This is a genomic window from Paenibacillus sp. OSY-SE (assembly GCF_000283315.1).
Taxonomy (GTDB): Bacteria; Bacillota; Bacilli; order Paenibacillales; family Paenibacillaceae; genus Paenibacillus_B; species Paenibacillus_B profundus.
Genome location: NZ_ALKF01000203.1, coordinates 1 through 57,671, shown reverse-complemented (window position 1 = coordinate 57,671; position 57,671 = coordinate 1). Strand labels below are relative to the sequence as shown.

At 45.0% G+C, this 57,671-nt stretch carries 56 protein-coding genes, 2 pseudogenes and 1 riboswitch (1 of these 59 running past the window's edge); of the genes and pseudogenes, 18 read left to right on the top strand and 40 right to left on the bottom strand.

Annotated features, from left to right (window positions below; all coding sequences use genetic code 11):
- From fur to A372_RS0129050, 14 genes and pseudogenes are all read right to left on the bottom strand, one after another.
- A protein-coding gene (gene fur, locus A372_RS0129115; protein WP_019424466.1) for a ferric iron uptake transcriptional regulator crosses the window boundary here: on the bottom strand, positions 1 to 214 show its start. Its footprint begins 275 nt before the window's first position; only the first 214 of its 489 coding nucleotides appear in the window; the start codon lies at positions 212 to 214; its stop codon lies beyond the left edge, outside the window.
- 217 nt (positions 215 to 431) lie between these two features.
- Positions 432 to 1,466: an ABC transporter substrate-binding protein gene (locus A372_RS0129110; protein WP_019424465.1), complete on the bottom strand. Its 1,035-nt coding sequence runs from the start codon at positions 1,464 to 1,466 to the stop codon at positions 432 to 434.
- A 211-nt stretch (positions 1,467 to 1,677) separates the two neighbouring features.
- A complete protein-coding gene (locus A372_RS34965; protein WP_019424464.1) occupies positions 1,678 to 1,905 on the bottom strand; it encodes an alpha/beta fold hydrolase in 228 nt (75 codons plus the stop codon).
- Positions 1,906 to 1,931: 26 nt separating this feature from the next.
- Positions 1,932 to 2,099 (bottom strand): hypothetical protein, encoded by a 168-nt coding sequence (locus tag A372_RS37755; protein WP_019424463.1) that lies wholly within the window; start codon positions 2,097 to 2,099, stop codon positions 1,932 to 1,934.
- Positions 2,100 to 2,188: 89 nt separating this feature from the next.
- A complete protein-coding gene (locus tag A372_RS0129095) occupies positions 2,189 to 2,725 on the bottom strand; it encodes a histidine phosphatase family protein (RefSeq protein ID WP_019424462.1) in 537 nt (178 codons plus the stop codon).
- Between the two features lie 89 nt (positions 2,726 to 2,814).
- Entirely contained in the window at positions 2,815 to 2,997 is a 183-nt protein-coding gene (locus A372_RS34960; protein WP_019424461.1) for a DUF4083 family protein, read from the bottom strand.
- A 56-nt stretch (positions 2,998 to 3,053) separates the two neighbouring features.
- Positions 3,054 to 3,263 (bottom strand): annotated as a pseudogene (locus A372_RS0129085) (serine/threonine protein phosphatase); the annotation flags it as partial.
- 298 nt (positions 3,264 to 3,561) lie between these two features.
- A complete protein-coding gene (locus A372_RS0129080) occupies positions 3,562 to 4,500 on the bottom strand; it encodes an alpha/beta hydrolase (RefSeq protein ID WP_019424459.1) in 939 nt (312 codons plus the stop codon).
- 72 nt (positions 4,501 to 4,572) lie between these two features.
- Positions 4,573 to 5,442, bottom strand: coding sequence for an ABC transporter substrate-binding protein (locus A372_RS0129075; RefSeq protein ID WP_019424458.1), 870 nt, complete (start codon positions 5,440 to 5,442; stop codon positions 4,573 to 4,575).
- Between the two features lie 236 nt (positions 5,443 to 5,678).
- On the bottom strand, positions 5,679 to 6,998 hold the full coding sequence (locus A372_RS0129070; protein ID WP_019424457.1) for a voltage-gated chloride channel family protein: 1,320 nt from the start codon (positions 6,996 to 6,998) through the stop codon (positions 5,679 to 5,681).
- A gap of 60 nt (positions 6,999 to 7,058) precedes the next feature.
- A riboswitch (Fluoride riboswitch) is annotated at positions 7,059 to 7,119 on the bottom strand.
- A 39-nt stretch (positions 7,120 to 7,158) separates the two neighbouring features.
- Positions 7,159 to 8,346: a GntR family transcriptional regulator gene (locus A372_RS0129065; RefSeq protein ID WP_237728648.1), complete on the bottom strand. Its 1,188-nt coding sequence runs from the start codon at positions 8,344 to 8,346 to the stop codon at positions 7,159 to 7,161.
- Positions 8,347 to 8,750: 404 nt separating this feature from the next.
- Positions 8,751 to 10,373, bottom strand: coding sequence for an extracellular solute-binding protein (locus tag A372_RS0129060; protein ID WP_026011350.1), 1,623 nt, complete (start codon positions 10,371 to 10,373; stop codon positions 8,751 to 8,753).
- An 89-nt stretch (positions 10,374 to 10,462) separates the two neighbouring features.
- Entirely contained in the window at positions 10,463 to 11,359 is an 897-nt protein-coding gene (locus A372_RS0129055; RefSeq protein ID WP_019424454.1) for a carbohydrate ABC transporter permease, read from the bottom strand.
- 30 nt (positions 11,360 to 11,389) lie between these two features.
- Positions 11,390 to 12,343, bottom strand: coding sequence for an ABC transporter permease (locus A372_RS0129050; RefSeq protein ID WP_019424453.1), 954 nt, complete (start codon positions 12,341 to 12,343; stop codon positions 11,390 to 11,392).
- 581 nt (positions 12,344 to 12,924) lie between these two features.
- On the opposite strand from A372_RS0129050, the gene A372_RS0129045 reads away from it, so the two are divergent.
- The 4 genes from A372_RS0129045 (at position 12,925) to A372_RS34955 (ending at position 16,971) form a co-directional block, all read left to right on the top strand.
- Entirely contained in the window at positions 12,925 to 14,790 is a 1,866-nt protein-coding gene (locus A372_RS0129045) for an SLC13 family permease (protein ID WP_019424452.1), read from the top strand.
- Between the two features lie 257 nt (positions 14,791 to 15,047).
- On the top strand, positions 15,048 to 16,337 hold the full coding sequence (locus tag A372_RS0129040; protein WP_019424451.1) for a helix-turn-helix domain-containing protein: 1,290 nt from the start codon (positions 15,048 to 15,050) through the stop codon (positions 16,335 to 16,337).
- Between the two features lie 12 nt (positions 16,338 to 16,349).
- Positions 16,350 to 16,493, top strand: coding sequence for a hypothetical protein (locus A372_RS37750; RefSeq protein ID WP_019424450.1), 144 nt, complete (start codon positions 16,350 to 16,352; stop codon positions 16,491 to 16,493).
- A gap of 253 nt (positions 16,494 to 16,746) precedes the next feature.
- Positions 16,747 to 16,971: an aspartyl-phosphate phosphatase Spo0E family protein gene (locus A372_RS34955; RefSeq protein WP_019424449.1), complete on the top strand. Its 225-nt coding sequence runs from the start codon at positions 16,747 to 16,749 to the stop codon at positions 16,969 to 16,971.
- A gap of 17 nt (positions 16,972 to 16,988) precedes the next feature.
- On the opposite strand, the gene A372_RS39180 is transcribed toward A372_RS34955, so the two are convergent.
- Both A372_RS39180 and A372_RS34950 read right to left on the bottom strand, forming a co-directional pair.
- Entirely contained in the window at positions 16,989 to 17,111 is a 123-nt protein-coding gene (locus A372_RS39180; RefSeq protein ID WP_019424448.1) for a hypothetical protein, read from the bottom strand.
- 117 nt (positions 17,112 to 17,228) lie between these two features.
- On the bottom strand, positions 17,229 to 17,468 hold the full coding sequence (locus tag A372_RS34950) for a response regulator (protein ID WP_083858962.1): 240 nt from the start codon (positions 17,466 to 17,468) through the stop codon (positions 17,229 to 17,231).
- Positions 17,469 to 18,167: 699 nt separating this feature from the next.
- On the opposite strand from A372_RS34950, the gene A372_RS36795 reads away from it, so the two are divergent.
- Positions 18,168 to 18,323, top strand: coding sequence for a DUF1540 domain-containing protein (locus A372_RS36795; protein WP_019424446.1), 156 nt, complete (start codon positions 18,168 to 18,170; stop codon positions 18,321 to 18,323).
- A gap of 107 nt (positions 18,324 to 18,430) precedes the next feature.
- On the opposite strand, the pseudogene A372_RS38895 reads toward A372_RS36795, so the two are convergent.
- From A372_RS38895 to A372_RS0128995, 5 genes and pseudogenes are all read right to left on the bottom strand, one after another.
- Positions 18,431 to 18,562 (bottom strand): annotated as a pseudogene (locus A372_RS38895) (glycoside hydrolase family 88 protein); the annotation flags it as partial.
- 105 nt (positions 18,563 to 18,667) lie between these two features.
- Positions 18,668 to 19,414, bottom strand: a complete 747-nt coding sequence (locus tag A372_RS0129010) for an amino acid ABC transporter ATP-binding protein (RefSeq protein WP_019424445.1) — start codon at positions 19,412 to 19,414, stop codon at positions 18,668 to 18,670.
- A 10-nt stretch (positions 19,415 to 19,424) separates the two neighbouring features.
- Positions 19,425 to 20,090 carry an amino acid ABC transporter permease gene (locus A372_RS0129005; RefSeq protein ID WP_019424444.1) on the bottom strand — a complete coding sequence of 222 codons (666 nt, stop codon included), beginning with the start codon at positions 20,088 to 20,090 and terminating at the stop codon, positions 19,425 to 19,427.
- Positions 20,091 to 20,104: 14 nt separating this feature from the next.
- Positions 20,105 to 20,926: an amino acid ABC transporter substrate-binding protein gene (locus A372_RS0129000; RefSeq protein ID WP_019424443.1), complete on the bottom strand. Its 822-nt coding sequence runs from the start codon at positions 20,924 to 20,926 to the stop codon at positions 20,105 to 20,107.
- 279 nt (positions 20,927 to 21,205) lie between these two features.
- Positions 21,206 to 21,676: a DUF523 domain-containing protein gene (locus A372_RS0128995; RefSeq protein ID WP_019424442.1), complete on the bottom strand. Its 471-nt coding sequence runs from the start codon at positions 21,674 to 21,676 to the stop codon at positions 21,206 to 21,208.
- Positions 21,677 to 22,423: 747 nt separating this feature from the next.
- Between A372_RS0128995 and A372_RS38075 the strand changes: the two genes are divergently transcribed.
- The 3 genes from A372_RS38075 to A372_RS0128980 all read left to right on the top strand — a co-directional run bounded on the left by A372_RS38075 (position 22,424) and on the right by A372_RS0128980 (position 24,125).
- A complete protein-coding gene (locus A372_RS38075; protein WP_019424441.1) occupies positions 22,424 to 22,591 on the top strand; it encodes a hypothetical protein in 168 nt (55 codons plus the stop codon).
- Positions 22,592 to 22,762: 171 nt separating this feature from the next.
- The gene (locus tag A372_RS0128985) at positions 22,763 to 23,311 is read left to right on the top strand and encodes a stage II sporulation protein M (protein ID WP_019424440.1); all 549 of its coding nucleotides are present in this window, start codon (positions 22,763 to 22,765) and stop codon (positions 23,309 to 23,311) included.
- A 190-nt stretch (positions 23,312 to 23,501) separates the two neighbouring features.
- On the top strand, positions 23,502 to 24,125 hold the full coding sequence (locus A372_RS0128980; protein ID WP_019424439.1) for an HXXEE domain-containing protein: 624 nt from the start codon (positions 23,502 to 23,504) through the stop codon (positions 24,123 to 24,125).
- A 203-nt stretch (positions 24,126 to 24,328) separates the two neighbouring features.
- Here the strand turns inward: A372_RS0128980 and A372_RS0128975 are convergent, their stop codons facing one another.
- The gene (locus tag A372_RS0128975) at positions 24,329 to 26,065 is read right to left on the bottom strand and encodes an ABC transporter ATP-binding protein (protein ID WP_019424438.1); all 1,737 of its coding nucleotides are present in this window, start codon (positions 26,063 to 26,065) and stop codon (positions 24,329 to 24,331) included.
- 127 nt (positions 26,066 to 26,192) lie between these two features.
- On the opposite strand from A372_RS0128975, the gene A372_RS0128970 reads away from it, so the two are divergent.
- From A372_RS0128970 to A372_RS0128960, 3 genes are all read left to right on the top strand, one after another.
- Positions 26,193 to 27,635 (top strand): ABC transporter permease, encoded by a 1,443-nt coding sequence (locus A372_RS0128970; protein ID WP_019424437.1) that lies wholly within the window; start codon positions 26,193 to 26,195, stop codon positions 27,633 to 27,635.
- A 54-nt stretch (positions 27,636 to 27,689) separates the two neighbouring features.
- Entirely contained in the window at positions 27,690 to 29,198 is a 1,509-nt protein-coding gene (locus A372_RS0128965) for an ABC transporter permease (RefSeq protein ID WP_019424436.1), read from the top strand.
- Between the two features lie 83 nt (positions 29,199 to 29,281).
- Positions 29,282 to 31,114 carry an ABC transporter substrate-binding protein gene (locus A372_RS0128960; RefSeq protein WP_019424435.1) on the top strand — a complete coding sequence of 611 codons (1,833 nt, stop codon included), beginning with the start codon at positions 29,282 to 29,284 and terminating at the stop codon, positions 31,112 to 31,114.
- A gap of 593 nt (positions 31,115 to 31,707) precedes the next feature.
- Here A372_RS0128960 and A372_RS0128950 read toward each other — a convergent pair.
- From A372_RS0128950 to A372_RS39175, 6 genes are all read right to left on the bottom strand, one after another.
- Positions 31,708 to 32,097, bottom strand: a complete 390-nt coding sequence (locus tag A372_RS0128950) for a GtrA family protein (RefSeq protein ID WP_026011348.1) — start codon at positions 32,095 to 32,097, stop codon at positions 31,708 to 31,710.
- On the bottom strand, positions 32,082 to 33,089 hold the full coding sequence (locus A372_RS34945) for a glycosyltransferase family 2 protein (protein WP_019424432.1): 1,008 nt from the start codon (positions 33,087 to 33,089) through the stop codon (positions 32,082 to 32,084). The genes A372_RS0128950 and A372_RS34945 overlap by 16 nt, the downstream gene beginning before the upstream one ends.
- Complete coding sequence (locus A372_RS0128940; RefSeq protein WP_019424431.1) at positions 33,079 to 34,737, bottom strand: hypothetical protein; 1,659 nt, start codon at positions 34,735 to 34,737, stop codon at positions 33,079 to 33,081. The genes A372_RS34945 and A372_RS0128940 overlap by 11 nt, the downstream gene beginning before the upstream one ends.
- A gap of 2 nt (positions 34,738 to 34,739) precedes the next feature.
- Positions 34,740 to 36,851, bottom strand: a complete 2,112-nt coding sequence (locus A372_RS0128935) for a glycosyltransferase family 2 protein (protein ID WP_019424430.1) — start codon at positions 36,849 to 36,851, stop codon at positions 34,740 to 34,742.
- A gap of 25 nt (positions 36,852 to 36,876) precedes the next feature.
- Positions 36,877 to 38,208, bottom strand: coding sequence for a sugar phosphate nucleotidyltransferase (locus tag A372_RS0128930; protein WP_019424429.1), 1,332 nt, complete (start codon positions 38,206 to 38,208; stop codon positions 36,877 to 36,879).
- Between the two features lie 756 nt (positions 38,209 to 38,964).
- Complete coding sequence (locus A372_RS39175; protein ID WP_272943485.1) at positions 38,965 to 39,090, bottom strand: hypothetical protein; 126 nt, start codon at positions 39,088 to 39,090, stop codon at positions 38,965 to 38,967.
- 191 nt (positions 39,091 to 39,281) lie between these two features.
- Between A372_RS39175 and A372_RS39700 the strand changes: the two genes are divergently transcribed.
- Both A372_RS39700 and A372_RS38890 read left to right on the top strand, forming a co-directional pair.
- Complete coding sequence (locus A372_RS39700) at positions 39,282 to 39,596, top strand: AraC family ligand binding domain-containing protein (protein WP_085981988.1); 315 nt, start codon at positions 39,282 to 39,284, stop codon at positions 39,594 to 39,596.
- Positions 39,597 to 39,873: 277 nt separating this feature from the next.
- The gene (locus tag A372_RS38890) at positions 39,874 to 40,068 is read left to right on the top strand and encodes a hypothetical protein (RefSeq protein WP_237728647.1); all 195 of its coding nucleotides are present in this window, start codon (positions 39,874 to 39,876) and stop codon (positions 40,066 to 40,068) included.
- A gap of 90 nt (positions 40,069 to 40,158) precedes the next feature.
- Here A372_RS38890 and A372_RS0128910 read toward each other — a convergent pair whose 3' ends face one another.
- Positions 40,159 to 40,632 carry a hypothetical protein gene (locus tag A372_RS0128910; RefSeq protein WP_019424425.1) on the bottom strand — a complete coding sequence of 158 codons (474 nt, stop codon included), beginning with the start codon at positions 40,630 to 40,632 and terminating at the stop codon, positions 40,159 to 40,161.
- A gap of 287 nt (positions 40,633 to 40,919) precedes the next feature.
- Between A372_RS0128910 and A372_RS0128905 the strand changes: the two genes are divergently transcribed.
- Entirely contained in the window at positions 40,920 to 41,831 is a 912-nt protein-coding gene (locus A372_RS0128905; RefSeq protein ID WP_019424424.1) for a transposase, read from the top strand.
- A 564-nt stretch (positions 41,832 to 42,395) separates the two neighbouring features.
- Here the strand turns inward: A372_RS0128905 and A372_RS38885 are convergent.
- From A372_RS38885 to A372_RS0128855, 10 genes are all read right to left on the bottom strand, one after another.
- Positions 42,396 to 42,533, bottom strand: a complete 138-nt coding sequence (locus tag A372_RS38885; protein WP_019424423.1) for a hypothetical protein — start codon at positions 42,531 to 42,533, stop codon at positions 42,396 to 42,398.
- An 87-nt stretch (positions 42,534 to 42,620) separates the two neighbouring features.
- On the bottom strand, positions 42,621 to 42,890 hold the full coding sequence (locus A372_RS38880) for a hypothetical protein (RefSeq protein WP_026011347.1): 270 nt from the start codon (positions 42,888 to 42,890) through the stop codon (positions 42,621 to 42,623).
- A 310-nt stretch (positions 42,891 to 43,200) separates the two neighbouring features.
- Positions 43,201 to 44,490 carry an alpha-L-fucosidase gene (locus A372_RS0128890; RefSeq protein WP_019424421.1) on the bottom strand — a complete coding sequence of 430 codons (1,290 nt, stop codon included), beginning with the start codon at positions 44,488 to 44,490 and terminating at the stop codon, positions 43,201 to 43,203.
- A 119-nt stretch (positions 44,491 to 44,609) separates the two neighbouring features.
- A complete protein-coding gene (locus tag A372_RS0128885) occupies positions 44,610 to 45,164 on the bottom strand; it encodes a GNAT family N-acetyltransferase (protein WP_019424420.1) in 555 nt (184 codons plus the stop codon).
- Between the two features lie 297 nt (positions 45,165 to 45,461).
- A complete protein-coding gene (locus A372_RS0128880) occupies positions 45,462 to 45,959 on the bottom strand; it encodes a flavodoxin (protein ID WP_019424419.1) in 498 nt (165 codons plus the stop codon).
- Between the two features lie 129 nt (positions 45,960 to 46,088).
- Entirely contained in the window at positions 46,089 to 46,769 is a 681-nt protein-coding gene (locus tag A372_RS0128875) for a hypothetical protein (protein ID WP_019424418.1), read from the bottom strand.
- Positions 46,770 to 46,950: 181 nt separating this feature from the next.
- Entirely contained in the window at positions 46,951 to 47,478 is a 528-nt protein-coding gene (locus tag A372_RS0128870; protein ID WP_192813644.1) for a GNAT family N-acetyltransferase, read from the bottom strand.
- 31 nt (positions 47,479 to 47,509) lie between these two features.
- Positions 47,510 to 50,620, bottom strand: coding sequence for a hybrid sensor histidine kinase/response regulator (locus A372_RS0128865; RefSeq protein WP_019424416.1), 3,111 nt, complete (start codon positions 50,618 to 50,620; stop codon positions 47,510 to 47,512).
- Positions 50,621 to 50,898: 278 nt separating this feature from the next.
- A complete protein-coding gene (apgM, locus tag A372_RS0128860) occupies positions 50,899 to 52,140 on the bottom strand; it encodes a 2,3-bisphosphoglycerate-independent phosphoglycerate mutase (RefSeq protein ID WP_019424415.1) in 1,242 nt (413 codons plus the stop codon).
- Between the two features lie 40 nt (positions 52,141 to 52,180).
- Positions 52,181 to 53,683 (bottom strand): SLC13 family permease, encoded by a 1,503-nt coding sequence (locus tag A372_RS0128855; RefSeq protein WP_019424414.1) that lies wholly within the window; start codon positions 53,681 to 53,683, stop codon positions 52,181 to 52,183.
- A 137-nt stretch (positions 53,684 to 53,820) separates the two neighbouring features.
- Between A372_RS0128855 and A372_RS0128850 the strand changes: the two genes are divergently transcribed.
- Together A372_RS0128850 and A372_RS0128845 are read left to right on the top strand one after the other, a co-directional pair.
- Positions 53,821 to 54,744 (top strand): LysR family transcriptional regulator, encoded by a 924-nt coding sequence (locus A372_RS0128850; RefSeq protein WP_019424413.1) that lies wholly within the window; start codon positions 53,821 to 53,823, stop codon positions 54,742 to 54,744.
- A gap of 64 nt (positions 54,745 to 54,808) precedes the next feature.
- On the top strand, positions 54,809 to 55,825 hold the full coding sequence (locus tag A372_RS0128845; RefSeq protein ID WP_019424412.1) for a LacI family DNA-binding transcriptional regulator: 1,017 nt from the start codon (positions 54,809 to 54,811) through the stop codon (positions 55,823 to 55,825).
- Between the two features lie 346 nt (positions 55,826 to 56,171).
- Here the strand turns inward: A372_RS0128845 and A372_RS0128840 are convergent, their stop codons facing one another.
- Entirely contained in the window at positions 56,172 to 56,507 is a 336-nt protein-coding gene (locus tag A372_RS0128840; protein ID WP_019424411.1) for a winged helix-turn-helix transcriptional regulator, read from the bottom strand.
- Positions 56,508 to 56,656: 149 nt separating this feature from the next.
- Between A372_RS0128840 and A372_RS0128835 the strand changes: the two genes are divergently transcribed.
- Positions 56,657 to 57,280 carry a flavin reductase family protein gene (locus A372_RS0128835; protein WP_019424410.1) on the top strand — a complete coding sequence of 208 codons (624 nt, stop codon included), beginning with the start codon at positions 56,657 to 56,659 and terminating at the stop codon, positions 57,278 to 57,280.
- A 132-nt stretch (positions 57,281 to 57,412) separates the two neighbouring features.
- Positions 57,413 to 57,637 carry an IS3 family transposase gene (locus A372_RS39695; protein ID WP_083858961.1) on the top strand — a complete coding sequence of 75 codons (225 nt, stop codon included), beginning with the start codon at positions 57,413 to 57,415 and terminating at the stop codon, positions 57,635 to 57,637.
- Positions 57,638 to 57,671 lie beyond the last annotated feature (34 nt).

Here is a 57,671-nt window from a genome sequence, read left to right as displayed (position 1 = left end):
GAAGCTCAGATAATAGATCCAACGTTCGATACACGGTGGCAAGTCCAATTTCGGGATACTTGTCCTTCACCAGCATGAACACTTCCTCGGCGCTCAAATGATCGCTTTCGTTCTCCAGTAACACTCGAACTATCGCTTCACGCTGAGAGGTCAGCTTGTAGTGCTTGCTGATCAATTGCTGATTGATTTTATCAAGCCGCTCTGTCATCATCATGTTCGTCAACACCTCCCAAGTTGTTGTTTATCGCCAAACTCTTAATTAGAATTATTTTAATTTAGTTATGATACTAGTTTAATCAAATAAATAAAAATAATCAATAGCCATTCAAAGTCCCGACAAAAAAACATAAACCAAAAAGAAAGCTCTTCAACATTGGCTGAAAAGCTTTACCGATTGGTTTCCTAGTTACTGCTGACTTCGTTGCTGCTTCTCACTTCACCAGCATCTTAACTACATCATCAATTTGCATCATTTTTGCTGTGACCGCTGTCGTTTGCCAATGGGAGCGTTCTACCTTGTATACATGTCCATTTTTCACAGCAGGCAAGTTCTTCCACAATGTTGCACTCTCTAATTCCGCGATTGCTTCTTTATTGTAATCCGTATTCCAGTCTCCATTGGATGGAAAAATAAAAATATGATCGGCATCGAGCTCAGGAATTTTTTCTAATGATAACTGTGCATGATAGTCTTTGATATCTGTGACCAGCTTGTGTGGTGTCAAGCCAAGATCTGTGTACATCGTAGGACCGATAAAGCCTTTATGCGCGCTAAACAATGCTAATGATTTATCTTTGCCGCTTTGTCGAATCACCGCCACGGTTTCTTTTCCAATCGCTTTTTCCAGCTTTCCTTTTGCTTCCGCCGCTTTTTGCTCATACTGTGCAAGAACATCCTTTGCTTTATCAGTCGCACCTAGCAAATCACCCATCGTTTCAAGTGTTTTTGGCATATTTTGATTGACATCAGCCGGCAGCCAGTAGGTTGGCGCAATCTTGGAATATTGCTCGTACTTAGCCGCATCAGGATCTCCAGGAAGGATAATTAAATCTGGATTTACGTCTAACAGTGCCTCAATGCTGCCGTCCATATCGAACAACGGCACGTCCAGATTCAGATATTCTTGTGTGCCCCACGTATGCGTGTACCATTGCACCACCGGCTGTTGACCCAATGCCACGATATAGTCCTCCAAGTAAAGAGCAGCCACCCGCTGCGGCTTTACCGGAATCTCGACTTCACCGAACGCATCTGTAACTACCCGAGTGCTGCCTGTTTGCTGTTCGCTTTCCTTTTGTTTTTGTTCAGTGGACGATTTGTCCGTATTTGGCTCTGCATTCTCTTTGTTTTCCTGCTGCTCCGCCTGTCCCGCCGACTGCCCTTGCGCTCCGCAACCAGTCAGACTCATAATCATAACAAGCAATACAGCCATCCATATATCCATTATCCGACGCGAACTAACCATAAACCGTTCCACTCCCATGCAAGTTGTAAATGTAACGAACAGAGAATACTCATATGTAATGATTCTCATTCTCATTTATTCGTTCACGACAATTGTAGCTCATGACATTTACGTCTTACAATGCAAATTCTCGGTTCATTTCTTATACAAACTCGTGCTCTATTATACAAAATGACTGCAATTTCCTTGGCTCGCAAAGGGATCTACGTTCTCATTCCAGAAAATTCATAATCTCCTTGTTTATCATCTCGGCTTGTTCACGATTAATAGCATGACCAGCATCTCTTATTATTTTGTACAGCAGCTTATTCACGTCTAACTTGGCTATTGCTTTCGCGTAATTGGATAACCTATCGTATTCACCTATTAAAAACAGTGCTTTATTTTGCAGAGCAGCAAGCTGGCTGTTCTCAAAGATGACGATTTTGTGCTGCATCATAGAATAAATCGGCCCCGTTAATTTACTCAACAGCTTTTTACATTTTTCCCTGACGGAAACAAAGCTTCTGGCAAGAAGGCTGTCATCATTTTGGACATCACTTCAAACGGCCCTGAAGGCACTCTGCCAGCCATGCACACCACTTTTTTCACTTTTAGCGAAGTCGGAATGCCTTCAATATATCCAAACATCATTAATGTGAAGACCTGCCGTGAAGAGGTATACGCGGCTTTTTCACTGTATAAAATCCAATGAACAGCCAGATACGGCCCCCTACATATTTTTATTTTTCAAACATATACAATACTCCGTTTTCTGGTTTTAATAACTCTTTCCCCATATAGCCTCTTCGGATCAACTCTTTACTTATAAATCTCATAAGTGCTCCGTGGCTTACTACTAATATATTTGTTTCTTCGCTTGTCTCGATTCGATCAACGATTTGCCTTACCCTTGTCATGGATTCGCTCCTGCTTTCTTCCTGCGACTGATGTGAGAAATACCATGCTACTCGTCCGATAACTAACCATAGCTTAAAATGTAATTTAAATCGCAACTGAATTGCAGATCTGACGTCTATCTCTCTCAGCAGATTGGTTTTGACAATATGGCCTTGATATAATCGTTCTGCTGTTTGGACTGCTCTTGATAAATCACTTGAAAAACATACGTCCCACTTTGTACTGCGATCAAACTGATCATTGGGCTGAATAGACGACTTATTATATTCATCAACCCAATAGTTAAATTGGGTTGCGTTCATCCATTTATTTTCGGGTGCATACGTCACTTTATAATGTCTGACCAATCCAATCTTCATAACGAATCACGCACGTCCTCTATTGTTATACTAGTTCAAAAATTCCTCACCATATTGTTTGGCAGCGATAAATTTGGTTTTTAAAGCAATTACAACCTCTCGTTATGATTCAATAAACGGTCCACTTTTTCCTCTAAACGCTGCAAGGTAGCTTTCGTATTGCGCGTATGTTGTACCATTCGATTTACAAACCGATATAACCCAATGAAAAACAAGGCAATTAATCCGAGAAATACGATCTGGTAAATTGCAATCCCCCAATTAAAAGTCATTGTTGCACCCCTTTTTCCTTATTCATAACATTTCCATCAAAATGGTTTAGGTCCACTCATTCTACATAATAAGTTTGTTTGAACGGTAACTCCAAGCAGTTCAAGCGGCCGCCGTATATACACCCGCCATCGATTCCGATTATCCGATTCGCAGCAAAGTAAACGTCATCCGTTCCATGCAGTGACTTGGTGTTAGTATGACTGAAAATGACCGTCTTCGTCCCGCAATACCCATCATAGAATTCCCTTCGAATCCAGACTAGCCTGTTCGGATCGTACTGAACCGTCTCCAATAGCCGCTCGAACTTTTCCAATTCCCGTGAATGTCGCTGATTGCCAATATTCGTTCCAGTGTAATGTTCACTTCCTTTGCCTACCATCGTAACATGAGCGTTCGCTTCTTTTCCACAATATTCAATTATTAGGGGCTATATACAAAGAAACAGTTCATGTCGTGTCTTGACAATGGAGAGCAGATGTGGGTCAACTTGAAAACGCGTTGGACTCAAATAAACCTCCAATTTCACATAACGTGAATTCGGAGGTTTTGACCTATACCTTCATTTATTTAGTAAACGCATCTTTCAATGCAAGTGCTGCTTCCATGATTGCCGCTTTTGCTGCATCTACTTCATGTCCGATATTAAAAAATTGATGAATCATTCCTTTATAGCATGTGTAATGAACCGGCACACCTGCTTGCTGTAATCGTTCGGCATAAGCCTTGCCCTCGTCACGCAGTGGATCGAACTCTGCTGTGATGACCATGGCCGGTGGCAGGCTGGTTACATTTTTATATAGCAAAGGTGACGAATAAGGGTTCATAGCATCTTCTTCATTGCGTAAGTATTGGCTGTAGAACAATCGTATAGATTCCACTGTCAACAAATAACCGTTCGCATTCTCTGTCATGGAGGGGAAATCGAATCGAATGTCTGTAGAGACAGCGGGGTAAATAAGCAGTTGATAGGTGAGCGGCGGACTTCCTTGCTCCTTGGCCTTAATTGCCATTACAGCAGAGAGATTTCCTCCGGCGCTGTCTCCCCCGACGGCTATCTGTGACGGATTCACGTTAAGCTCATCAGCATGATCTGCGACCCAATTCAAGGAAGCAAATGCATCCTCGACTGCCGCAGGAAATTTGTGCTCGGGAGCAAGCCTGTAATCGACAGACACAACCACGCATGAGGCCGCATTCGCGAACACACGGCAAATGGAATCGTGAGAGTCCAGTCCGCCTAGTATGAAGCCTCCTCCATGGTAGTAAACCAACGCAGGGTGTGGGCCGTCTCCTTCTGGAGTGTAGACGCGAATAGGCACATCATGTTCTTGTCCAGGAATCATCCTATTTTGCACTTGTTTGACTGGTTCGACGTGTTCAGTCAACCACGTTAAATTGAAATAATGGCGAAGCTGCTCAAGTGAAATCTGTTCTAATGACATTGTGTCTGCTACAGCATAATACCGTTCAAGAAAGTCATGAATCTGAGGATGCAGCGGCATTGTTTTCATCCCTCTTTTCTTGTACGATGGATTTAGTTGGCAATACTTGTTGGCAAGTCGCAACATGTTTTCTCATTTGTTTTTTGCCTTCGAGACAAGCATATCAGCCACTTCCTCCGCCTGGGCTAACACAGCAATCGGATCATAGGGCCAATATCGTTTTGCATCAAGGTAGAAGACCCGGTCATTTTTAACCGCAGTGATAGAACTCCATATTGGATCTTTTTTGTTCAACGCACCGCCGTTCGATTCATCCAAAAAGATATAATCGCCGGCATAATCAGCCAGCACTTCAAAAGAAACTTGCTTATATGTTTCCCCCTGATCCATCATCTCCTTCTGAATAAGAGCTGGGGGAGTTAACTGAAGATGTCTGTAGATCGCTTGTCCGCCACGATAAATGCCGTCCCCATAAATGTAAAAATCCTTGCCGAAAGCGCCAATAATAGACACCGTTTCATTTTCTCCAACGGCTGCTTTGACTTTCTTCCTCGCTTGCTCTATTTTTACGTCAAAATCAGACAACCATGCCTCCGCTCCTTTTTCAGCAGCAGACGCGCTAATAATTAAATCAGGGGCCAAATCCAACATTTTTTCCTCGGAATTGTCCCCAATACTATCAATTCCGGAGATGAGATTCTGTATATGCACGTTTATAAGATCGGAATCGGTTGTGCCAACAGGCTTTACCCCCAATAGAAGCAGCGTAGGTAAATATCCGTCTACGATAACCCGTTGTGGATTCGCCGGTATTTCAATATCCCCATGAATCGTGTTTACGACTTTCGTTTTTGATTCTTTTTTTGTGCTGGAGCCCATAAATTCATCAAGGGATGTCTGACTTTCGGAGGATTGGGTGCTCGTACCGCTACATGCGGTAATAAGTATAGAAAATAAAACGAATAACATATAAACGATATAATTACGTTTACAATTAATCATTGTATCCCTCCACTAATAGCGATTCGGGTTTCCAATCATCCCTCCTCAAGAAACACCATCAATTGATACTGATTATCATTATCATAATATGAACTATTTCATTCTGTCCATGCCAATTATGCGTAAAATGAAGTTTTTATCCCTCCCCCCCCTGCGCATTCCTTATCATTCACGACTACATTAACCATTTCGCAGCAGTACGTTTCATGTGCCTTACAGTTGATAAGGAGCACTGTTCAGTTCTCCTCTTTGTTTTGTTTGCTATGAACGGAATCCAGGGTTGAAGCCTTCGGATATGGAAAGAGCCGGCTCTTGCTTACACCTATCATTTGAGATGTATAGATGCCGGTATGCCCAGAGAATAAATAGCTGACCACGCACACCATAAAGAGATATACGCTCGCTTCGGAACCAAACAATTCAATCCCCATCACAAAACAAGCTAGCGGAGTATTGGTTGCGCCACTGAAGACAGCGACCATGCCTAGAGCAGCCATAAATGGTGCCGACACCTGCAGCAAAGCGGCCAAAGCGTTGCCTAGAGTAGCCCCAATGACAAAGAGCGGGGTCACTTCCCCTCCCTGAAACCCGGATCCAAGGGTCACCGATGTAAATATAGTCTTCAGGAAAAAGGAGCCTGGAGCGACTTCACCATCGAAAGCCTGCGTCAATAATGGAAGCCCCAGTCCAATATAATCACGAGTTCCGACCAGATAGACCAAGCCGATGACAATCGCACCGCCAACAAAGCTTTTTAACATCGGATTTTTGAAAAGGAAGGAGAAGCCCTTTTTCAAACGATGGGTCAGCTCACTGAACAAAATGCTTGTCAAACCAAACAAAATGGCTGCAATACACACTTTTAGAATCAAGGGAAGTGTCATCTCTGGAATGGCCCCAATGGTATAATGGCTATGGTGAACCCCCCACGCAGCAGTTACTCTGTCCCCCACCAAGCTGGCAACAAAGCTTGGGAAAATAGCACTGTGCCTGAACATGCCAATTGCCAGCACTTCAATGGCAAAAAAAGTGCCTGCCAACGGTGTGCCAAAGACCGAGCCAAACCCGCTGCTTATTCCACATATAAGTATGATTTTTCGGTCCAATGCATCTAGTTTAAAGCATTTGCCAATCCATTCCGACAGACTTCCTCCCATTTGCACCGCTGTTCCTTCCCGACCTGCAGATCCGCCAAACAAATGGGTAATAATTGTGCCAAACAATACTAATGGAGCCATTCGAAAAGGCACATGCTCTTGTGCTTCGGTATTGATTTGTTCCAGGATTAAATTGTTCCCTTTTGAGGCGTTGTTACCGTAACGTTTATATAAATAACTTACGGCCGCTCCTCCAATGGGCAGTAAGAACAACAGCCACGAGTACTGCAAGCGCATGTCAGTAGCCCACTCTAAGCTGGTGAGGAAAAATGCGGAGGCTGATCCGGTAATAATCCCCACCACACCGCCAAGCAATATCCATTTAAGAACATAAAATAGAATCGCGGCATGGAGCTGTTTTTTTGCCAACCTTCTCGCTTGCAGCTTCAGTTTTTCCATCGATTTGTTCCTCCAGGTTCAATTGAGCCAAAAAAACAGACTCCTACCAGTAAAAGTTGCTTACCGGTAGGAGTCATTAGCTCGAAGGCAGTTAAAGGCGAACTCCATCGCCTATGATTTGTTATCATTATATTCGATATTTAATGGAGAATGCAATAGCTTATCCATGAGTGAAATCCCTTGCAGGACCGACTGACAGCCTCTCCACAAGCTTAACGGGGATTTGTATGTTTTGCGACGCAATTCTGCCAGTCTCGATTCCCTCGACAACTAGTTCTGCGCTTTTTCTGCCGATTTCAAAAAAATTCTGTTCAAACGTTGTTAACGGAATATCCAGATGGTGAACGATTTCATTATTGTCAAAACCAATCAAAGACATGTCTCCGGGAATCGACATTCCCGCTTCCGACAAATATTTATATAAATCGGTCGCAATCGTATCATTTTCACATTGGATCGCTGTCACCTGAAGTTCTCTACATTTTTGCATTAAACGGGACAAAAACTCCTGTTTCCCCAGCTTTCGGGTATGAACAATGGCATTCAGAACGACCATTTCATCATTAATGTATAGTCCATTTTCTTTTAAAGCCTGACAGTATCCAAAATAGCGATTTCTTACCGAAGAAGTGGATTCAATGCTAACGCTAGAAACAAACCCTATTCTCCGGTGTCCCTGCGCAATTAATTGGCTGGCCGCTTGATAGCCGCCATTGAAATTATCAGAAGTCACACTAGTGACTGGGACACTCTCGAAATATTTGTCAATGGTGACAATCGGATACGAATTGAAATACAATGTATTTATAATTTCCCAATTTGTACTATCCGATACGGGATAATAGATGATGCCCGGAATGCCGTTTTTCGGGAGCGTCTTGAGAAATTCATTTTCATTCTCTGAATTCGCATCCGTCTGATGAATGCTTAAGTAATATCCCTTTGCATTCAAATAATCCGAAGCTCCTCGAATATAACCGATCAACCCGCTGGCATTATCGAAAGGCAATATCATCGACACCACTTTATTCATTCCATCCAGCCTTGGCCCTGAGTGGTCAGCATAACGAGATAGCGCCTTCACATAACTTCCGCTTCCTCTGATTCGATAAATGTAGCCTTCACGCTCCAACTCGGCCAATGCCCTTTTTGAAGTAATGCGACTGACTGAGAACTGCTTCGCTAATTCGACTTCAGTCGGAAGTCTTTGATCCGCCTTATACTCGTTTTGTAATATTCTCTCTTTTAGATCATTCAAAATAACAAGATATAATGGTTCATTTGCCTTTGACATTCGGTTTCCACATCCTAAACACGATAAACATCCCCACAGAAAAACATTCACCATTCCACGATGTCTGCACATACAGTATATCGATTTCTAATTACGTTTACCAGAGATTCAAGCTTTGAGCAGTCTTACGGTGACCTATCAATAACGCTTGCTGTTCCGCTCGTCCAGCGGCACGCTCAGACTAACAAGGACGCTTCCCCCGTCCCTTTGCTTCATTCTCCCCTTCCATCAGAAGGGAGCATGCTCACTCTAGATTACTGCCATTATAATTAGTCGCTTCATGGAATGGCCTATATACGAAACGGAACGGAATGTGTCTTGTCCCCCGTCGTTATCTTTCCTGACTGTATGGGAGAGTGGAGCTAAGGGCCATTTGTAAGGAAGCTCGACAACATAAAAGCCCAATAACGGAAGGCAACCCGTTACTAGGCTATTCATTATAGAAATACTTTGTTTTTTTACTTCACATTGTTATATCGCTCATACTGGGCACGTTTAATCTCCACATATTTTTCAGCCCCCATTTTATTGAGCGTCGCTACATAATTATCCCACTCAGCATCCAAATCTAATTTGCCCGTTATAAATTTAACACGCATTTCAGCAATATATTTGTTAATATCCGTCATGATTGCGCTAGTTTGTTTGCTTTCTTCCGGTGTCGGCATAAAATCAGGCCATCTTTCTTCTGGAGCATACTTTTCAAGCTCTGCCGTATCGGCGAGAATGTCTTGGGCCACTGTCGTTCCCTTGATTGCCGTTCTCAATTCATCCAATGGCTCCACATACGGGTAATCTCCTCCATATACGTTATCTACATACTGGAACGCTCCCAATTGCAAGCCGCCTTTATAGTTTGCAATCTGATCAATATATACAGGCTTGCCATCTACCATATTGTAAGTTTCACCTTCGATCCCTAACGTTCCGAATTTCGAGCCTTCTTCGCCGTAAAAATAATCCACCCATTTCAACGTTTGCTCCGGATGTTTATTTTTATTGGTAATAATGAAAGAGGAAATGCCTCGAGTCGGCGGATCCATCCAGTTCACGACCTTGTCTCCATTCGGACCTTCAAGCACATTGATTCCAATAAAGTTCTTCTTCACATCGCTGCCAAGATAGTCTGCGCCAACCCACGAGAAGGCACCGACCAAATCTTTGGCACCGTCAGCCACCCATTGCGCATATTCGTAGCCGGAGAAATTTTGCTGAGGCAGCGACTTGTCATTGTACAACTCGATTAAGTATTTCCAGACTTCTTTATACTTGGGATCGTTAAATATCGTTTTCAACTGTCCGTCTTTGTCTTTATAAATCCAGTTGCTGTTCGCCTTCAATCCACCATTGCCCATTCCAAAGCTTCCGAATAATTGTCTCTCAAGCGTCCAATTCAGAGTGCCTGTCGGTGCCACCCAACTCATTTCATTTCCTGCTGTCCCATCACCGTTAGCGTCTTTTTCATGAAAAGCCTTTAATGTGCTTCTGAATTCTTCTGTTGTCTTCGGCACGGGCAATCCTAAGTTGTCCAACCATTTTTTATTTATGTAAATACGAAGCGATGCATAAGCTTTTGAGAAATCGATATATGGAAGTGAATATATATGTCCGTCCGGCATGGTTAACGCCCGTTTAATGTCAGGATGATCCGTAAATAACTTTTGCAAATTTGGCGCTTCTTTTTCAATCATGTCTTCCAGTGGAATAAATAGTCCTTGACTCCCGTATTTAATCAACTCATCTTGACTGAACCCGATCTGATAGAATGCATCCGGAAGATCATTCGAGCCGATAATGACATTTTTTCTTTCCGCTAAACTTCCGCCAGGAATCTCTTCCCATTCAACTTGCATCCCGGATTTCTCTTCATACTTTTTCCACATCCACAGATCCTTAGCTGGCGGACGCAGATCGCTATAACCAGTGCGCGCGATTTTTAAGGTGATTTTGCCGCTTGGCGTTTCTGTTTTTTTCTCATCGCTTACTCCTGAGGCGTCTTCCTTATCACCATTGCCACACCCAGCCAATAAGATAGTGAACAGCAGCGCTAATACAGTCAAAATCGTTAATCCTTTCTTCAATGCAACCAACCTTCTTTCCCCTCAGATTATGTTCAATGGAAAAGGCGCAATGCCTTTTATATGAAACCGATGGAATAGTTACATAAAGCTCACCCTTTAATGGCACCGACTAAAATACCCTTTTCAAAAAACTTAGACAACAGCGGATATAAGATCAAGAGCGGTAATGAAGATACAACAACAACCGCATATTTCAATCCTTCTCGGACGATCATCCGATCGGCGTACTGACTGTCCACTGCGATTCCAAGCATGTCTTTGAATTCGTTCTTAATTAAGATTTCCCGCAAAATCAGCTGGAGCGGATACTGTCCTCGGTCGGACATATATATCATCGCTTCAAAATACGAATTCCAATGCCCGACACCGTAGAACAACACCATAACCGCGATAATCGGCGTCGATAAGGGGAGCACGATTTTGTAGAGCAGCCGGTAATCGTTGCAGCCATCGACATAAGCACTCTCTTCTAGCTCCAGCGGGATTTGCGTCTGAAAATACGTTCGCATAATAATGAGGTTGAAAGCGCTGATAGCCCCTGGCAGAACGAGCACCCACATCGTATTGACAATGCCGAGCTGCTGATTGACCAGATAGCTTGGAATCAATCCTCCGCCGAAGAACATCGTGAACGTGAACAGGAAGGTAAATAATCCTTTTCCGTAAAAGCGCTTACGCGACAACGGATAAGCGCCGAACACAGTCATCATAATGTTGATGAAGGTCCCGACTGTAGTATACAGAACGGTATTTCCGTATCCCATCCAAATATCTTTATTTTCAAAAACGGTCACATAGCTATCTAAATTAAAACCTTTCGGCCAGAACAGCAGCGGGCTGTCAAACATTTTGCGCGGGTCGGACATCGAGGCGAATAACACAAACACAAGCGGATACAGAATGATGAATGTGATAACCAATACGATAATCAGATTGAGCCAATCGAACGCTTTCTCACCCGGGGTCCTCTTAACGTCAGTAAGCATCATATTCCTCCTTTTAACGAAGCAGGCTGTTTACCACAGGCTTGTTTCATTAACTCGCTTAGCAACTGAATTGACAATGAGCAGCAGAATGAAATTGACAATATTATTGAACAATCCTACGGCAGCCGAAAAGCTGTACTGCGCATTTAATAGACCGCTTTTATACATATAAGTTGAAATGACTTCCGAGGTTTCGAGGTTCATGTCGTTTTGCATCAGCAATATTTTTTCGAATCCGACACTCATCACCCCGCCTGCAGCGAGAATGGAAAGAATGACAATGGTGGGAAGTATGCCTGGGAGTGTAACGTGCCATATTCTTTGGAACTTATTTGCACCGTCAATATAAGCGGCTTCATACTGGTCTGGAGAAATTCCAGCCATCGAGGCGGTGTAGATCAAGGATGACCATCCAATCCCCTGCCAGATGCCAGACCAAACATACAAATGCCAAAAATTATTCGGGTCGGCGATAAAATCTTTGCGTTCTCCCCCGAACCATTCGATAACGGTATTGAAGACTCCGTTCGTCGGGTTGATGAAGAAGAACAAAATACCGACCGCGACGACAACAGATATGAAATGGGGCGCATACGAAACCGTTTGTACAAATGTTCGTAATCGTTTGCTTCTCAACTCGTTAAACATGAGGGCTAGAATGATTGGCGCCGGTATGCTGATCAGAAGTCCGTAGAGGCTAATCGCGAGTGTGTTCTTTAGGATCGTCCAAAAATAATACGCATTAAAAAATCGTTCGAAATGCTCCAACCCGACCCATGGGCTATTCCAAACACCCAAACCTGCGGAAAATTCCTTGAAGGCAATTTGTACACCGTACATCGGCCAGTAATGCCAAATCAAAAAATAGAGCACGGCCGGCGAAATAATGACATATAAGCTAATGTTCCTTTTGACCTGTTTTTTGATGTTGAGAAGTGGACTCTGCTTCTTGCTCGTCTGCCTCATCAAAACATCTGTCTTCATCGCATACACCCCTTCAATTCACGAATTGTAAGCGTCATCAAATATTAGCAAGGATATAACTCCATACTCACTTGATATAGCAGATATATCCTTCTCACTATTGAATATATCCACTTCCACTTCAATAGCTTAAACAGACAGGAATTGATATGTGCGATTTCTTCTAGATGAAGTATATTGACTCAATACTCTGGTTACATAATAATCCCATTGTTTATAAATGTAAATACTAATTATACTCAATATATCATTATATATTAATTAGTTATATTTATTGTGTAGTTTGAAACATATAAAAAAACATCTGCCTCATCTGCTTGGCGGTTAAAGGGTTGATCATATTGTTACCTTCGGCTTGGCATTCGCTGTCGCCACTATGACCTCCCCTCCTTTTCAAATCAAAGCATGCTCGAACTCACCTATCTTCAATTAAGAATCATCATCGTTTGCTTGCAACTATGCTCGAAAACATGTCATAAAAGTGCATCCCATTCGGCTTGAATACAAAGTATCATATGTATATATGAACCCTATGTATTCCTTATAAGTCATACAGAAATAGTCAGGAAAGGGGCTTTACAGTGACTGCAGACATGATTATCACTCTCGTGGTTTTAGCAGCAGCAGCTATTCTGTTCATGAGCGGCAAGGTCCGGTCCGATCTAGTAGCAATCTGCTCATTAGTCCTGCTTGTTTTGCTCGATATTTTAAGTCCGAATGAGGCGCTTTCTGGCTTCTCCAATTCCATCGTCATTATGATGATCGGCCTGTTCATCGTTGGGGGCGGCATTTTTCAGACGGGTCTTGCCAAGATGGCTAGCGGGAAAATGCTCAAGCTGGCGGGAGATAGCGAGTTCCGTTTATTAATAACCGTGATGCTGGCCACTTCCTTTATCGGCGCCTTCGTCAGCAACACGGGTACGGTAGCCGTCATGCTGCCCATTGTGGTCAGTCTGGCCACGAGTGCTAATATCAGTCCGGGGCGTTTGCTTATGCCGTTGGCTTTTGCCAGCAGCTTGGGCGGCACGCTTACCTTGATCGGTACTCCTCCCAATCTAGTCATCAGCGAAACGCTAAGCAAGGCGGGATTCGAGGAGCTATCCTTCTTCTCGTTCACCCCGATCGGATTGGTCTGCTTGGTTATCGGTACCGGCCTTATCCTGCTTCTTAGCAAGCTGCTGCCTAAAGAACATGGTGAGGGGAAAGGAAAAAGACGCGGCCGCTCCTTGAACGAGCTTGCCCGTCAGTACCGGCTCTCGCAAAATCTATATCGCGTCCAAGTGAGTGACGACTCTCTCATCACAACAAAGACGCTGCTTGAACTGGATATACCAAATCAATATCAAGTACATATTATCGAAATTCGTCGTAAAACATCCCACAAGAACCCGTTTTTCAAAACGATTAATCAGGAAATTGCCGGACCTTTAACCGTCATTAACAAGCAGGATATCCTGTATGTATATGGAGTGTTCGAAGCTGTTCAAGCCTTCGCCGAGTTCTACCAATTAGCACTGCTTGATCACCAAGTCGTGGAGCAGTCGATTATTCAGAATACGGAACGATTCGCTTCCGATCAGATTGGAATTGCGGAAGTGCTGCTTCCTCCCAATTCAAGTCTCATTAATCAACAGGTCAAGCAGTCGGGATTCCGTGAGAAGTATAGCGTCAACATTTTAGGCATTCAGCGCAAGGGAGAGTATTTACTGCACCAGCTGAAAGATGAGAAAATCCGGTTCGGGGATGCGTTGCTTATTCAAGGAACATGGAAGAGCATCGCGCTTCTCTCCAAGGAAGAGTCAGATATCGTCGTGGTCGGTCAGCCACTGGAGGCCGCGGCCGCCATCCCTTTGAACCATAAAGCGCCGATTGCCGCCGGGATAATGCTGTTCATGGTCGTGCTGATGATCCTGGAAGTATTCCCTGCTGTCATTTCTGTCATGATCGCGGCGATATTAATGGTGGCGACGGGTTGTCTTCGCGGTATGGAAGCTGCCTACAAGACCATCAATTGGGAGAGCATCGTCCTTATCGGCGGCATGATTCCGATGTCCATCGCCATCGAGAAGACGGGCGCGGCCGCACTCCTCTCAGAGAAGCTCGTCTCAAGTCTCGGCAATATAGGCCCGTTCGCCCTGCTCGCAGGTGTCTATTTCACTACTTCTATCCTGACGCTATTTATTAGCAATACCGCTTGTGCCGTGTTATTTGCGCCAATCGCGTTGACCGCAGCTGTGCAGCTCGGTGTCAGTCCGGTTCCTTATTTATTTGCCGTAGCGATTGCAGCTGGAATGTGCTTTGCCGTGCCTTTTTCCACGCCGCCTAATGCGCTCGTCATGTCTGCTGGCAAATATACCTTCATGGACTATGTCAAAGTCGGACTGCCTTTGCAGCTGTTGCTGGGCGTTGCCATGGTTGCTTTGTTGCCGTTGTTCTTTCCTTTTTGAATGATCTATCTTCCCATGGAGCCGTTGCGACCACTTACGTTCTATCAAGTTTTCGACTTGGGCGACGGTTCCAACTGACAGGGTTCAACAGACAGGGTTCAACAGACAGGGTTCAACAGACAGGGTTCAACAGACAGGGTTCAACAGAAAATCTCCAAATTAGAAAATTATGTCTGTAGATAGTATTTACATTATCGACATCAAATGGTAATATAAAGGAAAAGAATACACTTTTAATAGTATCGGAAGGTGATGGTATGCAATCGAATCTGAATGTGCTGCTGCACACAACCATCGGCGACCTTATCCGACAGCATAGAGAAGAAGCGAATTTATCGCTGAGCCAATTGGCACATCAATCAGGAGTCGATAAGGCGGGGATATCCAGGATCGAACGTGGTGAAACCAAGCGTCCGGAATTGAGAACCGTTCAATTACTGGCTGACGTGCTTGGTATACCATACGAAGTATATGTGAGTCATTATATTGATGTGGAGCAACGTCCTGACGTATTGCATGATATGTTGATGGAAGCTATTCGATTAGCTCACGTACCGCTTATCTCAAAGGTTGTCCTGCGGTTCCTCGAATCTCCTCAGAAGGACAGCTATGACCTGATTGAGCAGTTGTTTCATACGACAATTAACATCACCAATCGTGAAATGAAGTTGGAGCTGCTTAAGCATATCATTGATTTCTCCCGAAATCACGGCATTCAAACGTATTTCTCCAAAGGAATTTTACATAAGTATTTAATCGAGCGCGATGACTTTAGCAAGCTCGATTCCACCTACCACGCGGGAAAAAACATCATTCAATACGAGAATTTCTTATCATACGAGGAAAAGATACTGCTGTACTATAAGCTTGGCGTACATGCCTATGTTTTAAGGCTGTATAAAGATTGCATTGAATTATGCGAACAAGTGATTCGTAATGATACAACAGATAGTTTCTTTAAAGCTGAAGCTTTTTTTGCCTTATGCAATTCACACTATTATTTATGTGACTATACACGTGCCAAACATTATTTGGAGGAATACAGTAAGTTCTCATTCCCCAATGTAGCCGAAAACGTCAGGTTCATGACGGGATCCATAAACGGTAAGATTGGAAATACGGAATTGGCAGTCACCCAGCTCGAAAGCTTTCTAGAGCGTTCTTCCGAATACAACTTTATGAATGTCGTAGTCGCCCTAATGGAATTATATTTGGAAAAGAAAGACCTTATTGCAATCGAAAAGCTTCTAAGCTACGAGATGAGGATTACGCAGACTGAGATTCGAACACCGTATAAAAGGTTTGCATTAGCATATTTTCACAGGTTAAAAGGAGATTATTTAATTTATTCTAAAGTAACAATTACTGCTTTTGAAAGTTACATTAAAAGTGCCTGCGAGTATATAAAAGTTAGTATGTATTCACAGGCATTTGAATGCTTGGGCTTCGTTACTAACAAAGCCATAGAGAATGGAAACATCGAATTATATAAAGATGTTCTCCAAAAAATGAACAGCATGTATTCTATGCTAAGCAAACCTAACTAGGAGGTAGATGGCATGAAAAAAATTCGTATTCGTGTATCCATTTTGGCCATTGCTGTATTGCTTTTTGTGGCTCCAGTCACCATTTCTGCAGAAGGTAACATTGGGAAGTTCTTCAATGCTTCATTTGGCGGAGAACCTTCGTGGCAAGTCCGTTAACGTGGACAAGGTATTTTCATCATCATTCGATAATATTATATAAATTCCCATGGAACGCTACGAAAAATAGCGTTCTTTTTTTTGTTAAATTTGTTGTTTTATTCCTTTTTCCACCAAAAGTCGTCAACATGATTTATATTAGATTTAGAGATGAGATAACCAATTTCATCCAACCCCATTTTGGGAGGTGATTGTTTTTATTTTACATAGGCATGACCCCAAAGAAGACAATCGGATACGACAAGAAGATGAATTGCTGCAAAAGATCGAGGACAAGCGCAATCAGCTATTGAGTGCAGCATTATATGAAAAGTGTCTTACCGATGATGATATCGTCCGGTTAAGTCAGGAATTGGACATTTACATTGTGAAGTTTCAAAAGCAATTGGATCTGCAAAGAAAAAAACGTTCACTCTCTTACAAAGGAGTCGCGCAAACCGAGCGAATGAGCCATGTATTGGCAGGAGTGAATATCTAAAATGAATATTTGTGTGATTATTTTACCTGACCCCGACCAACTGAATCATTTACAATCTTGCCAATATTGGTCGCAAGATAGGCATTTATGCTTGATATCATTTCTGCCAAGGAATCCGGCAAGCATTCCAGTCGCTCCAAACCGCGCGCCCCCTAACAAACCTCTGCGAATGCTACATCCTTTTTTCCAATTCAAGATTTGTCGAATCGCACTTTGGACAAAAGCGGCTCGTCGATTCATGGGATGCGCTCTTATTTCTATGGGTCAGCAGCGTCCTTGAGCAAATACCCGATCGCTCCCACACGAATGTCGTCATACACATACTCCGTAGTCAGAATGACAATCTTGCAGTCCGGCAAGTCCGCCAAAATTTCATGATTTGCATCAATTCCGCTATATTCTGGCATTTGGACATCCATCAACAGAGCATGAGGACACGCCCGATCGGCCAAAAGAACGGCTTCTCGCCCATCGGAAGCCTCCCCCACCACTTCCATGTCCTCCTTGTCCGTTTATAATGTATTGAAACCATGCCTGACCAGCTGTTGATCATCAACAATGCCGACCCGGATCGGCTTGCCCTCTCCCCTTACAGCATCCTACATTGGATTTTGTCCAATGAAACAGTAGTCGTACCTCCTATCGCGCAGGTTCCATTGGATTTTATGCAGTGCTTTGACGCTCATTTAGCAACGATCGCTCCTAAACAACCGAATCCACTGTACAAAATACAGTCCACATGTCGTTGACCACCCGCTCCTCACATTTGACTGTACATTTTCCAATAGGACTTACTTTAAGAGCGACAAGTAAAACACTTTAAAGGAAATAGTGGGGCTTTTCGCGAAAGCATTAACGAATTGGTTAACAAATGGACGGTAACCGAGTATGCTTTGACCTTTTCAGATTGCAAGAAGTGTCTACGGAACGCGGCACTTCTACAGTGTGGTTTCAATGGGATTGTAAAGCGGCCAATGAGGCATGTTGGAGCATGAGCGGAGATCGAAATCCTATTAATTTATTAAAGATTGCTAAAATTTTGTACACTTGCTATAATCAACTTAGAAAACACTACCTGCAACGCAAAAAACCTCTTTCTTATCAAAGAGGTTGATTTTCTTACTGTTGTTTAAGATCCACCTTAAACAACTAGGATCATCTTTGTGTTGCCACAAAAAAAGGAGATGTTCTATATTATGGCCAAAGATGTACTGTGTGAAGTCAATTCTTGTCGTTTCTGGGCTGACCAGAACAAATGCACAGCAGCTTCGATTCTCATTTCTATCAATGAGAACAAGAACAAAGCAACTAACTCTGTTGAAACTGACTGCCAAACGTTTGAAGTGAAATAAGTCTTTTTTTAAAAGGAACTCTAGCCGGTTCCTTCTTTTTTTACATTATATCAGTAATGATTATTATTATCAAGCCATTCATTGATTTTAGTTACTCAATGAGCTGTTCAACTATTTTTCCACCCCGACAGCTTTGCTAGTGCTTCAATGAAAAAATAATCTCCATAGATAAGCGAGACACTCACGTTCTCATTTCCGGGCTTGTTTCCGGTTCCCTCGTGTAAAATCCCTTGATATTCCGTTATGGAAACGATTATGTCCCCCAAATGAAAATCCCAGCATCTTGGATGAGAAGCTGGGATTGCTGGAATGTGTGCATGAGTGGCAAGTTAACTGGCATTATTCTACAACCAATTCAATCGATTTAAAAACTGCTTCGTCCGCTCCTGCTCCGGGTGATCGAATATTTGCTCCGGCTTGCCTTCTTCGACCACGACGCCTTGATCCATGAAGACAACCCGGTCGGAGATGCTGCGCGCAAACTGCATTTCGTGCGTGACGACGACCATCGTCATCCCTTCTTGTTTCAACTCCGCCATAACTTTGAGCACTTCGCCAACGATTTCCGGATCGAGCGCGGAGGTCGGCTCATCGAACAACAGCACGTCCGGTCCCATCGCCAGCGCCCGCGCGATGCCGACGCGCTGCTGTTGACCGCCGGACAGCTGGTACGGATACGAATCCGCCTTATCGGATAAACCGACCTTGTGCAATAACTTGAGCGCTGTCGTACGCGCTTCCGCTTTCGTTCGCCGTTGTACCGTCACGAGTCCTTCCATAACGTTCTGCTGCGCGGTCATATGCGGGAACAAATGATGCGATTGAAACACCATCCCTGTATGCAAGCGCAACTCCATCAAGAATTGTCGTTTTATCGATTGTCCCTCATGGAAATGAAGCTTGGCATCACCAATGCGAATCGAGCCGTTTGTCGGCTGCTCAAGCAGGTTCAAGCAGCGAAGAAGCGTTGTTTTCCCTGAGCCCGAAGGACCGATAATGACGACCGCCTCACCTTTTTTTACTTGCAGGCTAATATCTTTCAGGACCGATAAGCTTCCGAAACTTTTCTGCACATTTCTGATTTCGATCATTCGGCTTCTCCTATCGAACAACGTAACGTTCAAAATATTTTTCTACGCGAACTTGCGCCGCCGACAAAATCGTACTGAAAAACAAATATACTATCGCTACTTCGCAATAGATGAGCATATGCTCGTACGTGGACGCCGCAATCTGCTGCGCACGTTGAAACATTTCAGTCACCGTAATCGTCGCGGCAAGCGAAGTATCCTTCACCAAGCTGATGAACGAATTCGACAACGGCGGTACGGACACTCTTGCCGCTTGAGGCAGGATGATACGGCGCAGAATCTGGGCGCGCGTCATGCCAAGCGAGTCAGCAGCTTCCCACTGCCCCTGCGGTATCGATTGAATGGCGGCACGGATAACTTCCGAATTGTATGCCCCGACGCTCAACGAAAACCCGATAATTGCAGCCGGGAACGCTCCAATCGTAATGCCAAGACTCGGCAAGCCATAGAAAATAATAAACAACTGTACGAGCAGCGGCGTTCCCCGAATAACCCACACATAAAATCTAGCCATCCAAACAAGCGGCTTAATATTCGACAGCCGGACTAAGGCCGTCAACAAGGCAAGCGCAAGACCAAGCGCGAATGAAATGAGCGTAAGCGGGACCGCGAACAACAGCCCGGCTTTAAATAGCGGCCATAGCGAGTCTATAAATAGATTTATATATTTATCCACGAGTCATCACCCGCTTATTTCGAAATATCGGCATTAAAATATTTTTGCGATATTATCAAGTATGTGCCATCGGCCTGCATATCTGCCAACGCCTTATTGATCGCATCGACAAATTCTTGATTGCCTTTACGAATCAAAATACCGCTTTTGGAAGCGTCCGGATGCTCATCGACTACTTTCACCTTCGCCTCTGGGCGGTGCTTTTTGAAGTCCAGGTACGATAGGCCGTCGTTAACCGTCACATCGATGCGCTTCGATACAAGCAATTCAATCGCTTGGTTAAAGCCATCCGTCTGCACGATTTCCGCGCCGTTCTCTTTTGCCAGTTCGGTCAAGTTGGATGTCAACGATTGTCCGGCTTTTTTCCCTTTCATGTCGGCAAATTTCTTCACATCATGATTGTCTTCATGAACCATCAATACCGCTTTAGACACGCTGTATGGATCAGAGAAAGCGTATTTCTCTTTGCGATCGTCACGAATCGCCACTTGATTCACAACGATATCGAAGCGCTTCGCGTCCAGACCCGCAAACATGCCGTCCCACTTCGCTTCTTCAAACTCTGGTGTCACGCCTAACCGCTTCGCGATCTCTGCGGCAATTTCAACATCGAAGCCCGTCAGCTTGCCGCTTTCGTCATGATAAGTAAACGGAGGGTAGGTGCCTTCTGTACCGATTCGAATTATGCCGTTCGCTTTAATTTCTTCTAATACATTTTTAGCTTCTGCCGGATCAGAGCCCGAATTTGCTGTCTTCTCGTTCCCGGTCTTGTCACCACAGGCAGCTAATGCAAATACAAGCGTTACTAACAGTAAGGTTAAAGTTGTCTTTTTCATACGATACATCCCCCTAGAAGCTTGTTATATAACTGCCTTCAATCCGTTGTTCGAGTGGCTTACGGCCGGTGTGAGCGATTATTGTTTCAGATGATATCACGGTTTCCAGCACTATACAATACTTTTTTAAATTATTCCGATATGATAACTCGTCTTTATATTACAGCACCATTCTATCAACTTAGCTGTATATAACAAAAAAAAGACAAATATCCTGAGTGAGGACTTGTCTTTAAGATCGTCATCTTCCGATATTTATCCGTTACTACGAAAAAGCAGCTAAAGGTCCTTGTTTTGCAACATTTCTTCGAACTCTGTCTCAGACAACACCGTAAAGCCATGCCTGCGCAGCAACGCAGCCGTAACGCCTTCACCGGGGATACGCTGATTAGAGAAGCTCCCGTCATGTACCATGCGGCTGCCACAAGAAGGGCTATATTCCTTCAGCACAATCATGTCGGCCTTCAAATCGGTTGCCATCTCAAGCGTCTTATAGGCGCCCTTCAAGTATAATTCCGTTACATCGCTGCCCGATAGCTCGATAATTTTGCTCTTTCCGTTGAGAACATCTTCTCCCGTGCCGTCGACGATTTCGGCAGGCTCACGTGGTGTCGCGAATCCCCCAAGCAGCTCTGGGCACACGATGACGGCTTTGTTCCGCTCGACCAGCTGTTGTATTTCCTTGCGCAAGCTGTGCGTGCCGTTGTACCGGCATTCGATCCCAGCCAAGCATGAACTGACGATAATCATAAATAGTTACTCCCCTAACTTCTGCAAAAAATCTAATTCCATTATACATGAAATTGGAAGCTATATAAGTTGAGCTATAGAAAGACCACAGTTCCAGCCAGTAACGATACACTGCCAAGTACCTCTCTCCATTCTCCCTCTCGTTCAGAAGAGGCATCCCTCCGAAAGGTGAGGTGAACTTTGGTGTACATGTCTCTAGTAACCTTGCTTCTCAGATGACGCAGCAGCATCACCGTTAGATGACACCGCCAAGCGCCTGAGACATGCGGGAATCGTTGTACTGATCGAAGGGGAGAGTGATTGGAAGCGCCGAATGGATAAGGAGGTGTTGTATCCATTTCCATGTTGAACACGTTTTCCAGTAGAGATCGCCGCCTGATATAAAAAGGATTGATTTTACATTTGCAACGTGATACCATTCGATTAAACATCGTTTTAATCATTGTTTAAAACAATGTTTAAATTAACAGCATCAAGAGGAGCCAACATGCTATCTAACGCAATAATCGCCCAGTCCGATCTACATTTCATCCAGCCCTCAAGCTCACGTCAACATAGCTTTTCGTACCGGCAATGATAGCGCTGAGCGTGCGGCGAGTCGCGCGTGGCGCATCGTCGACATCAGCGATTTTTTGTGATACTCGAATCTATGAAACTATGGATCTTCGTTTGATTTTCAGATTTTCATGCACCAAAGGGACAAGTCCGAAATATAGTAATCTCAGAAAGGCAAAGGGAGGTGAAATCATGGCTGTATTTAAAATCGCTTCTATTTTGGGAATCAACCTCGCAGAGGCTCAGGTGGTTCTGGAAGGTATCCTTAACGGCGTCGTACCTCCAGCCCTTGAACCTTTCAAAGATTTGATTCTGTCCCTTGTCAACGCTGGCTTGAACAACCTTGCCGTTCTGCTGTAACGCTGAAATTGTACGAGCACGAGGTGCATCCGTTATCGGGTGCGCCTCTCCCTGCCGCATCGGCACACGCTAGTTCGGACAGACTTCTCTGTGTCCGAATCTAGCACGCAGGCACGCTTTCCTTCATATGATGTACTAGATTCGAACTGGACAGCGGAGGGAGGGATTGATTTGCTGACATTCTGGAAAGCGATCTGGAAAGAAGAGAAGAAGCTCTTCTTGGCAGCTGCCATGTGGTTATTCGGAGGTGTTGCGCTCAGTCTTCTGATTAGGAACCAGATACATTTAGTCAATGCGATTCACGTAACCGGGTTCGATTATGAATGGTACCAGATTGCGTTGAACAATATCGGAGCAGGGCTTCTCATCGCAGGAAGCGGGATACTATTATCCGTTCCGGCCATGCTGTTAACACTGTTCAACGGCTTCATGCTGGGCTACCTCGTCATGTTGTCCGCCTCTCAATATTCTATGGCGGAGATTATCGCGGCGTTGGCACCCCACGGCATCTTCGAGCTTCCGGCCATCATGCTGGCCTGTTCCGTCGGCTTGAAGCCTATTAGCTGGCTCATTCGTTACGTGCGCACGAAGCAGTCTGTTTCATGGAAAAAGGAAGTACGCAGCATTGCAGCGCTTCTTGGCTTGATGATCGCATTGTTCACCGTTGCGAGCTTGATAGAGACGTACGTATCGCCTATCACCATGAGCTGGTTCAAATAGAACCGGGCTCTGTCACCGTTGATTGAACGGTGGACCGCAGACTGGCGTAGATGAAGAGCCGTAAGGATCAAGCATCCCCCGGCTCTTAGATTGTTCACATTACCTACATACAGTATGGCAAATCGTTCAGCAAGAGCAATTCTGGCATATACGATTTCCCCATAAAAATTTCGCTGATGAGGTGAGAATAATGAACATGTTAAGAAAGTATTGGATGGATTTGGGTGTTATTGTAGCTGTGGCCGTATGCATTCATCTAGTTATGAACTGGAGCTTTATTCCGGACATTCAGGGGATATTGTGGCTCAGTTTTATAGCCATTCTATTTCATCAATTTGAAGAGTATCGCTGTCCGGGATACTTTGGAGGTCTGTTCAACGTGGTGATATTCAAAAGTGAGCATCCAGAAAGATACCCTTTAAATACGCAATCCGCCATGGTCATCAACCTAATCATTGCTTACCTGTTTTATCTGCTGCCCGTTCTGTTTCCAGATGTGATCTGGCTGGGTCTCGCCCCGATTCTAATGGGCTTCTTCCAGTTCATCTGGCATGGGGTATTCGCCAATATAAAGGCAAAAACCATTTATAATCCCGGATTATTTGCGGTTCTTTTTCTCCATATTCCTATCGGAGCCTGGTACATCTATCATATTGGTGCGCAAGATATCGCAACCGCCACCGACTGGACTCTCGGAACGATCTATTTTGCCGTCGCTGTCTATATCCTGATCATTAAAGGCAACATGTGGATGAAGAACAAAGAGTCACAGCACTGCTTTTCCAAAAAACAATTAGGGCCATATGCTCCATAAAGGCTGTCGTTCGTGAGTAACCCTTATTCATAAACAAGGGGCTGCCCATCAGATCATCCTGACCTTGTGGGACAGCCCCTTCCTTCGTTTTAGTTCATTCCGAATGATATAAAGATAAATCTGGAGCAACTTCCCTCTCATACGCCGCCCCATAGGAAAATGTATAGTCAAATGTCCGGTTTGAGCAGCGTAACTCCTTATTATCACGAAGGTATCGCTACCCAATGTCCGCTAGACACTTCTACAAGCTTGGAATGCTCCAAATGATACTGATCGGCTTCGGATTGCTCTTCCATCAGCACTCTTTTCTTTTTCGACTCGATTTGTGGATCCGGAACCGGAATGGCCGCCAACAATGACTTCGTATAATCATGTTGTGGATTGGAATAGAGCTCTTCACTCTCTGCAAGCTCGACAATCTTCCCCATATACATAACCGCTACGCGGTCGCTAATATGCTTAACCATAGACAGATCATGGGCAATGAACAGATACGTAAGACCAAGACGATGCTGAAGCTCCTCCAGCAGCTTGACGATCTGTGCCTGAATCGACACGTCGAGCGCAGATAGAGGCTCATCGCACACAATAAATTTCGGTTCAACGGCAAGCGCGCGCGCAATTCCAATTCTCTGCCGCTGTCCTCCGGAGAACTCATGCGGATACCGCTGTGCAAAAGCGGGATCAAGCCCTACCATATCAAGCAGCTCCTCGACTCGCTTCTTCCGTTCTTGCTTGCTCCCTGTTAGCTGGTGAATATCAAGCGCTTCACCGATAATATCCAACACTTTGAACCGCGGATTAAGCGATGCATAAGGGTCCTGGAAGATCATCTGCATATAGCGCCGCATCGTCTTCATCTCATGTGCAGACAAGCGGTTAACCGCCATGCCTTGGTATAGTACATCTCCTCCCGTTGGCTCGTGCAGACGCAGAATAGCCCGCCCTGTCGTTGATTTCCCGCAGCCCGATTCCCCGACGACGCCGAGTGTCTCTCCTGCATTAATATGGAAGCTTATGTTATTTACAGCCTTGAGCACATTTCCTTTTCCCATATCGAAATACTGTCTTAGCGATCTGACTTCCAGCAGCGGCGGTTCGTGATCCGATCTCGTGGCAAACAATGGCGCCAGCTTCTCTTTCTTCTTCTCTTCCAGACGCGGAAGCGCATGTAACAGTTTTAATGTATACGGATGCTTCGGATTCGCGAAAATTTCTTCCGTCGTTCCCGTCTCTACCACCGCCCCGTCTTTCATAACGACAACGCGGTCACACATGCCGGCCACAACGCCCAGATCATGTGTAATTAAAATAATTGAAGTGCCAAAACGCTGCTGCATATTTTTCATGACATTTAAAATTTGAGCCTGAATCGTCACATCAAGCGCCGTGGTAGGTTCATCTGCGATTAGCAATGCAGGACGGCAAGCCAAAGCGATCGCAATCATGACGCGTTGACGCATTCCACCGGAAAATTCATGGGGATATTGATTATAACGGATTTCACTATTTCGGATTCCTACCAGCTTGAGCATTTCAATGGCTTGTTCCTTTGCCGCTTTAGGTGACAATTTCTGATGCTTAATCAAGCTTTCGGAGATTTGCTTGCCGATTTTAATCGTTGGGTTCAAGGAAGTCATTGGATCTTGAAAAATCATGCCCATATCGCGGCCGCGAATGCTCTCCATTTCCTTATCCGTGTAGTGAGCTACATTCTTTCCCAGGAATATGACTTCCCCTTCTTTCATATAGGATAGGGAAGAAGGAAGCAGACGCATAATCGATCGAGCCGTTACACTCTTGCCGCTTCCCGATTCACCGACAATTCCCAACGTCTCTCCCTTTTTCACATCAAAGCTTACGCCTCGAACCGCCTGAACTTCTTTATCACGCGATTGAAAAGTTACCGATAAATTTTGTACTTGAAGAATAGGGTCCATTCCCGTTCACCTGCCTATTTATCCGGATTTCTTGCCTCTTATCTTTTCTTGACAAAACCTTAAAATAAAATATACTATATCCATCGGAATAATACAATTTAAAAACAAGGAGGCAGCAAGAAGCGTTATGGAGAGGACAGAAGCTTCAACAAAACACGGTTTAATAAACACTATCAGCGTCGCCTACAATAAAATGCTATTGAATCCTGCGTACAAATATGCGGTTCTTTTACTGGGCTTGCCTGTCAATCTCGTTGTGTTATTCTTCTATTTCGTTCAGCGAACGAAAGATACATATTCGTCTGTGCGCGATGAAATAAAATTCGAGCTCATAGACACTGGATACAGGGATGATTTGAGAGCAGAGATCGAGGAGCAGTCGCTGCGTAAGCACGTTTTTTTCGGTCAAGAGGTTAAGCAGGAAGAACTGAAACGGCAGGTAGACAAAATAACAGAAGCCCAATTTCACAAGACGCTGCTTGAGCGAACTAACGAGAAACTAAAGCATAGCAATCAGAAGAGAATGACTTTTGCCGGCACATTTACATCGCTCATTAAACATCCTTTATTTTTAATCGGAACGTTTATTCCAGGTTTGCCAATGTACATCCTGATATTGCTGTATGGCAACTCGTATTTAAAATACATTTTTGAAAGACTCGTGATGAGTATGTTTGTCATTTTAGGGGTCGCCGTGCTTGTCTTCACTATCTTGCATCTCTCCCCCTTTCATCCGGCAGCCAACATATTGGGTGAAACAGCCACTCAGGAACAGATCGCCGCATTTAACAAAATGCATGGACTTGATCAGCCCTATTTCGTCCAATTGTGGAACACCCTGAAGGGAATAGCGACCTTCGATCTTGGAAAATCGTTCTCAGGCAGCGAGGTAGTAACGACGACTATAGCCAGTAAGTTTCCGATCACCCTGACGTTGACGATTATCTCGCTCGTTATCGCCATCATCATCGCGTTGCCGATCGGAATTATTTCAGCCACAAAGCCAAACTCTTTCTTTGATTACACGTTTATATTTATCGCGCTAATTGGTTTATCGATACCTAGCTTTTGGCAGGGACTCATTTTCATTTTGAATTTCTCCATCAAGCTTCAGTGGTTACCGGCAACCTTTAATCCGCAAAATTGGTTATCGATCATTATGCCGGTCGTTGTGCTTGGTACGGGATTAACTGCTGCCGTAGCCAGGATGACCCGTTCCTCCACTTTAGAGGTCATTAATGAAGATTACATTATGACCGCCAAAGCAAAAGGGCTAAGTCAGCGCCAGGTTCTGCTCAAGCATGCTGTCGGCAATGCCATCATACCGATTATTACGGTTATCGGCTTGCAATTCGGCGGGATGCTGGGGGGAGCCGCCGTGACAGAAAAAGTGTTTAATATTAGCGGAATCGGCAGCTATATCGTGGATAAACAGTTCATTCCTGATATTCCTAGCATTATGGGCGGTGTCGTCTATACGGCGATAACGATTTCGCTTGTCAATGTGATGATTGACATTTTATACGCTTTTTTTGACCCGCGCATTCGCTCCAAGATGAAACAATACTAAAGGTACGTGTTCAAAAGGGAGGCTTTTTGAACAACCTCTAAAGCAGGTGTGATCATGACCAAGTTGTCTGTCTCAAAGCACGAAACGCAGCACAAACTGAAATCATTTCAGGAATACAGTCAAGCCAGCTTCGCCTGGATTATCTCTTCTGTCTTGTCCGTTATCCTTTTCATAAACAGTTACGATTTTACTAGTAAGACGATGAAACCATATGTATTGGCGGCATCCGTCATTTATGCTGCTTTCACATTATTGCAGCTCATCATAACCGCTAAGATTCGAAGAGATATTCTCGTTCACTGCCATATTAAAAACTCGACGCGAGCTCTGGGCTATATTCAAATACTCAGCATTCTAACAGGAAATGTATTTATCGTCACTTCTGCTTGCAGCCTCATTAAGAAGGATAAACCTCCTGAATATACGATTGCCGTGTATATGCTCCTGACTCAGCTATTTGTTATCGCCGTTTCTGAAATGAATTTATTTAAACCGTATGTAGCCGATACGTTCCCGCTAGCTATGCTTATTTTGCTGGCGATCGCTCTCTTTCAATTCGTCACTCTTCTCCTCGTATCGAAGTATGTGAAGAGGCACAACGCCCGTCCATGGCTGTCTATCGCAGCCTTTCCGCTCATCTTCACTTCTTTGACCGGGAATGTGTTTGCGTTATTGCTCGGATTGACGCTGCTCACGAAAATCCGCAACAACGGCAATCCGGCTGCGGCGAAATGGGAGGAAGTCTGGGAGCGGCTCACCAAGAATACGACGGCCATGTCAGGCTTATTCTTTATTATTTTTCTGTTTTCCATATCCATTTGCAGTTTCTTTACGTTCGACTATAGCGTTGCTATTGAGAACAATTACGGTGCGATACTCCAATCTCCAAGTCTGGCCTATCCATTCGGAACAGATAATTTCGGCAGATGCTTATTTTCAAGAATTATTTTTGGAGCACGAATTTCGTTAATTGTCGGTTTCATTTCGACGGCCATTCCTGTCGTCATCGGTGGCACTCTTGGCGCCATTTCCGGATTTTACGGCCGGCGTACGGATAACATCATTATGCGAATGCTGGATATTTTGTACGCAATTCCGGGTATTTTATTGGCTATCGCCATTATCGCCGCTTTCGGAGCGAACACCGTCAATCTCATTCTGGCACTGAGCATCGGCTCTATTCCTACTTATGCCAGAACGATGAGGGCTAACGTGCTGTTGGTGTCTACATTCGAATTTGTCGATGCCGCGCGAGCGTTCGGCGCTCGGAATTCATCCATCATTTTCAAGCATATCGTGCCTAACTCGCTGGCTCCCATGATCATTAAATCTACATTAACGATCGGCGGTGCGGTCATTTCCACAAGCAGCTTGAGTTATTTGGGTCTAGGAGTGGAGCCTCATATACCTGAATGGGGAAATATTTTGAAGCTGGGAAGCGCCTATCTCGAATCCCACTCCTATCTCGCCATTTACCCTGGGTTGGCGATTATGGCCTTGGTCTTATCCTTCAATTTTCTCGGGGACGGCCTGCGGGACGCACTTGATCCGAAAATGGATTAGAGCAGGGAATTGCTCCGGCCAACACAATTTGGTAGTTAGGTTTTATTTGCAAATATATTAAATACGCTCAGGAGGAACTCATCATGAAAAAAAGATCTGTATTGATTCTATTATTTGCCTTGGTACTCGTGCTTGGCGGGTGCAATGTGAATACAAAATCGGACGCTGTAGGAAAAGACGCAAAGCAGACTCCCGATAACGACAAACCTGTTGCCGAGACTCCAGTCGACATCGAATTGCTAGGAATGAGCTCGGGTGAAGACGACATCAACATTGTACGAGACCAGCTCAACAAGAACGGATTCAAGGTGAAGCTCAACATTCAACCGGACTACGGTAGCTTCAAGGCTCAGGAAGAGGCAGGGAACTATGATATTGCGCTATCGGGCTGGACGACGGTAACCGGCAATCCGGATTATGCGGTCAGATCTTTGTTCAAGACAGGCGGTGACTACAGCATCCTCGCCGATTCTGAAATTGACAAGCTCATAGACCAAGCTGCAACTCAAACCCCAGAGCAATATGTAGAGACATACAAGCAACTGGAGCAAAGCCTTGTGTTCGACAAAGCCTACATCGCTCCTTTGTACATTTCAATCAAGAGTCAGGCATTCAATAAAGACATTCTGAATGAAGCATCTGTAAGATTGTCCAAGTCTCGTTCATTCGCATGGGAAGATGTTGATTTCAAGGATACATCCAAACGCGACACCTCCCCTCTGCTTCTTACTCAAGCCTCTTCTACATTGACGTCGCTCGATCCGATTAAGGGAAACGACGGTTCCATCAATATGATCAATACCAACATGTACGTGCGCTTGATCAACCTTACCGATGATGACAAGATTATTGCCGACGGCTCGTTATCACATGGGTTCAGCATTGCAGAGGGCAATTCGGAATACTATTTCATTCTCAGAGACGATATTAATTTTGCTAAAATTACGAACAAGCTTGCCGAAGATACGGGGGAACGTGTCGGCGCCGATGATGTGGTGTTCTCTTTGAACCGGGCGAAAAACAAAGATTCAGTACCCGACCACCGCACCTATAGTCTGCATGAACATATTAAAAACGTTGACATCGTAACCGACATAAGCGCTCTGGATCAAGTCAAGCAATCAGGCAGCAATGAAACGGTGAAGGAAGCGTTAGAAAAAGGATTGGATGCAAAAATCACAGCATTGGTCGCGGACAAAAACGAGGCGAATAACAAGGCAGGCAAATATCAAGTAATCAAATTGACAACGACAGAACCGTTCCCTCAGGTTTTGAATTATTTGGCGCACCAATCGGCAGGCATCGTGTCCAAGAAACAGGTTGAAAGCATTAATACGTATGATGTTGCTTCATTTGACGTCAACAAAGATATTCCATACGGTGATCAGAGCACGATAACCGAAGGAAGCAAATACAAAAACACCCTTTATGCAAGCGGCCCATATATTTTGGCGTACAAAAACGATTATGAAGCCATCTTTCACAAAAACCCTGGTTACTTGAAGGGAACGAAGCATGAACCGAAAATATCGAATGTTACACTTCGTTTCATCAAGGATGCAGACAGTGCGCTCTCCGCGCTGCGCAGCGGTGAAGTTTACGTCAACTACGGTGTTCCAGAAACAAAGTTCGATATCGTGAAGAGCGACAGCAAGCTGAGCCTGCAGAACATCCAAAGCAATGCCGTCTCCTATCTGTTGTTCAATACGAAAAGTCGAGCAGTTGCGAAAAGTGAGGATTTGCGAAAAGCTGTGCTCTATTCTATCAATCAAGATGAAATTTTGCAGTTTTACAATAACAATAAATTCAAAGCCGTATCTACGGTCAGCCCGATGGTCACGACAGGCAACGAACTAACGGCCGACCCGGCAAAGGTAAAAGAATTTCTGAACAAGTATAGAGCTGGCGCCAAATAAACACGTTCACGCCGCTACGCCACAATCTCATAGTTACGAGCTCTCAGCCTTAGTTCAGTGGGGTATCTGTACCGAACTAAGGCTGATTGGATCAAGCACGTTACTACTTTCTATTTCTCTGAAAGCCCATATTTAAATAGTGCTCTTCAAATTCTTGGTAGAATATGAAAGCATTTTCATTAAAGCTCTCTACGTCAGACTCCATATATTGCTCTTGCGATAGAAAAAAGTTAATGTGAATAAGATCGCCGTCTATCACAAATAGAAACTCGTCAAGCAAAGGCCGATATAAATTTTTATATTTACTCTCGATATTTTCATTGTTAATAGAAGATATCGAGTTCATGGATATGAAGCCCTCGGTATCAAAAAGAGGGGAATAAATAATATTGACTTTTACGATCAGATTGGAATGTTTATGTTTGTAATATAGCTACCAAAATAAACAATCAAGTTAGCAACCATAACGGATTTGTGCTCCACAAAAGAACATGGTGTCAAATGGGAGGGGCGTTCAGCCTCCCCCAACCTCTGGCACCGATCCGCTGCAGTGTCTTGGCCATTCGATTGCGTTACACCAGCGTTTTTTACAGTCACGTACGTGCCACCGCTTGTTCATCAAACGTCCAATAATAATTCAACACAAAATTAAGTGGCGGGACGATAGCCACGACGCAAAGTTGCCCAATCAAATATGACCACTGCAGCAAATCAACCGTAACGAACACGATCGCCGTATTCATGATCAGTCCGTTTGCGGAGACGATCGCATACTTTATAAACGCCGATCGGCCCATCCCTCGCGTACCAAATGTCCACCGTTGGTTCATGAAGAATGAGATGATCAGTACAATGATGAATCCGATGGCGGAACTGATAATCGGATTGCAGCCCCACCATTCGACAAGTAGGATTAGTACCGAAAAGTGTAACAACGTGCCCAATACGCCAACTACCCCATACTTCACTATTTTTGTACGCATATGAGTTCATTCACAATCTCTTCGGTCTCTTCGGTCTCTTCGGTCTCTTCGGTCTCTTCGGTTATTGTAGCCGTGATGCGTTCTCTGACAACGTACCGTGGTCGATGTTTCGTTTCATTATAGATGGCGGATATATACTCGCCGACAATACCCAAGCTAACCATAATCACACTGCCGATCATCAATTGCAGCAAAATAACAGTTGTAAAGCCTGTTACCGCTTCGCCAACGAGCTTACGGTACAAGGTTTGTGCGCCTAGCGCAATAGCCCCGCATAGAAATAATACGCCGGCAAAGTTGACGAATCGCAGAGGCAATGAAGAGAATGAAGTCACCGCTTGTACGGCCAGCTTAACCAAGCTCACCAAGCCCCAACGACTCGTGCTGCCAATCCGTTCCGGAACCTCGAACTCAATCTGTGCTCTGCTGAAGCCTAGCCAAGCGGTCATCCCACGGAAGAAGGTGCTCCTCTCGGGCATGTCTCTCCATGCTTGGACGACCTTCCTATCCAGCAGCTTAAAGTCGGAAGCGCCGTGCAGGTCAAAACCAGACATGCGATTTAACATCAAGTAAAACAAGGCTGATCCCCACTTTTTTTGCAATGGTTCCTTGCCGCGGCTTCGTTTCACACATTCCACAATTTCATAGCCCTCAACCCGCCACTTATGCACCATTTCTGAAAATAAAGCAGGCGGATGCTGCAAATCCGCGTCCATGACAATGACGGCATTGCCGTTTGCCTGCTCCAAGCCGGCGCACAGCGCCAGCTCCTTGCCGAAATTCCGGCTCAAGCGGATCGCCGACAACTCTTCGAAGCGCCGACAGCATGCTTCAATCCGCGTCCATGTCCGATCCTTTGAACCGTCATCGATAATTAGCATCTCGAACCGTTCGCCCAGTTGCAGCATATGGCTGCGGATCAAAGTGAGCGCTTCATCAATATTAGCTTCCTCGTTATATACGGGAACAATGATTGTTATTTCAGGATTCATGCTCTATCACATCCGCTTTTTTCTTTACTTTATAAATGCGCCAGCGCCCGCCTTGCTCATTGCCAAATTCCTTGTATAATTCACACCATTCCGCACCGCGTTCATAGAACTGAGGGTATAATCTGTTATCGGCGCTTAATGCGGAGCTGCTGTCCGGTTTCGGACTCAAAATGTAATCGACACCGCTTGCTCGCGGATCATCCAGCGATTCTCGAAAGTTAGCATCACTTGTAATGATAAATCGGCTTGGCTGGTCACTGTTGAGAATAACATTATAAGCCGAATAAGAATCCATTAGGATCGTGTCCTTATTTAATTCACTGTCCAAGTATCGTGCCACTTGCCGATCGACGTCCATCTCCGCAGCATGTTCATAGGCATGCAGCATTTTATTTTCGTCTGGCGCAACTTCAGGATTGAACAAAGCACCTGTCAGAACTACCACTGACAGAATAAGCGAAGCAAGAATAATGGAACTATTCAACCAAGACCTTCTCACTTTACTTAGCTCATAAGGAAGCCATGCCACCGTAATGGGGAACACATACATAAAATATCGGAACCAGCCAAATGAAGTTCCCTTTACTATCAACAAATATTGTAAAGCCACGATCGAGGAGACCATACCCAATAAACCTACTAATTCCCATATCTGCCATCTGCGGTTGACGATGCGAAGCAACACCACACCGAACAATGGGATCGAGAAGTACAGCATTTTGCCCAATACGAACACGAAGCTATTCCATGGATGACCAATCAGATGCTGAAACTTGAGATCCGTTGCCAACACCGCAGATTGCTCCACATTGGAATACTCAGAGTTCAAGAAATAGAACGGGTTCCCCATGATGATGTAGTTCAGGAACACCCATAGCAAACCAGAATAGACAATCGGCGACCAGACGAGAGTTAACGCGCTTTCCGCTTGCTGATACTTATCCTTCGCCGAGGTTTGTTTCTCCGCTTTATTTTTTTTCAAGCGATAGAGCAGGGCAAGCACGACGACTAAGCCTACGCCAATCGCGAAAGGTACCGCTTCGTACCGTGTCCAAAACGCCAGCGCCAGCGACAAAGAGAGCTTTAGCAAATTGCCAACATGCCGGTCCTTCATCCAATAAGTCAAATGAATGACCGCATGCATCGTGAAAAAGATAAAGGGAGCATCACTTAGTCCGTTCATGCCAAACAAAAACATAAAGGGATTAAAAGCAAACAATAAACTGATACCTACGCTTACCCAGCGTGAAATCCCGTGATAGTCACCCGCTCGCACAAGCAGAGAGGCTGTAAACCCGGCGAACAGGCTGGACATAAGCACGCCCGCTAAGCCTGACGAGGCTAACGCAGGAAATAACGGATAAAACACTAAAAAAATGATTTCGACCAGACTCGGCAACGGGTTCCAAATAAACCCGATCGCTCCCAAGTGCGGATCACCGCTATATAGCACGTAGAACGCGTTAGCTACCCTGCTTATGGCGTCGGTATGCATATAACCGATCTTATGGCTGACATAGTAGCCGACGATGAATTCAGTTACCCATACAACAGCAAATATTGCCCAATACAAGGAGCGTGACTTATGTTCTTCCGCCGCTGCAGTCGGTCGTTCTCTCTTGAAATAAGGTATGGAAACTTCCGACATGCTTACACGCCCCTCTCTATTGTTGCTTCCGCAGGAGCGGATGGCGCTCCCGTTAAACCATGTGTCGTTTTTTCCCAGTAGAATGGTTTCGTAATGAGCTGCCACAGCGCTTTATATGCGGCCGCACTCATCAACACCCAATAGAGCGGCGTCAGCAAGGCGTATTTGACAATCCCGTATGAAAAGATGCGCTCTTTTTTACGCTCAAGTTCCTCAATCACCCAATATACGCCTGCCACATTACTAAGAACGAACAAGAAATTTCCGATTATAAATTGAATCGCAGCCATGTAATAAATGATGCCTGGAAAAAACTTCGGCACGAACTCCATTTCCCACCCATACCAGAGAATGAGCAACGTCCAGAAGATCGGATTGATCAGCGGGAGAATCGGAGTTGACGCAACCAAGGCTTGAAAGCCAAAAAAACCTTTGGGACCGATTTCCTTCCATAATTGAACCGGGTTGCGCATATGGACAAGCCACGTCTGCATGTATCCCTTAATCCAACGCGAACGCTGCCTAATCCAATTACCCACGCGGCTATTGGCTTCCTCCCAGGTTCGCGAATCGACAACCACGGTCATATAGCCCTCTTTGTATAGCCGGATGCCAAGGTCAGCATCTTCCGTCACGTTATATGGATCCCATGCATTCAGCTCCTTTAATACTGCTGTTTTGAAATGATTCGAAGTTCCACCTAACGGAATAGGATAATTAAGCCGCATAATTCCCGGCAGCAGAAGTTCAAACCACATGCTGTATTCATGAGTAAACCACCGCGTCAACATGTTTTGATCACTATTGAAATAATTCAATTTCGCTTGAATGCATACAACATGCTCCGGACTCTGCTGGAAAGAGAGAATAACTTTCTTCAATTGATCAGGATCCGGTCGATCTTCCGCGTCATAGATAACCACGTACTCTCCCCGTGCGCGGATCAAGCCGTAATTACATGCCTTCGGTTTGGTTTTAGGCAAGCTGTGCGGTACGATCAGAACCGTATAATAGGCTGGCAAATCCATGTTTTGCAGAAGCTCCTGCGCCTCGATATCGTCTTCTTCAATTAATAAGCGAACATCCAGCTTAGCCTTCGGATAATCCAACCGTTCCAAGTTCTCCAGCAGATGCGGGATGACTTCACTTTCTTTATACATAGGTACCAGAATGGTGTAAATCGGGAGTTCTTTCTCGTCCACCGCAAGCACCTCTTCTTCCGTAAAGCGAAGCTGCGCCGTGCTTTTGGTTCCTTTTAAAATAATCGCAAACTTAAACACAGACATGACAAAATAAACGACTTGAACGATGATATTCAATACGATCAACGTAACGAACCAATTCCAGATCAGCCCCGCGATAATCACCACCGCAAGCAAGCAGAGTCCCCACAGTTGCGGCGTCGTGAACGTAATATGCGCCGAGTTCCCCGGATTCTCCTCGATCAACTTAGCCGTGCTTGCCTGCATCAATTCCGGTTCGTATACAGCCTTCCAGAAATCCTCCATTTCTTTGCGTGTCGCGAGCACCTGCTCAATCGGCGCCTCCACAATCCCTTCCAAGTCGACGATTTGCGCTTCTGTCAGAGGCGCACCAACGGCAATAAGATAACGATTCGACATTTTATTGATCATAATCGCGTCATAAGCTCGCGCTGTCGCCTCAGGTAATCTCGCTTCGTGCTCAAAGGAAAATTCCTTGCCAATCCGCCCGATCTGCTGTTGGGTGGCAATCTCGCGGTAGAGCCTGTCCGGTTCAACGAACTTGAGCGATAACAAGATGTCACCCAATTTACCCCCGCTTTTTCTTTGGAACTCAAGCGCTTGTTCGAGTTGCTTCTCCGTGATCGCTCCGGACTGTACAAGCATTTCACCAATCCGTCCCTTGCTCTGGTTGCGCTCCGTCAGCTGCTGGATAGTGTGTGGACTGACGTCATAGAGTTCTGACACGACGTCACCCAGTCTGCCTCCATATTGCTGCTGCCGTTCAACCGCGTTGCGAAGTTGCTCGTTCGTAATCCAACCTTCGCTCACGAGCAGATCCCCAATCCTTCTTGAAGGTTGAGGTGTCTGCAATTCATTCTGCTCCACCTGCTCATCTTGAATGCTCTTCATTCTATTGCACCTTTCTCGATGTTGTTCAAAAAGCCACGTTATGATCACGCATTTCGATTTGAATAACAATCAGATCGACCGCGGTTATCGCTTTGATGCTATGGTTCGATCCGGGAGGAATTTGAATCGCATCACCCGCTCTGGCCGTGAAGCGTTTGCCGTCAATACTGACCTTCGCTTCCCCGCGGATAAGCGTCCACAGTTCACTCCGCTGATCTTGCTTCTGATCGCTCATCTGTTTACCCGCATACATATGGACTCGTTTCGTCACCGAGCCGTGTTCCCCCATCGGTTCTCCCAAATGCAGAATCGTATACCAGCCATATAACGCCTCCTTATACATGGGGGGCATCGATAGCGTCTGGACAACTTGCTTCAGCCCAGTGCTTGCTGCTTTATCTGTGATGAGAATCCCATCTGGAGAAGCCACAATTACCGCATCGGTTATCCCTAGGGCAACAACGGGGATATTAAGCTCATTGATTACATGCGTATTGAGGCAATCCTTGCTGACATATCCCTTTCCATACATCGGTTCCTTCATTTGTTCCGTCCATTCGTTCCAAGTGCCCAGATCGTTCCACCGGCCTGCAAACGGCTTGACAGAGATTTTCTTCTCTTTCTCTACCACTTCATAGTCAAAGCTATTTTGCGGCAACCGTTCGTATTGAGCGATTAAGTCTTCGTATGAAGTCGGCCATCCGTTCTGTTCCAAAATGCGCAGCACATATGACAAGCGAAACGCGAATACACCGCAATTCCATAGAGCGCCATGCTTAATCCACTTTTCTGCTTCCGCAGCGGGCGGCTTCTCAATGAAACGCTGAACTTTGCGTAATGATTGTTGCATGCACGGATCAGGTACCGGGATAATGTAGCCATATTTCTCGGCAGGATAGGAAGGTTGTATGCCCATTAAAGCCAAGTTGTCCTCGGCATGGGCCAACCCGTTCGCAAGTGCGCGCAGCTCAGCAAAATAATCGTCATCAACATCAACATCGACAGGCATCACCACGATAACTTCGTCCTCTGCTGTATTCAGCACGCCTTGTAAATAAGTGCACGCCAATGCAATCGCTGGAAACGTATCGCGACGCTCTGGCTCCAGAACAAGCGGCACATCTTGATCAAGTTGGGTGAGAAGCAATTCTTGCTGTCCCCGACCGGCCGCAATAACGGCTGATTGCTGTAAGCCTGCCTTTTTAATCTGCGTCCATACTTTTTGCAGCATGGAAAAACGCATTTGATCATTTTCCTCATTCGAATGATTCACTCTAATAAATTGCTTGGAACGGCTATCATTGGATAACGGCCACAACCGTTTCCCGCTGCCGCCGGATAACAAAACTAATTTCATCTCCTAGCCTTCTCCCATCCTACAATCTTTGTCGACTAAACGAACGATTTGTAAATAATTAGGCCTTTTCGACTAAGACTATCTTAGCGCCTATTACTGAACATTTTCTGAACAAGGGAATATTGAATCAGAATCCACGTCATGAAGTGGTAATTTCCACTGGAACACAATGCGTTATGAGACATTTGGAAACCGATATTTCGAGTTCAGATGACAGCGTATATATGGACGAGACAAAGGCAGGACTGATACTGGGGGACAGTGAGGTTAACGGAAAGAGTGGCATTGGACTGCTCAATACAGATAAACGCATAAAACGATGTAGGCCATGCATGGTATGAGCCATATAAGTAGAACTGCATTGTTTTTCGCGATCATTTCTGCGGGTGACGTAAGCTCCATTGGAAAACATGCAGCAGAATGTGTGGATGAAGCGGAGTACCGGCATGCAGGCTATATTTTGTACAATGGATCCGGCTGTTTGGCGGCGTTCGGTGCGGAGGGAGTGCCAAACCATTGGATCATTTCCAATGAAACCGGCTGCAAGACGATATACGTCTCTGTTTCATTGGACAGAATCCAACGGATAAGGCAAAAGGTCCCCTACCTCCTTGCCTGCCACTTCTCTTCGAGTGATAAAAGAACCACATGGCATTATAGCCCGACTGGTGTGCGTAACTTCAACTAGCTGACCTATGTAAAAATGCGAGCCCTCGCCCGCAAGTTCAAGAAGCAAGCTGCCAACCGCTTCCTTTACTACTCTTCAGGTGTCATGGATTTAGGCTTATTTGCAGGTGTTTGATGTCCTAACTCTACCTTACTGGGTAAATTATCTGCTGATAAATAAGCGTTAACAATATCAGGAACATTTTGGATTGTCATTCTCATTCCATCCTGCACTTGTTTCTCTATTACTTCTATGCATTTAATTAGATCATTCTGAATTGTCATTATCCCATTTATGTATTTGCCTTCTTTGTTTGTAATTACAATCTCTATTCTACACCCATGTTCGTCCTTACCTTGTAGTTCACATATGAACAAATCGGAATCAGCAGTTATTACTTTTACGTATTGACCTTGATAGTGAACAAACGGCTGAGCTACATACTCTCTACATATTTACTCACGGAAAAGGCAGCTTGCATATTAATAACGAGCAGTATCATTTGTCGGCCGACAAATACTATATGCTCTCACCCGGAGCAGCACTTCAAATTAAAAATGAAGCAAACACTCCCCTCCGTTTTTATCAAATTACGTTTGCCGTCATCCGAGTCGGGAATCCTCGGCATGAGACATATCCAGAAAACATTTTTCCGGGACGCTATGAATTTGCGGTGTATCCCTTTACACGTTTCATTCGACTGATAGAAGGGTTATATTAGCCAACGTGCCTCTTTGGCAGCACACTCCTATTTTCCATAAATTAACTGAAAAAAAAGCCGCTTGACTACTTAACCGAGCTGCGCATTAACCGTTCCAAAGAATGGTTGCTGTGTTCAGAAGAGCCACTGCGCGAGATCGCCCATCGGGTCGGTTTTACTGTACCACCCGCTTGGCTTTCAGCCAGCAGATAAGATTCAGAAGGTGCTAGACTCGGGCGATGGATTCACGGAAATCCCGACAGCGAGCTTACCTGCTTATGCTGGTGATCAGATCTTCATGCTGCTACCTGAGAATGCGGTGTCCCGGCAAGCGGCAATGGACTTGATGAATGACTCGCTCTGGCACAATCTCCCCGCTGTGAAAAATGGCTATGTGTATATCGTTGAAGCAAATGAGTGGAACTTTGGAGATGCATTAATAAGAGAGAAGGTCCTTGATATGCTTCCTAATTTGCTGCGCAGAACGCCATAGTAAACAGGTTATCTACAGTATCCTCGACAGGGGCATCCATAGAGATGCCCTTGTGCGCTCGAAGCTGCTCTTGATAAGCTGAAAGCCTACTTAACGATGAGCTTGATAAAAGGCCTGCAGCCTCTTCATTAACTCTTCCTTTAAACCCGGATTCGTGTCCACATTGATATAGGACTGCGGCGCAGTAAAATGAAAATCGCTTCTCAATTCCTCTAATGATAGGGGCTGAATTTCTCGTATCGACAAAATAGGTATGGCAAATCCTTTCTCTAGCCCATCCAGATATGCTAATGTACCTTCGCGCGATCCGGGCTTCTCTTCTTCCGCAATGGCGGCAATGTTTTCGATCTTATCGATGATAGGCATTCCGAATTCAATATATCCTTGAATGGCTTTGGCTGGCGAACTTACGTAAATAAAAGCAGACACCGCTTCTTTCGAAAATTTTCTTCGATATTCATATTTCTTGGTTCCATTCAAAATGTCTGTATAAGGCTTCGGGTGCAAACTTAAAATGATTGTTTTCTTTGGTTGTTCAGGAATCTCGAATAATGTGGGTTGCATATCGGCGACCACCCTTTATTTTCGATTTTATCATTTACATTGAAAATTGCCGGCAGCAAATAAGCGATTATCGATATCTTTGCTCCTGCAAGAGATTATACTTCACCTACTCCTTTGCTTCACTCTCCCCGCCATTCAGAACAGCATACCATCCCCCCTGCATGCGAATAAATTTTAATAGTATTAGAAATCAAGCTTGAAATGAGAACGTTAGTTCTATATAATGAATATAAGAACATTTGTTCCATATTTAGGTCTATAAACCACATTGCGAGGAGGATGTCTTCATGGAAGCATTGCAATCTATTGATACATTGGAAGAGTTACAGCGTCAGTTTCATTCCGAATCTTCTTGCGTCTCTTTTCTATATAAGCTGAAGTGGCCAAAGGGCTTTGTCTGCCCACGCTGTCAGCATGCCCATGCCTACGTCATCCGAACACGCAGGCTTCCACTGTACGAGTGCCGCGCTTGCCGCCATCAGACATCTCTCATCGTCGGCACGGTCATGGAAGGCAGCCGCACGTCTTTACAGAAGTGGCTCACAACATTCTGGCTTGTCTCCCGTTCCGATATCGGCATCAACGCCGTCCGGCTTAGCTCGATTATTCAGGTGACATACAAAACTGCCTGGTTGATGCTGCGTAAGATCCGGGCTTCAATTAGCCGCGCCGACACCGATCGGCCGCTGGCAGGGGTGGTTCATGGGTTCCTGGCATTCTATGGCAGCCATCCATCAAGACAACTCAACCCGCGGGAATGCCCGCTAATCGTCGCCGAATCTGTCACACTAGACGGACAAACGGGTGAACTTAAGATGAAGCTTGTCGATCCGACTCGCCTCTCCGACAAGCTGCTGCTTCGTTCCGACTGTGATCAATTCGCCGAATTGCATGTTGCCAAGACTGCTGCCGAGACATCCATCACCCGACACAATTGTCGGGTTCGCCGCAAAAACCCCTTATATCAATCCTTCAAAAGGGCATGGCATTGGATGAACGACACCTTTCACGGGATAGGCGCTAAATATCTTCAGGCATACCTGGATGAATTTTGCTTTCGATTCAATAGCTCTCTCCATCATACGTCCGCTTGGGAGCAACTATTGTGCTTATGCGTGGCCGTGCTTTCCCCTGCCTGGGCTGCTTCTTACGACCGAAATGACGCCCCCTTAGTTTTAGGCGCTACGACAGCGGCATGACCAAGTTGATTGCGCTGCACCTTGCGAACTATTATTTCGAAGGCGTATTCACACATTATTAATCTGCTCTGTTCCAGCATTTTTGGCTTTGTTCTAGCTGCTTTGCTCCGTTCCCAACTATGTTTGTTCCGGTCCAAATTTGAATTTTTGCGTTCTGGCTGTTACTTTTTGATCGTTTTGACTGTACTTATTGAGCTATTCCAGCTGTGCCTTTCTAGTCGTTCGGGGTGTACTTATCGAGCCTATTTCAACTGTGCCTTTCTAGTCGTTCGAGGGGTACTTATCGACCTGTTTCAACTATGACTTTTTAATCGTTTTTGCTCTACTTTTTACTTCGGTCTGGCCGTTTTTGCTATGCCGCTCTGTATGTTGAAAAACTTTTTTAGAAATGATTATTTTCAGGCACAGTCTTCTGGCTATACATATCGAAAGTGAAAAAAATAAGTAAGGACGGTACATCCTATACCACCTTATGTAGTTTCTGAACTAAGGGGATAGTGGAACTAAGCATTAAAAGAAAAGCTCCTATCTTGAACATGATTCGTCGTTCCCCCTTTCTCCTTGCTAAGCTAACACACGCAACACATCGTCAATCTTCTTGCCATTGGCAATGACGCCATTGTTCATCCACGTCAAGAAGTCAATCTCATACACGCGGTGGTTGCACACAGCCGGAAGCGAACGCCATCTAGGATCCAGCAATTGAGCTCTTTCCGCGCCATCCTCTACGTCATGTCACTTGTCAAATGTGAAGAACAGATGATCAGCATCCAGCTCGGAGAGCCTTTCCTATGGTACACTCCTTTTCTCGGTTTTACCTATCAATTGGCTGACAAGCGGATGCGGCTCCATGCCCAAATTCCGGTATAATACAGACCCCGTATATTCCAGATCCACACTGATGCAATCAGCCGATACCCGCAGGAAAGCAAACGTCTGTCCTTTCACCGAACGGGACAGCGCTGTTCTGACTCGTTTCAACTGCTGCATTGCTTCATTCTCTCGTTCCATCAGAAGGCGGACGTCCAAGAACAACTCTAGTACATCGCTATCTATCATGAATTGCCGCTATATATATGTGTCGGTATATGCAACTGTATGCAGCTTGTTCTCAACGCTATCCCCTCCTGACTGTGTGGGAGAATGGAGCTAAGAGCATTGACCATTGAACGATGCGGAACAATGCCATCTCATCGCGTTCATAACGACATCTCTACTCTTGCTTTTATACAAATTCCTTTCCGGGAAGGCTCTCTTTCAATTCTCAATTCTTGCCCAGAATAATATTGCCCGCTACCCCCGGCATAGAAAGACTTCATGATAGCGATCTACCATGAAGTCTCATTTTATACTTTTTAGTTGTCCTTGCTTAGTTATGTGTTACTACTGCACCGGAACCTCCGTACATATCGAGTTCGCCTTCAAGTTCCAGCTTCAGAACGGTTACATGTTCATGTGCATCTTCTGGTGTCATATGAATCCAAGTTGTTCCTGGAATGTTGAACCAAGGCACGCCACCATGAATTTCATGGGTAAGCTCTTTGCCAGAGTGAAGCACTGTAATTTTCTTGATTTTGTTCGATAACCCTTTCAAGCAGACACACTCTTTAGGATCGTCGTATACAAATAGATAAAGTGACTGTTTATCTTTAGATACCGTACTGCCGCCTAAGTAGTATCGTGTATGAATCCCCTCGGTTGTTCCAAATACCGCTTCTTCATGAGTACTAATCCATTTGCCAAGCCCTAATAAAATATTTTCTTGTCTCTTATCTACCGTGCCATCTTCCATAGGTCCGATATCCAGCAGCATGTTGCCGCCCATCGTGATGCAATCACAGAACATTCTGATGATTTGTTTCAACGATTTATATTCGTTATCTGCCGGTTGATATCCCCAGGAGCTATTGATGGTCGTGCAGAATTCCCATGGGCCTTCTGGTCGTGTTATCGGTATCCCCTGCTCCGGAGTTTTATAGTCTCCATGACCTTGAAGTCGTGAGTTGATAATAATCTCTGGATTGAACGATTGGAGATAGTGCTTGAATTCCGGCAGATTCCACTGTTCGGCGCTTCTTTCCCAGTCTCCGTCAAACCACAGCAAATCTACTTTTCCATAGTTGGTTAACAGTTCTTTTAATTGATTGTTGTTAAATTCAAGGAACCGTTTCCATTTCTCCTCGTCTTGAACGCCGTCTACTGGACTGGAGAATTTATTGACCTTGCTCAGATCCTCCGGCACCTTGCCGCCCTCATATACACTCGGATAGTCTGGATGTGACCAATCAATTAAAGAGTAGTACATCCCCAGCTTAATCCCTTTTTTGGTTATCGCTTCGGCATACTCTTTTATCAGGTCTTTTTTGGCAGGCGTCTTTTTCACGACGTTTAAGTCGGAATATTGGGTATCCCATAGAGCTACGCCATCATGGTGCTTTGTTGTTAACACGGCGTATTGTGCCCCTGACTTTTCAATCAGATCGGCCCATTTGTCTGCATCGAAGTTCTTGGCTGTAAAGCCATCTAATTGCTTCATGTAATCTTTGTGAGATATTCTTCCGTTATAGAAAGACCAAGATTCTGCTATCCCATTGACCGCATAAATACCGTAATGAATGAAAATGCCTAACTTCGCTTCTTCAAACCACTGTTGAACCATGTTGTGTGTCCTCCTTAAGTATGTTCTAGCTTTACTTTCTTATGTCCGAGCAATAATGTCAATAGAAAAAACGTTTTCATTAGAACATTGATGATGATTCGCCATCATTCCGCTTGCTCTTATTCTATCTCGTCATTTAGGAGCACCATGTGGATATGATCTTCCCATTTTCCATTTATCTTCAAATATTTCTTTGCTGCGCCTTCATTGTGGAATCCAAGCTTTTGAACTACTTTTATAGACGCCGTATTTCTGGGCATGATATTAGCTTCAATTCGATGCAGCTGCAAGATGTTGAACGCAAATTCAATCATATGTTTGATTCCCTCGGTCATATAACCTTTGTTTCTCTCTTGTTCGTCGATTCGATAACCTAAATAACAGGATAGGAAGCCTCCTTTTACAATATTGCTCAGTGTAATAGAGCCAATTATTTTTTCAAGCTCATCTAATTTATACATCCATACTCTAACTAACTGTCCTCTTTCCATTTGTTGAATGTCTTGATGAATAAGGTTCTTTTGCGCTTCCAGCGTATAATAATCGGGAGCTCTGAGAATTTCCCATTCCTTTAAAAATTCCTTATTTCGTTGCACATAATCCAACACTTGAATCGCTTTAGATTCATCAATGGATGTTAGCTTTAATCTTGGAGTGACTAACTCAAGCTTCATGTTCAACCTCCTTCATGCTTTGTGTCGCATGTAATTGTTAGTTCAGATCAGAAATATTTTACTATATTATTCCTTCTCATGAGTAGGTTTATTATGTATTCTTTTGAACAGCAAAAAGAGCCTTCTGTTCCTGAACAGAAGACTCCTCGACAAATAAATGATGTGGTTCAGTTTACTTTTTTCTTCCTTCCACGAGCATCTCGGCGACTTTTTCTACTTGGCTTTTCACCTCAATCGGATCGTAAGGCCAGAAGTAGTCCCCATCCAGATCGTACACGCGGTTATTTTTCACAGCGTTCAGTGATTGCCAAAAGGAACCGCTCCGCTCAAATTGCCCGTCTGCAAGGCGCCATTGACGACGCTGTTCGCGAAAGTCCGTCCGAATTCTCTGCACAATTGTTTGTCAGAGGCGGAGGGAGTCAGCTCTACTTTCAAGCCATCTTGAACGATGTCACCTCCCAATTCCCGCAGCCTATCGATGAGAATATCAACCGCTTTGCCAACCTCCGGGTAGCTTGAATCACATGAGCCGAACACAGCCGCTTTCTTGCCAGACAGATTGAGCTCTTCCATTTCATCGTAAAAATCAAGGAATTCGTTCGGCAGTTCCCCATCCCCCCAAGTATAGGCACCCAACAATATTCCGTCGTAATCTGTCAGGTCGGCCGCGTATGCATCCATAACGTCCATCACAGTCAGGTTCCCTTCTGCCTCACGAACCCCTTTCGCAATCGCATCGGCCATCTCTTCGGTATTCCCGCTCATGCTGGCAAAAATCAAAATGATCTTTGGCATCATCATTCCACCCTTCATTTTCCCGCCAATGATCACATGGCATTTTATTTGATATTGATAATCATTATCATCATATATTCAAACTTTATCTTATGTAATGCAATTACGCAATCCTAAAATTAACCCCATTCAGTGATATAAATTGCTGCTGAGCGGCCCTTCACTCATAACGCCAAGCATAAGGCGCAAAAAGTCAACCGAAGAACGATAATGTTCCGCTTTCGGATGGACGGTGTAGGCTGTGCCATTCAGCAGAGAGCACACTTCAATTTTTTCTGGCAACCTGTGAAAAGCTTCATGAGCGAATACGATGGCAAGATGAATAAAAGCTTTAAACACTTGCGGCTCATCAGCGATAACATATTTTCGAACGACGAAGGACGCGTCCGAGCACTCAGCCATTTGCAGTGTCATTGACAGGGTTGCTCCCAATTCCGCAGCTTGAACGGTAAGAGTCTCCCCCAACAGCAGCAGCGACTGGCCGGAGGATTCACTTGTCAAATATTCACTCAAATTGTAAGATACCGAACGTTTGATTAGAACGTAATGTTGTTCCGATTGGAATCGCTCCCGTTCTTGCGTCCAATACCTTTCTATATCGTGAATGACGGAAGCTGGTGTTCTTGTCTCAGGGGCACGGGCATAATACGCATGCACGATCTTATTAACAGATGCTTGAGCTGCATTTATCCAGCTCGATTCGTGAGAATTCCGGCACTTGCGAAAATAACAACGTCGGCAGCGGACAAACCGTTCTAATTCATCGTCACTTAACCGCTCCTTACATACCGGTTTTCTCGGCAATAACATGGGCTTCCTCCTTAGCTGTTCGATTTATATGATAATGATTATCATTATTATTAATAGTTCTATTTTATTACAATCCACACATAGCTTTCAACCCGAAAACTCAATCCGGGTTTACACAGCAAAAAACACAGGCGGACTGCTGCCTGTGTCTATAATCCCTCGGGAAATTTCTGAACCAGCCTCACAACATCAGCTGCTTTTCATATAAATTTGCGCTCCAGCCTTCTCCAACGACTGTTTTTTGAAAAACAAATCCAGCCTCCTTATAATATTGATTCAGTCCTGTATTTTCGGTCATGCAGTCCAATCTGAAAAATCGCTTTCCTTCCCTTCTTACATATTGCTCAGCCCATTCCAATAGCTTGTGTCCCATCCTCATCCCGCTGTATGTTCTGCTTACCACCAACCGGTGCAAGTAACCTGATTCCTCATTATCTAGCTCTTGCCATATCGGTTTGTCGTTCCATTGGATCGAAAAACATCCGATTCCGGTCTGACCCGCTAAGGCTACAAACACTTCTTTTTCTTGCATGAAGTTCTCTATATATTCTTTTGTGAAAGTGTGCTCACTCCACAGCTTAATGCCTCTTGCGACTCTCCAGCGGGCAGCTTCAACATAGAGCTCTTGTAAAATGCCAACGTGATCGGCATTCGCTCGTTTGATCACAAGATTAGAACCAGTTTCATTCAAGGTTGTCACCTTTAACATTCACCTGCCTTAATGATGCTTAAGGATGTATTCATTGCAAAAAAAGCCGGTCCTTCCCTGGCTTGGGAATAATGAACGAGATCGAAGTACCTTCCCCGGGTTTGCTTGCAATGGACAAGCCTTTGCCATACAGTTGCTTTAATCTCCGATCCGTATTTAGCAATCCGATTCCTCTATCGCTGCGTTGCGTGCTGTCCAGCAAATTTCGCATCTTTTCCTCGTCCATGCCTGCACCGTCATCCGATATCGTAAAGGCCCAGCAATTGCTGTCATCCGTGATGTGGATACGAACGGTTCCGCCTTTGCGTTGGCTTAGAATTCCGTGTTTGACGGCATTTTCGACGAGCGGCTGGATGGTGAGGGGAGGCAATTGCAACCTGATGTCCGGTTCTACCTCCCAGACAATATGTAATCTATCCTCAAATCGTTCCTTCTCGATGTACAGATACGAACGGACGAGTTCAAGCTCGTGCTCGAGCGGAACAAGCTGTTCCGAGTTCCAGAAGTCGAAGCTGATCCGCAGAAAAGAGCTAAAAGCTTCGACCAGCTTTTGCATTTTGTCCGTATCTATAGTGCTTAACGCCATAATCGAGTTCAACGTGTTGAACAAAAAGTGAGGTTGAATTTGAGCTTGCAGATAAGCAGCTTCGATACGCAGACGTTCACTGACAGACTGCTTCAACGTGGCCAATGCCCGGACGCGGTATTTCAATTCCAAAGCGTCGACCGGTTTGGTGACATAATCGTTGGCGCCTGACAAAAATCCGGAATACACGTCTTCCGGCTGATTCCGTGCCGTCAGCAGTAAAATCGGCAGCTCGGCAATCGAGAATCGCTCCCGCACAATCCGAGCCAATTCATACCCGGACATCTGAGGCATCATGACGTCTGCAATTATCAGATCCCATTGCTCGGCATCCAGCATCCCGACGGCTTCTCTCCCTGATACCGCTGTCCCGATATCATACTGTTCCGTAGACAAAATGTTGCATAAGACCTTCAAATTAACGGGATCATCATCAACAGCCAATATTTTCATTGTGTCTGTTGCGGTACTTTGGCTCGTATCCGGCAGGACGGACCATAGTTCAGGTGTGGCTGCGTTATGCAAGACTAGGACCTCGTCAGAGTCATCTAATTCCGGGACCATTGATGCCGCTTCCTCGCGACGGAGGGACTCGTTGGACAACGGAAGCGTAAAAGTGAATTTCGAGCCTTCGCCCGGTGTCGAGCGAACCGTCAGCTTCCCGCCATGCAATTCCACCAGTTGCTTGCAGATGCTCAGTCCGAGCCCGATACCTCCACCGGTGCCAATTCCGGGCATTCCTTGCTCATAAGGCTGAAAAACTCGGCTTTGCGTGTCCTCGTCCATCCCAATCCCTGTATCCGATACATGAATGACCGCTCGGCCGCCCTTTGTTTCGGCTAAAATGGAAATGGTACCCTCTTCCGTATATTTAACTGCGTTATGCAGCAGGTTGAACAGAATTTGAACAAGCCTTTTCTCATCGGCCATAACATGGGGGAACGATTCCGGTATATCCATGCTGAACCGAATCGGCTTGCCTTCCGTCATAAATCCGAGCATGTCCACAACCCCCGAAGCGACCGATTGCACGCGCAGATCAGCCGGTTGGAGCACGATCCTCTTCTCATTAAGCCGCGACAAGTCGAGCAAATCGTTCAGCATTTGCGACATTCGCCGGCTTATCGTAATGAGCAGTTCAAAATCTTTGCGGCTCTTTTCATTCATCGAGTGCCGCTCATTAGCCGCGATAGTGTGCGCAATGTTAATGATGCCATGAAGCGGAGTTCTCAGCTCGTGCGAAGTATTTGCGAGAAATTCATCCTTCAGCTTGTCCGCTCGCAGAAGCCGCGCGGTAAGCTTGGCGTTTTGCTCGGCATGGCGATAATACCTTTTGAACCAAAAAGCCGAAAAACCAATGATTCCTGCAAAGATATCCCATGGATAGAAGGTCATGTCGACCCAATTGAAATTCTGCACGATTCCCCAAATGATGCTGGATGTTAAGCTGACAGCCGCCATTAACAAAAATACGATGTCGATGTAATTTTTCAACAGCATTTTACCTATCACATATAGAACTGCCAAGACAGGAAAAAGATAAAAGAACAGGAATAACCATCCGCTGTAGATCACATACTGTACCGGCGAAAAGAAAATAAACGTAGTGTACAATCCGAGCGGGACATAAAACCAACGAAACGATTTATTGATTTCATGTTCGGGAATCAGGCTTGTTGTCAGCTTCAACATGAACAGCGATATGCCCAGATACGCCAACCATTTAATTTTGACTGCCCACGTGTAGTTAATCGGCAGCCAGATGAGCAGCAAAGTACTGTCGTCTGCAGCAACAGACAATGCTGAACATACGAGTAACAAAAACAGACAACTGAATACCTGCTGCCGCCTGTTGAAAACGTACATAATACCCGCATACAGGCCGTGCAACAGCAAAATAATAAAGGTAACCAGTTGAAAACCTATCGAGTACATCCACTCGGTGTCGATGGCCGCTTGCGATCCGAATCGGATCGACTGGACAATGCCTCCTTTTAAGGGATTGTCGAAGTTGGTTGCATGTACGATAATTTCAATTTCTCGCTGCTCCCCTGCTATGTACGAAACGGTATATGAGTTGGCTTTGGGCTTATAATTCTCGGCTTGCTCCGCAGGCGAGCCGAACTTGGCCAGCAATTGTCCATTCATGAATAGCATCGAGGAAGTCTGGATGTTACGAATCCAAAATCCGTAAGGTTGGTTCAAACGGCCCCCCGTTAGAATACGCAGTCTGTACGTGCCATAACCATAGGAAGAATCGCCCTTGTCTGACACAGAAGAGCGCCAATCTCCCGGAACTTTAACGTAAGATTGCGATGGAAGTGAAAATGCTTCGGCATCATTTTGCTCCAAAAACCTGCCCGGATAAAATTCCCACTCGCCATTCAACGCGATAGAACGTTGATTCTCAAAATCCCAATCCCGCAAATCCAGCATGCCTTGAGCCGCTAGCGGGTGTTCCGGGGGCAGCTGAAAAGATAGCCAAACGAAGCGCAGGCCTGTAAGCGCGGCTAGCAATAGTCCTGCAATGAAAAATAATTTACGATTCGACATCATACCTTATAACTCGGCATAATCCTGCATCCCCCTATCGAAGTCGATGAGCCGTCATCATCGTTATCATTGTGGTCTGATTCAAAACCAAATTCAGTTCTTGACGAATCGATTTTGGGCTAATAATGATGAATTGTCAACCCTAGTGCGGAGCTCAGCCTGACAGTCTTCATGCACGGTTGTTTACGGCGGGTAGTTCATGCGCCTTTTGCAAAAAAACAACCACCATAGGCCTTAAAGCGCTGACAGTGGTTGTGCCCGTTCCTATCCAGTTTTCAGCATTAATTTCCTTGTTTCTTCACATATCCCATCAGACCATGCAAGGTCCTCACGAACTCAGAACCTGACATGCGGCCTAATGCGCCATAAGCGCAGTCTATTTCATTATAAGATGTTACCCGATCTTTTCGGATACTGGGGCCGTATATCACTACCGGAACCGGTTCGCCCGTGTGCTCCTTAACCTCACATGGTGTTGAATGATCCGCTGCCAAAGCCAAATATACATCATCGGGCAAATGATTCGCGATTAACCCAACCATACGATCAAACTGTTCAAGGGATTGTGCCTTTCTGAAAGGTTCATTATCGTGTCCCATTAAATCCGGAGCCTTGAGATGAACGTAGACGATATCATGATCAGCAATTTGCTCGAGCGCAAGTTTCGCTTTTAATTCAACGTCGGTATCTAAGCTGCCGGTCAGCTTTACGTCGGTGACCGCGTTATATCCAGCCAATTTGGCTGCCCCAAGAACCGTGCTTTCCGCAGCGATGCAGCTGCCGCGGAAATGCATATTCGCAGCAATGGGTTCCAATTGCGCCATTCGTCCAGCACCTCGGGTGAGAATGAAATTCGCAGGTGGATGTCCTTGCGCAATACGCTCTCGATTAATCGGATGCGATGCAAGAATCGAATGGGCTTGCTTAAGAAACAGGTTGACTGCAATAGCGGTCCGCTTCGCTTCCACCGTATCATCCCGTGCTTCAACGGGAAGATACGCCTTCCCATCGTTCGGGGCTTTCGGGTCAGAATCACTGATCTGATCGCTAAGACCATTGCCACGTATAACAAGTACGGCCCGATGTTCCGTTGCTGGCTTGAAATAAGCACGGATGCCATCGATAATTTCCATGCCATTAAGCGCTTCGGCAAGCCCGGCCGTATTCTCGCGAATTCGCCCGGCACGACGGTCCAGGACAATCCCCTCATCATTGATCGTAGCAAAGTTGCAGCGAAGAACGACATCTCCGGGCTGGACTTCCATACCGATTCCCAGCGCTTCAATGGGGCCGCGTCCCGGATAATGATCCGGTTGAAACCCGAATAATATCATATGTCCCATATCGGTGCCAACTGGAATTCCTGACCCGATTAAGTCCATCATACCGGTTATTCCTTCCGAGGCTAACCGATCTAAATTTGGAGTATGAGCATATTCCAACGGTGTTTTATGACCTAGCAGCGGATGCGGACGATCTCCTGATCCATCCGCAATCGCCATAATTACTTTTCTGTATAGCATACACGCACTCCTCTATCATTTGCTAGTCTAGCAATGTGTCTTATAATCGATATCCAAGAATTTGGAACCACGTAAATACGGAGAGACTAATGACTGCAGCACCGATAAAGCAGGTAACGACTGCATATTTCACTTGATCAAATACACTGAAATATCCAGTGGAAAAATAAATCGTATTTACTTTCGAATGTGGCGGCAAAGTGATCGTATAGGTTAAAGTCATGGCCGAAGCCAACGCCAGGGTAACAGGGTCCATGCCTAACGTTTTGGCAAGTGCGATAAAAGCGGGAATAAGGATCGTTGTCCGTACGGTCTTGCTCGTGAAAATTAAGTGACTGTACATGCTGATGAATATAACAACAACATAGACGAGCATATGATTCATTTGTTCCAGACCCAGACCATAGACGACTTTATTGATCATCCATTCCGCGCCTTTCGATTTCTCAAGCGCATTCCCGACGGCGTAAGCGCCTGCTGCAAAAATCATCAGATCCCACTTAATGTTAGCTTCCTTCCAGGTAAGCAATCCGATTCTTGGAAGCAAACAAAGCACACCTGCAATGACCGCCGTCATGTATACACTAATTTCAAAGCCAAACAAGGCCTTGTGATAATCTTCCGTTGCCCATAACAAAACAGTAAATAAGAAGATTGTCATTGCTTTTTTCTCATCAAGTGAGAATTTCTCCAGCTTCTTTAATTCTTCTTTAAGTTTTGACATTGCGCCTTCGAACTCCGCTTCCCCTTTAAAAGAGAAGAGCCTTAAACCAACGAAGAATGTAAGCAACATGGTAATGATGGCGGTTGGCATGGAGGCTGCTAACCAATCCATATATCCGATCGAGCCTCCGGCTTGCTCATTAATAAAACCAACGGCAATGATGTTCGCAGCTGTCGCAGTCATGACGCCGGAAGTGGCAATCGCATCGGCTTGAACACCTTGCAGCATCATTAATTTGCCGAAATTGCTTTTACCCGGTGTTGCTTTATAAATCTCTAACAAAATTAAACAGATCGGAACCATTAACGTTGCGCGTGCTGTCGTTGATGGAACGAAGAACGCGAGGGCAAAGTTGATGAAAATTAAGACAAGTAATGTTTTCTTTGGCGTCTGTCCGAATTTGGTTACCATCCATAATGCGAATCTCCGCGCCAAATTAGACTTAATCATGGCAGAAGTGAGAATAAACGCGGAGACCATGAGCCAAATGACATCAAATCCAAGCGTCCCAAATGCCGTCTTTTCTTCGGCTGTGCCGGATAAGCTCAAAATAATAATGGCGATCATGGAGGTTAAGTAAATAGGCAATGCGCCGCTAACCCATAGTATAAGTGCACTGGCGAAGATCGCAACCGCTTTTTGAGCCTGCGGTTCCATGCCTGCGGGCGTTGGCATGAACATCAGTACGAGAAACACAATGACCGCAAGCGGAATCCCGACTTTCTTAAATAACGCTTCAAAACGACCTTTCTTACCACCCGCCTCTGGTTTGTTTGGTTCCGTGGAATTGCCGCCTGATTTTAATGGCTTAGTAGTCATTAAATAATCCTCCCAAGATGATAAAGAAATGATTGCGTTTTCATTATAGCGGAGACTATAATTATAAGACAATTTGATTGTATAATAGTATTCATAACATTGCCTTATAGATGGTGCGTAGGAGGATGAGGCTCACGATGAACATCAACAAACTCGAAACCTTTATCACGTTATCCAATTGTTTGAGCTTTACAGAGGCAGCGGAACAACTCTACTGTTCTCAACCTGCGGTCAGTATGCAAATTCTAAGTTTAGAAGAAGACTTGGATACGCGCCTGTTTGACCGCATCGGTAAAAAGTTATACTTAACAAAACAGGGCGAGCAGTTTAAGCCGTATGCGGAACAGATTGTGAATTTGCTGCAAGCGGCCAAAGAGCATCTCCATCAAATGGAGGATATGTCATCGGGGACACTTTCCTTTGGCGCAAGCAACTTTGTCGGCGTTTATTTGCTTCCACCCTTGCTTGCTCAGTATAAAGAACAATTTCCCAATATTAACATCAGCATGAAAATTACTTCGTCCCAACAGCTCACGCAGCTGCTGGAGTCAAATAGCATAGAATTCCTTATTTTATCGGATCAAATTGCAATCGATGAATCTCGCTTTTATACCGCAACATATTATCAAGATCACCTTGTTTTTATTGCGCCGCCGTACCATCCATTAGCACAGAAAGAAGTTTGCACGCTGCATGATCTGCAACAAGAGACATTTCTCATGAAGCCGGATAAATCAGCAACCAGGCATTTTCTTGATCAAAGGTTTCAACAGACGGGGATATCAATTTCCAGTATCATGGAAATCAGCAGCTTAGAAGGCATCAAACAAGGGGTTATCCATGGACTTGGGATTTCTGCGGTTTCGGAGTTTGCGGTCAAGCAGGAAATCGCTGGCGGGCTGCTTGTTAAACTCCCTGTGGAGGATGTAAAATTTGAGCGGGGCATTCGTTACATTTATCATAAAAAAAAGCATCTATCCCCCGCAGCGAGAGAGTTCATCAAATTGCTGGATGCAGCTCCACACAGATCTTGGGATCAACCTGCGGATTTCAGAAAATGAATATAATATTATAGCCTTACCTGCCCTAATATACTTACGATTTGTTAGTAAAGGAATGAGATATATGCAACAGAAATCTATGACAATTCAGGAAGTGGCGCAGTTAGCGGGTGTATCTGTAGCGACGGTATCCAGGGTATTGAATGACAGTTCTCTGGTCAAAGAAGAGACTCGCAACAAAGTATTAAGCGTCATACACAAATTCAATTACCAGCCGAACCTGTTGGGACGGGATTTACGGAGATCGGAGACGATGAAGGTGCTCGTATTGACTCCGACCCTGGAACAATCCATTTTTGCCGATATTGTCAAAGGCATCGAAAATCGCGGAAAAGAGGATGGCTATTATGTATTGGTCTGTCCAACTTCGAATCATGCGAATCGGGAAAGGGAATTGTTCCAAATGCTGCAACACAGGCTTGCCGACGGTGTCATCGTCATTAGTTCGACTCTCAGCAAAGAAGAGCTTAGCGGATTGGGACAAAAGCACAGCATCGTTCAGTGCTTAGAAATTACTGACGCCTCTTATACTTGCGGTGTATCCATCGATGATGAACAGGCGGCCTTTGACGCAGTCAGTCATCTAATCGAATTAGGACATCGGCGTATCGCCCTAATCGGGGGGCCCACGTTGAATAACTCAACACGCCTTCGAGAGCAGGGATATCGGAGGGCGTTGAACCAATCCGACATTCCTTTTCGGCAGGAATGGGTGAAGTATGGGGATTATGACCATCATGATGGCGAAGTGCTTACGAACGAGTTACTAGAGTTACAACATGCGCCTACTTCTATATTTTGCATGAACGACAGCATGGCTATCGGATGTGTCAATGCGATTAGCAAAGCGGGATACGAGGTACCGGAGGATTTTGCAGTAATCGGATTTGACAATACCCGTGAAGCTACGATGTCCTTGCCGGCACTGACAACCATTCACCAGCCAAAATATGATCTGGGCTACACGGCGATGAATTTGCTCATTCATAACATGACGTCAAAGGAGAAAAAATATGAACATGTGACGTTAACGCATCAACTGATAGAACGTGCCTCTACCGTGGAGAAGGAAAAAGAATAGTTCGGAATAGCATTCAGAATAAGGATACCGGAACTGGTTCAGTTGGCGCTTTGGCCGACTGCTTCCGGTTCTTTTTTGTTCTTGTTCTGCCAATGGGTATTGACGAACGAATGACCATGTAGAACGACGGTTACATTCGAACCATATCCTGACTAATCGAACCGCCCTTGACGTCAGAGCGCCGAAGGCGGTTCTCCCGCAGCAGGCCTGTAAGTCAGCCTGACCGGCTGCATTCGTTCTTGCTCTTCTCTCGCCCTCTTGCCAAAGGGCTGAAAGCCGTTCTATACAGGCATCAATGATTGGACTTATTGGTGCAACCGGACCGAGTATAAATATGAACTTGATACTACTGATTTTCCACCCCCCATTTGCACATTTCCTCTAATATTGGCATCAGCGTCTTGCCTCTTGGGGTTAAAGAGTATTCTACTTTCGGAGGGATTTGCTGAAATTCCTCTCTATTTACAATGCCGTTGCGTTCCAGTTCACTTAACTGGGAACTCAACACCTTATGAGTAATACCAGGAATGCATCTTTTCAACTCTCCGTATCGCATTACCTCTTCAAAGGCTAATTGGTACATGATTTTCATTTTCCATTTTCCTCCAATGATTGATAACGTATAGTCAAATGGAGTCAGTTTCTCTTTTGCGGTCGTGCTTTTAGGCTCTTCGATCATCATAGTCACTCTCCTTCCAGTAAGTATCTCTCAAAAAAGTGCGTACTATCTTTTATTGAGTCCGAGTTTATACTTATGAGTAACGTTCATTTGCTAACCTAAATTTTAATATCCGCCTGTCAGTTAGGCAAATTTTAATGAGGATGATGAAAATGCCAAAGCAAGATGCGCTCGCGTTTCATGCGAACGACTTGAGTGAACAGGATATGTATAAGCTGATGATCGGTTCGGTTGTGCCGAGGCCGATAGCGTGGGTATCGTCTAAGAGCAAGGCTGGCGTTCTTAATTTAGCGCCGTTCAGTTTTTTCACCGTTGCCTCCCGTAACCCGCCGACGTTACTGCTTTCAATAGGACAAGGAGTCAATGAGCGGGAAGGTACGATGAAGGATACGCTTACAAATATTCGTGAGGTTGGCGAGTACGTCATTAATATGGTGTCCGAGTCCCTCGGTGAGGCGATGCAGCGCTCGTCAGCCAATGTCGAGCCGGAGAAAAACGAATTCGAGCTTGCCGGAGTCACCCCACGCCCTTGCACGACCATAAATGTGCCGGCAGTGCTTGAAGCTCCGATTGCGTTCGAGCTGAAGCTGGATCGGATTATTCCAGTAGGCGATGATCATCTTGTGCTTGGCAAGGTGGAGCGTGTGCAAATAGACTCGGCCGCCTATGCGGGAAACTATAAAACAGCGATTGAGCAATGGAAGCCGCTTGCAAGCTTGGCAGGAGACTTCGCAGGATTAACACCTTCATTTTCGCTCGGACAGAAGGAGCAGTAAACAGCATGTTCCAGCTCTGCTGCCCCATTGGAAGCCGGGACGCGAAAGCCCTTGGCCTTCCGGCGCGAAGGTCAAGAGCTCTCATGATAAAGAATTGGAGATGTCAGAAGAAAAAGTCTTAGACCGGAGTAGTTGAGCTCCTGGTTGCACCCTTCCATAGGGCGGTTTATCCGTAAGCCGTCCTATGGAAGGGGTTGGGGAACACTCAAGTGCGAGAAGTATTACCTGCATAAATACGCGACCTTTGAAGAGTTAGAAAAGGATGTCGAGGATTACATTCGCTATTATAACTACGACCGATTACAAGCTAAAATAAACAGCCTTAGTCCGATGGAAGTTCGAACTAAGGCAGCTTAGTTATTTTTATTCATTTGTACTGTCTACTTGACGG

Coding starts and splice junctions, on each gene's coding strand:
- A372_RS0128975 (WP_019424438.1), bottom strand. CDS start 26,065: ATGGACCCTATTCTTCAAGTACAAAATTTATCGGTAACTTTTCAATCG.
- A372_RS0129000 (WP_019424443.1), bottom strand. CDS start 20,926: ATGAAAAAGACAACTTTAACCTTACTGTTAGTAACGCTTGTATTTGCA.
- A372_RS0128835 (WP_019424410.1), top strand. CDS start 56,657: ATGCCAAAGCAAGATGCGCTCGCGTTTCATGCGAACGACTTGAGTGAA.
- A372_RS34960 (WP_019424461.1), bottom strand. CDS start 2,997: ATGACTTTTAATTGGGGGATTGCAATTTACCAGATCGTATTTCTCGGA.
- A372_RS0128950 (WP_026011348.1), bottom strand. CDS start 32,097: ATGCGTACAAAAATAGTGAAGTATGGGGTAGTTGGCGTATTGGGCACG.
- A372_RS0129055 (WP_019424454.1), bottom strand. CDS start 11,359: ATGCTTACTGACGTTAAGAGGACCCCGGGTGAGAAAGCGTTCGATTGG.
- A372_RS0128880 (WP_019424419.1), bottom strand. CDS start 45,959: ATGCCAAAGATCATTTTGATTTTTGCCAGCATGAGCGGGAATACCGAA.
- A372_RS0129075 (WP_019424458.1), bottom strand. CDS start 5,442: ATGATTAATTGTAAACGTAATTATATCGTTTATATGTTATTCGTTTTA.
- A372_RS0128965 (WP_019424436.1), top strand. CDS start 27,690: ATGACCAAGTTGTCTGTCTCAAAGCACGAAACGCAGCACAAACTGAAA.
- A372_RS38890 (WP_237728647.1), top strand. CDS start 39,874: ATGCTGCTACCTGAGAATGCGGTGTCCCGGCAAGCGGCAATGGACTTG.
- A372_RS0128885 (WP_019424420.1), bottom strand. CDS start 45,164: ATGAAGCTTGAGTTAGTCACTCCAAGATTAAAGCTAACATCCATTGAT.
- A372_RS38075 (WP_019424441.1), top strand. CDS start 22,424: ATGGCTGTATTTAAAATCGCTTCTATTTTGGGAATCAACCTCGCAGAG.
- A372_RS0128855 (WP_019424414.1), bottom strand. CDS start 53,683: ATGACTACTAAGCCATTAAAATCAGGCGGCAATTCCACGGAACCAAAC.
- A372_RS0129040 (WP_019424451.1), top strand. CDS start 15,048: ATGCAATCGAATCTGAATGTGCTGCTGCACACAACCATCGGCGACCTT.
- A372_RS0128960 (WP_019424435.1), top strand. CDS start 29,282: ATGAAAAAAAGATCTGTATTGATTCTATTATTTGCCTTGGTACTCGTG.
- A372_RS0128875 (WP_019424418.1), bottom strand. CDS start 46,769: ATGTTATTGCCGAGAAAACCGGTATGTAAGGAGCGGTTAAGTGACGAT.
- apgM (WP_019424415.1), bottom strand. CDS start 52,140: ATGCTATACAGAAAAGTAATTATGGCGATTGCGGATGGATCAGGAGAT.
- A372_RS34950 (WP_083858962.1), bottom strand. CDS start 17,468: ATGGAAGTGGTGGGGGAGGCTTCCGATGGGCGAGAAGCCGTTCTTTTG.
- A372_RS34945 (WP_019424432.1), bottom strand. CDS start 33,089: ATGAATCCTGAAATAACAATCATTGTTCCCGTATATAACGAGGAAGCT.
- A372_RS0128870 (WP_192813644.1), bottom strand. CDS start 47,478: ATGTTAAAGGTGACAACCTTGAATGAAACTGGTTCTAATCTTGTGATC.
- A372_RS39175 (WP_272943485.1), bottom strand. CDS start 39,090: ATGACAATCCAAAATGTTCCTGATATTGTTAACGCTTATTTATCAGCA.
- A372_RS0129110 (WP_019424465.1), bottom strand. CDS start 1,466: ATGGTTAGTTCGCGTCGGATAATGGATATATGGATGGCTGTATTGCTT.
- A372_RS36795 (WP_019424446.1), top strand. CDS start 18,168: ATGGCCAAAGATGTACTGTGTGAAGTCAATTCTTGTCGTTTCTGGGCT.
- A372_RS0128845 (WP_019424412.1), top strand. CDS start 54,809: ATGCAACAGAAATCTATGACAATTCAGGAAGTGGCGCAGTTAGCGGGT.
- A372_RS0129080 (WP_019424459.1), bottom strand. CDS start 4,500: ATGCCGCTGCATCCTCAGATTCATGACTTTCTTGAACGGTATTATGCT.
- A372_RS0129095 (WP_019424462.1), bottom strand. CDS start 2,725: ATGAAGATTGGATTGGTCAGACATTATAAAGTGACGTATGCACCCGAA.
- A372_RS0129010 (WP_019424445.1), bottom strand. CDS start 19,414: ATGATCGAAATCAGAAATGTGCAGAAAAGTTTCGGAAGCTTATCGGTC.
- A372_RS0128890 (WP_019424421.1), bottom strand. CDS start 44,490: ATGGTTCAACAGTGGTTTGAAGAAGCGAAGTTAGGCATTTTCATTCAT.
- A372_RS0129070 (WP_019424457.1), bottom strand. CDS start 6,998: ATGGAAAAACTGAAGCTGCAAGCGAGAAGGTTGGCAAAAAAACAGCTC.
- A372_RS0128940 (WP_019424431.1), bottom strand. CDS start 34,737: ATGTCGGAAGTTTCCATACCTTATTTCAAGAGAGAACGACCGACTGCA.
- A372_RS0128910 (WP_019424425.1), bottom strand. CDS start 40,632: ATGCAACCCACATTATTCGAGATTCCTGAACAACCAAAGAAAACAATC.
- A372_RS0128850 (WP_019424413.1), top strand. CDS start 53,821: ATGAACATCAACAAACTCGAAACCTTTATCACGTTATCCAATTGTTTG.
- A372_RS0128935 (WP_019424430.1), bottom strand. CDS start 36,851: ATGAAGAGCATTCAAGATGAGCAGGTGGAGCAGAATGAATTGCAGACA.
- A372_RS0128930 (WP_019424429.1), bottom strand. CDS start 38,208: ATGAAATTAGTTTTGTTATCCGGCGGCAGCGGGAAACGGTTGTGGCCG.
- A372_RS0128865 (WP_019424416.1), bottom strand. CDS start 50,620: ATGATGTCGAATCGTAAATTATTTTTCATTGCAGGACTATTGCTAGCC.
- A372_RS0128905 (WP_019424424.1), top strand. CDS start 40,920: ATGGAAGCATTGCAATCTATTGATACATTGGAAGAGTTACAGCGTCAG.
- A372_RS34965 (WP_019424464.1), bottom strand. CDS start 1,905: ATGATGCAGCACAAAATCGTCATCTTTGAGAACAGCCAGCTTGCTGCT.
- A372_RS0128840 (WP_019424411.1), bottom strand. CDS start 56,507: ATGATGATCGAAGAGCCTAAAAGCACGACCGCAAAAGAGAAACTGACT.
- A372_RS0129065 (WP_237728648.1), bottom strand. CDS start 8,346: ATGGTGAATGTTTTTCTGTGGGGATGTTTATCGTGTTTAGGATGTGGA.
- A372_RS38880 (WP_026011347.1), bottom strand. CDS start 42,890: ATGATAGATAGCGATGTACTAGAGTTGTTCTTGGACGTCCGCCTTCTG.
- A372_RS37750 (WP_019424450.1), top strand. CDS start 16,350: ATGAAAAAAATTCGTATTCGTGTATCCATTTTGGCCATTGCTGTATTG.
- A372_RS0128995 (WP_019424442.1), bottom strand. CDS start 21,676: ATGATTATCGTCAGTTCATGCTTGGCTGGGATCGAATGCCGGTACAAC.
- A372_RS0129050 (WP_019424453.1), bottom strand. CDS start 12,343: ATGAAGACAGATGTTTTGATGAGGCAGACGAGCAAGAAGCAGAGTCCA.
- A372_RS37755 (WP_019424463.1), bottom strand. CDS start 2,099: ATGATGTTTGGATATATTGAAGGCATTCCGACTTCGCTAAAAGTGAAA.
- A372_RS0128970 (WP_019424437.1), top strand. CDS start 26,193: ATGGAGAGGACAGAAGCTTCAACAAAACACGGTTTAATAAACACTATC.
- A372_RS0128980 (WP_019424439.1), top strand. CDS start 23,502: ATGAACATGTTAAGAAAGTATTGGATGGATTTGGGTGTTATTGTAGCT.